The organism is Paenibacillus sp. FSL R5-0475 (assembly GCF_038004585.1).
Classification (GTDB): domain Bacteria; phylum Bacillota; class Bacilli; order Paenibacillales; family Paenibacillaceae; genus Paenibacillus_AQ.
Genome location: NZ_JBBORK010000001.1, coordinates 3,343,088 through 3,400,758, shown reverse-complemented (window position 1 = coordinate 3,400,758; position 57,671 = coordinate 3,343,088). Strand labels below are relative to the sequence as shown.

Here is a 57,671-nt window from a genome sequence, read left to right as displayed (position 1 = left end):
CTGAAATGAAACCGTACTGCATACCGCAACTGGCTAAACCCTACACCGACTACGACATGATTCAGAAGCATACGGATTTGCCGCCGTTTTCTGATGGCCGGGGTCATTTGTTATATATTTTTCTAAATCATGCTTCTTCTGCAAAAGGAAGTGCCGGAGAGTTGTACACGCTTGTGACAGCGCTTGTTCAACTAGGTCTGGACACGCATGAGGTCATTGACCGTTCGAATGATAGACGGGGGGGAGACCCTATGCGTTCCCGTCAATTGAAGGTACTAGCTGGCGATTACTTTAGCAGCTGGTTTTACCATTTGCTTGCAAAGAGTGATCAGATCGAGATGATTGGAATCTTGAGTAAGGCGATTGCAGATTTCAATGTCTTGAAAGCGAATCTCTACGTGAAGATGAGAGGCATACGCCTTTCGGCTGAACAATACTTGCGGCACATGGTACAGCTGAATATGCGGCTGTTCCTTTCTTTTACGCCTATGATTGAGAACTCCTTAGTGGAGCTGTGGGAAAAACTGCTGGCAGAATTCAGTCAGTGCGAGACCGTTGCTATTGAGCTTCTTCGTAGTGATGATCCTGCGAATGCAGGGAATGGCTATTGCTATTGGAAGATGATGGAGACTGCAACAGAGGAAGAACGTAAGCAACTTCAAGACCTGAACCTTGATCAGAAGGAATGGAAGATGCTAAAAATGAAATATAAATGTGATTCGCAACTGACGGACAAGCTTCATCAATCGCTTCAGTCTATTCAGGGACTATTGCAAAGCGTTAAAGACGAGAGTTTACTTAGAGAGCTAGAGATCGCGCTGGATCGTTTTCTCCTGCAGATGAAGGTCACAGGACAAGCAGCCGTGGAGGGTTAAGGGATGACTATGGAAAAAACGACAACTGCTGTGGGTGACAACAGCAAACCAAAAGAGCAGTTTGTACATTCCGTATTTGAGAGTATTGCTGGAAAATACGATTTGATGAATGACATCCTAAGCTTTCGCCGCCACAAGGCATGGCGTAAATTCACGATGAAGAAGATGGGGATGAAGCGCGGGGATTCGGCCGTTGACCTATGTTGCGGAACCTGTGATTGGAGCATCGCTTTGGCGGAAGCCTCACAGACTGGCAATGTAATCGGACTGGATTTCAGTGCAGGTATGCTTGAAGTAGGTCGCCGCAAAGTGGAAGAGCGCAAGCTTCAGGACCGTATTTCGCTGGTGCAGGGCAATGCTATGGAGCTGCCTTTTGAAGACAATGCGTTTGATTATGCAACGATTGGATTCGGACTACGCAATGTGCCAGATCCTGTTCAAGTGCTTAACGAAATGAAGCGGGTAGTAAAACCTGGTGGAATGGTTGTATGTTTGGAGCTATCCAAGCCGATGAAACAGCCGTTTAAAGGTGTATATTTCTTTTATTTCCAGCGTGTACTTCCATTGCTTGGTAAGTTATTCGCGAAAAGGTACGAGCAATACAAATGGCTGCCAGAATCATTGGCAATGTTCCCAGACCGGGAGCAACTGGCCACTATTTTCCGTGAAACCGGACTTCAAAAAGTGGAATCCTTCCCCTTGACCGGAGGCATCGCGGCATTACATATTGGGCTCAAGGAGAACAGGAATGTTTAAGAAAATCGGTATCTTTTTACAAATGATTAAGTTTGAACATACGGTATTTGCTTTACCCTTTGCCTTTATGGGTGCTTTACTGGGATCCGTTGTCATGAATGATAGCCTCCCATCCTGGAGTCAAATTGGCTGGATTGTAATCGCTATGTTTGGAGCACGAAGTGCAGCTATGGGATTGAATCGATTGATAGACCGAATCAGTGATGCCAAGAATCCACGCACAGCGGGAAGAGCGATTCCTGCAGGGTTACTTAAGATCGGTGAAGTTGTCATTTTTATAGGCATTTCGTTTTTCTTGCTCTTTTGGGCAGCCTTTAAATTGAATCCTTTGTCAGCTAAGCTGTTACCTATCGCTGTATTCCTTCTTGTTATTTATTCATTCACTAAGCGCTTTACATGGGCATGCCATCTTATCCTCGGCCTTACCATTGCGCTTGCACCGCTGGGCGGCTGGGTAGCTGTGACCGGTAGTGTGAATTGGACTTCAATGGTATTTTACTTCACAATTGTGTTTTGGACGGCTGGTTTTGATGTTATATACTCTTGTCAGGATGTTGAATTTGATCTTAAAGAAGGCTTAAAATCCATTCCAGTGCGATTTGGGGTCCAAGGTGCACTCGTTATTGCCCGTGTGTTTCACATTCTTACGGCGATTGGATTCGTATCGCTGCTGTTTTTGACGGATTTAAGCTGGTGGTATGTGGCTGGTATGATCCTCGCATATATTATTCTCTTTTATGAGCATTATATTGTATCTCCGAGTGATCTCAGTCGTTTACAGACCGCTTTTTTCACTATGAACGGCGTGCTAAGCATCGTGGTGTTCTCTTTCACTTTGATTGACTTGGTGGTGCATTTCAAAAAATGACGCTTACTAAACCGAAAAACTTCGTGGTTGGAATTACAGGGGCAAGCGGTGCTATTTATGGTATTCGTCTGATCGAAACGTTGCTATCGCTAGGCTACTCCGTTCATTTGGTAGTAAGTAATGCGGGCTGGCGCGTTTTTAAAGAAGAACTAGGTTATATCGCATCAGACCGGGAAGGCTTTTTGAACGAAAAGTTCAAAGGCTATCCCGGTTCTCTACTTTATCATCCTGTCGCTGATATCGGTGCATCTATTGCAAGTGGTTCGTTTCGTGTGGAAGGGATGATTATTATGCCTTGTTCCATGGGAACATTGTCTGCGGTTGCTAATGGAACCTCCGACAATCTGATGACTCGTGCTGCTGATGTTATGCTTAAGGAAGGACGTCCACTGGTCCTTGTTCCTCGTGAGACACCTCTGCATGCTATTCATCTTGAGAATATGTTGAAGCTGTCCCGTCTGGGGGTTCGGATCATTCCGGCAATGCCGGCGTTTTACTTTGGGCCACAAAGTATGGATGATCTGATTAATTTCATGGTGGGTAAAGTGCTTGACAGCTTTAATATTGAACATCAATTATTTCGCAGATGGGGGGATTGAAAGGATGGAGAATAACAGCCACACCATCATAGGCAAAATCAGCTATACTAACTCATGGCCGGTATTTCACAATTTTCATCCCTCTGCACTGAAATATCCGGCAGAGATGGTGAGTGAGGTACCTGCCATTCTTAATCAGGGGATGAGTCGTGGAACGATTCATGTGGGTGCATTATCCTCTTTTGCGTATGCTGAAGCCAGTGATAAGTTATTGCTGTTACCTGATTTATCGGTAAGTGCGGACGGTCCTGTGAGGTCTATTTTTCTTTTTTCTCGAGTGCCACTTGCACAGATAGGTACAGGTACGATTGCTGTTACGAACACTTCTGCAACATCGGTAAATTTGCTGAAAATTTTAATGGAAAAGGCTTTTGGCAATAAACCAGAATATATTAGCGCTAATCCTGATTTGGATGCTATGATGCATCAAGCAGATGCCTGCTTACTCATTGGTGATCATGCGATTAAAGCCTCTTGGCAGGATCAAGGGTATATCGTTACGGATCTGGCGGAGCTTTGGAAAGAATGGACGGGCTTAGGGATGACCTTTGCGGTCTGGGCAGTGAATCGAAAAGCTGCGAATGACAAACCGGAAGCCATTGCGGAGATTGCAGAAGCTTTTGCTGAGAGTAAACTGCGGGGATTAAGTGATTTAGATCCTATAGTACTTGCAGCCTGTTCGACAATTGGAGGAACTAAGTCTTATTGGGAAGGGTACTTTCGCAATTTAAGCTATGATTTTGGAGAAAGGCAGCAGAAAGGTCTGAACCTCTATTTCCGCTATGCCTATGAGATGGGTCTGCTGCCGCAGGCAGTGAAGATGGAGATTTGGAGTCATAAACTGTTGACACGGGTGAAGGAATGAAACGACTGCAAATATTCGGATTACTGAACAGAGACATGGATCAGATTGAAAAAGATTTGTACCGTAGCGTACAGGGTGATGACGACCTACTAACCGAGACTTCTCTGCATTTATTAAAAGCTGGCGGTAAAAGATTGCGTCCCGTATTTGTTTTGATGGGTGGGAAATTTGGAAAGTATGATCTTGAGAAGCTGAAGCGTGTGGCGATACCACTAGAACTAATTCATAGCGCTTCACTAGTTCACGATGATGTCATTGACGATGCAGAACTGCGCCGAGGTGAACTTACTGTTAAGGCCAAATGGGGCGATAAAATTGCCATGTACACCGGTGACTACATATATGCGAAAGCACTGGTGATGACGACGGAGCTGAAGAATCCGCGAATTCATCAGATTTTGTCCAAGGCTATGATAGAAATGTCGATCGGTGAGATGGAGCAGATTCGTGACTTCTTCAACAGTGAGCAAAGTGTGCGTCATTACCTGCGGCGGATTCGCCGCAAAACAGCGCTGTTGATTGCAGTCAGTTGCCAATTAGGTGCACTTGCTGCTGATGCTGAACCAGAGGTGGCTCGTCTACTTTATAATTATGGATATAATGTAGGGATGGCTTTCCAGATTCGTGATGATTTACTTGACCTCTCAGGCACCGAAAAGCAAATCGGTAAACCTCCAGGAAGTGATATGCGGCAAGGGAACATCACCCTTCCTGTCATTTATAGCCTGGAGGATGAAAGATTGCGAGCTCCGCTTCTTGAAGAGTTGAAGTCTATTCGTGAAGGGCACAGCACAGTAGGGCGTGCTATTGATCTTATTCTTTCTGGAGACGGAATTGCCCGTTCCGAGGAGCTGGCTTCGCGATATATCGCGAAGGCACTTGCTGCACTAGATCAGTTGCCAAACAACAAGACTAAGCGTAATCTGCGCGATATTGCCTTTTTTGTAACAGGTAGAGCTTATTAGTATTTTGGTGATCATGAAATTAAACGTTTCCAGAAAGCTCGGATTCTGTTAAGATAGCGTCAAAACAACCCAACTAATGGGAAATTGGAGAGTGCCTCTATGGAAAAGACGTATCTGATGGTCAAACCGGATGGAGTACAACGTGGATTAATTGGGCGTATTGTCTCACGCTTTGAAGATAAGGGCTTTAAGCTGGTCGCTGCAAAGCTGATTACAGTTAGTGAAGACCAAGCAAAAAGACATTATGCGGAGCATGCTGGCAAGGACTTTTTTGGAGAGTTGGTTTCTTTTATAACTTCAGGTCCAGTGTTTGCAATGGTATGGGAAGGTGATGATGTTGTAGCATTATCCCGTATGCTCATTGGTAAGACGAAAGTAGGAGAAGCCTTGCCGGGTACGATTCGAGGCGACTTTGCCAGCCATACACCGCTTAATTTAATTCATGGATCAGACTCGCCTGAAAGTGCAGAACGAGAAATTGCTAATTTCTTTACTCCAGATGAATTGAATCTTTATAACAAAGAGATCGCAGTCTGGATGTAGGAGCCAAGCGGGAGGCGGGGGATTAACATGTCTGATCGTAATGTTGCAGCATTAACAGCAGATTCAGATTACATCGGGTTTATTCATCATGTTAAGCAAAGCACCGGAATTGATCTGGCTCAGTATAAAGAAGCGCAGATGAAGCGGCGTTTAACGACTCTTCGTGTGAAGAATGGATATCAAACCTTTAGTGATTTTTTTGCCGCAATGATGAAGGACAAGGAATTATTTTATGAATTTTTGGACCGAATGACGATTAATGTCTCCGAGTTTTGGCGGAATCCGAATCGGTGGGAAGTACTGCGAGATATCATTCTTCCTGACATACAACAATCTGGTCGCAGATTGAAACTGTGGAGCGCTGCATGTTCCACTGGAGAAGAACCCTATACGCTGGCTATGATTTTATCGGATAAGAATTTATTGGGACAGACTGGCATTCTGGCTACGGATATTGACGACGGTGCGCTTTCCAAAGCAAAGCAAGGTTTGTATCTGGAACGTTCTTTAAAGGATGTGCCTAAGGATGTTGCTGCTCGTTATTTTAAACCCGAGGGTCATTTATTCAAAGTTAGCGACACGCTTAAGAAAAACATAGATTTCCGTAAACAGAACCTACTGCTGGACAAGTTCGATGAGGGTTTTGATCTTATCATTTGTCGCAATGTAATGATCTATTTTACTGAAGAGGCGAAGAATAAGCTCTACCATAAGTTCTCGGCTAGTTTACGTCCAGGCGGGTATTTGTTTGTAGGTAGTACAGAGCAGATCTTTACGCCAGCGCAATATGGCTTTGAATCGACGGAAACCTTTTTCTATCGTAAAAAATAAATACTTCTTGCTCCTTCGTCTGTGTACTTTTATAGGTATACTTTCGCTATCGTTCAGTGATACTGGGTAGTAGAATCTGTAAGCTAAGCGAAAGGATCGTTAAACCGATGGACAAAAGCAAGGTCATTGCCGCGTACAAACGAGGCTTTATTACCGTTCGTGAGTGCGGGCAAATTCTCGGTGTAGAAGAAATGCAATTGAAGCGCCTTCTGCAACTGGAAGAGCGTAAGTCTACATTTCCTTCAACAAGTCAGCGGATCGGAAGCTAACAAGTGCCGGACCGAGCCGAGGAGCGCCATTCATACTCTTTAGAGTATGAATGGCGCTTTTTCTTTACACAAAAACCAATTCATTTTGTCGCGAATGGAGTCGTTTTAGGGATATCCCTTTCTTGTCAAAGAGGATTGCCTATACTATAATGAGCAAAGATCATTAGGATTTTAGCGGTTTACAGTTTAAAAGTATAAAAGGGGGAACGCAGCATGAGTTTGCGCTATTTAACAGCGGGGGAAACGCACGGCCCCCAGCTTACGGCCATTATTGAGGGATTGCCAAGTAATTTGACATTGGATTTTGAAGAGCTTAATTTTCAATTGCAGCGTCGACAAAAGGGTTATGGACGTGGACGTCGCATGCAGATTGAGAAAGATACGGCACAAATTGTAGGTGGAGTGCGTCATGGCTATACTACAGGTGCTCCAGTAGCCTTGGTAGTAGAAAATAAAGACTGGACCCACTGGAAGAACATCATGAATATCGAGCCTATTCCTGGCAGTGACGAAGAAAAACGCCGCGTAAATCGGCCGCGTCCTGGCCATGCAGACCTGAACGGCGGATTGAAGTACAACCATACGGATCTTCGTAACGTACTGGAGCGCTCCAGTGCTCGCGAAACAGCAGCCAGAGTCGCATGTGGCGCTGTAGCCAGACAGCTGCTTGCAGCTTTTGGCGTGAAGGTAGCAGGGCAAGTTATTCGTATCGGTGAAATTGAAGCGCCTGCTAACGATCTGCCTATCGATGAGCTGATTGAGCGGACAGAACAGTCCTCTGTTAGAGTTGTGGACAAAGAAACGGAACAGAAGATGGAGGCTTACATAGATCAGATTAAGGAAGAGGGCGACTCCATCGGTGGAATCGTTGAATGTATCGTCGAAGGACTTCCTATCGGACTTGGCAGTTATGTACAGTCTGATCGGAAGCTTGACGGAGCAATCGCTGGGGCGGTAATGTCGATTAATGCATTCAAAGGCGTTGAAATTGGCATTGGGTTTGAAGCTGGCAAATTGCGTGGATCGCAAGTCCATGATGAAATTATGTATGAAGCTTCTAAAGGATACTACCGTGCAAGTAATCGCTTAGGTGGTTTTGAAGGTGGTATGACTAACGGCATGCCGGTTGTAGTACGCGGTGTCATGAAGCCGATCCCTACCCTTTATAAACCGCTTCAAAGTGTAGATATTGACACGAAAGAACCATTTACAGCGCAAGTTGAACGCTCCGATGCTTGTGCAGTTCCAGCGGCGTGTGTTGTTCTGGAAAACGTAGTGGCTTGGGAAATCGCAAAAGCATTCCTTGATAAATTCGGTGGCGACTCACTGGAAGAAATTAAAGCGAACTATGAAAATTACCTATCACAGCTGGAGAGCTACTAATTATGCGTACTATTAATGTAGATTTGGGCGACCGCTCGTATCCTATTCTTATCGGTAGTGGTTTACTAAAGGACATCGCCCATTATTGTGCTGAGGCCGGATTTTCGGAGCGTAGTCCACTGTTAGTAGTGAGTGATACTGAAGTAGCGCCAAGGTACTTGCCGGCTCTTGAAGAAGGTTTACGTTCTCACGGCTATACTGTGGTTAGTCACATAATGACGGCAGGTGAAGCCTCTAAATCATTAGCCGTGTATGAAGAAGTCATGACAACCGCGATTCAAGCAGGATTAGACCGCAATTCAGCAGTTTTAGCTTTAGGCGGCGGCGTGGTTGGCGATTTAGCAGGATTTGTAGCAGCAACCTATATGCGTGGAATCGGCTTTCTGCAAATTCCGACGACGATCCTAGCTCATGATAGTAGTGTAGGTGGTAAAGTGGCGGTCAATCATCCATTAGCCAAAAATATGATAGGGGCTTTCTATCAACCGTCAATGGTACTCTACGATTTGGATACACTAAGTACTCTTCCAGCACGGCAAGTGTCATCAGGTCTGGCTGAAGTGGTAAAGCACGGTCTCCTCGTGGACAAAGAGTTCGCATATTGGTGTCGTGATCATGCCGAAGAGCTGCTAGAGCTGAATGTCGAAGCCTTAGGTTATGCTTTAGAGCGTGGCTGTGCAATTAAGGCAGATGTAGTGGCTAATGATGAGCGTGAGCATGGACTTCGAGCGATATTGAACCTCGGACATACGATCGGACATGCCATTGAAGCAGTTGGTGGGTATGGGGTGTTTCTGCACGGAGAAGCGATTGCGATTGGGATGGCGGGTTCAGCGCTATTGGCTGCGAAGCTTGGGCGGGATACTTCCATTTATGAGGACACTGTATCTATGCTGACCGCACTGTCACTGCCTGTACGGCTTCCTTCCGAGTATGATGAAGATGAACTGATGGACGCTATGATGCATGATAAGAAATTCAAGGAAGGCAAGATGACCTTTATCGTGCCTGATTCCATAGGCTCTGTAAGCATTGTGAACGATGTGCAGGAGTCGCTTGTGCGAGAGGTTCTCGCAGAGCTTAAGAAGGAGGGAAGACCGTGGTAAACCGAGGAATTCGCGGAGCAACAACCGTGACTAAGAACGAAGAGGCAGAGATTTTACGTGAGACCGTTATATTGCTGCGGGAGATCGTAGAACGTAATGATGTTATAGCTGAGAATATAAGCAATGTATGGATTACGATGACCAATGATCTGGATGCTACTTTTCCTGCAAGAGCTATTCGTGAGATTGAAGGCTGGGAAATGGTTCCACTTATGTGTTCAACGGAAATCCCGGTTAAAGGAAGCTTGCCGATGTGTATCCGGTTGATGGTACAGATTAATACGGATAAATCGCAGCGTGAGATTCGCCACGTTTATCTGAATGAGGCTCAGAAGCTACGTCCGGATTTATCAGAGAGCAAGTCTTAAATTATAGTTGTGGGTTGTCAATGACCCTCGTCATCATGTATAGTGTAGTTAGCCGAGTATAGAAGAGTTTAGTTTAGTTGAGATGAGTATAGTTGAGCAGAGTGCGAGAAGTTTTTTAGATTAGCATGTATCGTGTAAGCAGAGTCTTTATTTTGATATGCACTGAAGTCATTTATCAGTGATATATCTTATTTAGGGATAAGTCTGTAAACACTACATAATTATGCTAATCCATGCTCAAAAACATATACTTACTTACACAAACCCTTTACTTCGGTAGAGGGTTTTTTTGTATTTCGGAACCATTCATATATCTAAGGGGGCATCTAACAATGACGAATCCAAGTGTTCAAGAGGTGGTAAAGCTGTCGCGGGATTATAATCTGATTCCTGTTGTAAAGCGACTGCTCGCGGATATGGAAACACCTATCCGATTATTCCAACGTTTCGCTGAACGTGATCGCGCGTTCTTACTTGAAAGTGTAGAGGGTGGAAAACAATGGGCACGGTATTCGTTCATCGGTAGCGATCCCTTTTTGATGATATCCGGTAAAAAGGGTGCAATTAACGTTGAAGTCGGCGGAGAGAAGAAGCAACTATACGGAAAGCCGATTGAGGAGCTTAAAGCGTTACTTCGTTCATACCGTAGTCCTAAGCTTGACGAAATGCCTCCATTTACTGGAGGGGCTATCGGATTTTTCGGATATGATCTGCTGCAATATTATGAGAAGTTACCTCAGCATCCTGTGGATGATCTCCAAATGGATGATATAAGATTTATGTTTTGCGATCGGATCATTGTTTTTGACCATGTGAAGCAACAGATTCTGCTTGTTGGTAACCTGCATGTAAAAGACGGAGATACAGATTCGGATATCAGATCCAATTATGAAAGTCTGAGTCGTAAGCTGGAGGCTATGGCCGAAGATCTACAAAAAGAAGGCCCTAAGGAAAATGTGAATCGTCGCAGCATTCCGCAGGATATCGAGCTTGGAGAGATTCATTCTAATCTCACTAAAGAGCAGTACATCAACAATGTAGAACAGGCGAAGGAATATATTCGCTCAGGCGATATTTTTCAAGTGGTATTGTCACAGCGGTTGCATATTGAAACGGAAGTTTCTCCATTGCATGTATACCGGATGCTCAGAACTCTTAACCCCTCTCCTTATATGTACTATTTGAAAATGGACGAGGAGATTATTGTTGGTACTTCACCTGAAGCACTCGTAAAGGTAGATGGAAATCGTGTGGAGACACGGCCGATTGCTGGAACTAGACCAAGGGGTGACAGTGAAGCAGCAGACCGGGCGTTTGCTGCGGAGCTCTTGGAGGATGAAAAAGAACGTGCGGAACATCTGATGCTTGTTGATCTGGGTCGTAATGATCTAGGGAGAGTATCCAAATTTGGTTCAGTAAAATGTGATTCCTTTATGGAGATTGAAAGATACTCCCATGTCATGCACATGGTATCGAATGTGTCAGGCACGCTCAGTGAGGATAAAGATTTCTTTGATGCCTTTCTCTCCTGTCTGCCTGCCGGAACGGTTTCTGGGGCACCGAAGCTGCGAGCAATGGAGATTATAGCAGAGCTGGAAAAAGAAGCTCGAGGTGCTTATGCCGGAGCAATTGGATATTTAGGGTTCTCAGGAAACATGGATTCTTGTATCACCATTCGTACCATCATCTTCCGGAAAGGTCGTGCGTACGTACAGGCCGGAGCAGGTATCGTTTGGGATTCGGTTCCCGAGAAAGAGTATGAAGAAACGGTGAATAAGGCGAAGGGCATGCTGAAAGCTATTCGTATGGCAGAAGCTATGTTTCCAACCGAAGTGAAAGAAAAACAAGTTATCAACCAAGATTATATGTACGAATATACCCCTGAACAAGTGGTTTGATTTATATAGTAACTCATTAAGGCTGGGAGGAAGAACATTATGGATGCAACGAAATTAATTCAATCAGGAATCGCCGGACTAATCGAAGGCAAGAATCTGACACGTACAGAAGCACGGGATATAATGGGTGCTATAATGCTAGGAGATGCTTCACAAGCGCAAATCGGTTCACTGCTGACCGCTTTACGAATTAAAGGAGAAACCGTGGAGGAGATTACGGGTTTTGCAGAAGCTATGAGAGGGTTCGGCACATCCGTACTGACTGATCGCGCACGCTTGTTAGATACTTGTGGTACGGGCGGTTCCGGCATCCATAAATTTAATATTTCAACCGCCTCAGCAATTATTTCATCAGCGGCTTCTGTAAGAGTTGCCAAGCATGGAAATCGCTCTGCTTCAGGCAGAGCGGGAAGTGCGGATGTACTTGAAGCCCTTGGCGTAAACATTCATCTGAATGCAGACCAAGCCAGAGAATGTCTGGATCGTATCGGCATTTGCTTTTTATTCGCACAAATTTATCATCCTTCGATGCGGCATGCAGCAGCTCCTCGCAAAGAGCTTGGTGTACGTACGATCTTCAATATGCTGGGTCCTCTTACGAATCCCGCTGGGGCAGACCGTCAGCTCCTAGGGATTTATGACCGAAATAAGACGGAGACGGTGGCTAATGTACTGAAGGAGCTGGGTTCCAAGCGCGCAATGGTTGTAAGCAGTTCGGATGGTCTGGACGAGATCAGCATCTCTGCCTCTACATTAGTGTCTGAACTAAAAGAGGGTGTAGTGACCACTTATGAAATTACTCCGGAGGGATTAGGTCTTAACAGACATCCACTTGAAGCTGTTTTGGGTGGAGACGCAGCAGAGAACGCAGCAATTATTACCTCTGTGCTCCAAGGTGAGATCAATCCCTACCGAGATATCGTGTTAGCTAATGCAGGAGCATGTATATATGTTGCAGGTCTGGCGGATACCATGGCCGGAGGCGTCGAGAAAGCTAAAGAAGTAGTGGATTCGGGTAAGGCATTATCCAAGCTGAAACAGCTTGTTGTGATGACGGAGGAGCTTAATTATGTATCTTGATAAAATTGTCGCTACAAAGATCAAAGAGGTGGAGGCGCTCAGTTATAGTTTTTCTCTAGCTCAAGCTGAACGTGATATAGCAGCACTCCCTCAGACTAGAGGCTTTCGTAAGGCTCTGACCCAGGGGAAGAACAGGGATATGGGTTTGATTGCGGAGGTAAAGAAGGCATCCCCTTCAAAAGGGCTGATTCGTGAAGATTTCGATCCTGTTTCCATTGCAAAAGGTTATGAAGCGGGCGGTGCTGATTGTTTATCTGTTTTGACGGATACGGATTATTTTCAGGGAAGCGCTGCTTACTTGCAGCAAGTGAAGGAAGCTGTAAATCTGCCACTGCTACGCAAAGATTTTATTATCGATGAGAAACAGATTTATGAAGCGCGTATTCTTGGAGCAGATGCGGTGTTGTTAATCGTTGCTATTTTGACACCGGATAAACTGTCTCATTTTATAGAAATAGCTACTGGGCTTGGAATGGATGTATTAATCGAAGTTCATGATCGGAATGAGCTTGCGTTGGTATTAAGTACAGACAAGATAACACATCCTAATATTCTGCTGGGTATTAATAATCGTAATCTGCGTACCTTTGAGACGTCCTTAGAGACAACGGCAGAGCTGGCAGCACTAGTACCTCAAGGGGTTCCTGTGATCAGTGAAAGCGGAATTGCAGGGCCAAGTGATATTGACTACTTAAGAACGACTGGCGCTCACGGGGTCCTCGTAGGGGAATATCTAATGCGTCAAGCAAATGTAGAAGAAGCGGTAAATGGATTGCTAGGAATGCTTCCAAATGGAAAGGACCGTGTCCAGCATGGCTGAGACATTGGTAAAAATCTGTGGACTTCAGGACGTTGAAGTGCTAAAATCTATGTTACACTTACCACTAGATTATATTGGATTTGTATTCGCTCCTAGTCGTCGCAGGGTTACTCTGGAGCGTGCTTCCGAACTGATTGCTGAACTTCCGCAATGGAAGACTAGTGAAAAACCTAAAGCTGCTGGGGTTTTTGTTAATCCAGAGCTGGATGAGCTGAGCGAACTGCTTTCCGTTGTGTCACTAGCTGTCATTCAGCTACATGGGCAGGAAAGTCCAGCCTTTTGTCAAAAGGTTCGGCAAGCTTTTCCACAAGTTCAGGTGTGGAAGGCATTGTCTGTTGCTGATAAAGAGCGTAATGACGCGGATAACAAATATACATTGGAACAATACGCAGGCTTCGTCGATGCTGTGTTGTTAGATACTTATGATCCTCTGCAGAGCGGCGGGTCTGGGCGCACGTTCGCTTGGGAGAGGTTGCCTGATTATCAGGAAATCGCGCTACGAAATGGGTTGCCGTTATTTGTGGCTGGCGGACTTCATCCTAATAACGTAGGAGAGTTGCTAGATACTTATGCTCCGTACGGAGTAGACGTATCTAGTGGAGTAGAGAGTGAAGGCGTTAAAGATATTATTAAAATGACAGCTTTTGTGGAAAGGGTGAAGCAATCATGACACAAGTACCGGACCAGCATGGACGTTTCGGTTCATTCGGAGGGCGCTTCGTGCCCGAAACTTTGATGACTGCATTGATTGAGCTGGAGGAAGCCTATGAGAAGTATTCGGCAGACCCTGCTTTTCAAGAAAAAATAGATTATCTATTAAAGCAATATTCCGGACGGGAGACCCCACTGTATTATGCGGAACGTCTAAGTAAACATCTGGGAGAAGCAAAAATATATTTGAAGCGTGAAGATTTGAATCATACGGGCGCTCATAAGATTAACAATGCGATTGGTCAGGGCATTCTGGCTAAAATGATGGGTAAAACCAAGGTGATCGCTGAGACTGGAGCTGGTCAGCATGGTGTAGCTACTGCTACAGTTGCAGCCCTACTTGGTATGGAATGTAAGGTGTTTATGGGGGAAGAGGATACTCGTCGCCAGGCACTCAATGTATTCCGTATGAAGCTGCTTGGTGCTGAGGTAATTCCCGTTACGTCCGGATCGCGTACCTTAAAAGATGCCGGCAACGAAGCGCTTCGCTACTGGGTTAGTAATGTGGAAGATACTTTTTACATTCTCGGTTCTGCCGTAGGCCCACATCCTTATCCGATGATGGTTCGTAACTTTCAGCGGGTTATTGGTGATGAAACGCGGCGCCAGATTCTGGAGGCTGAAGGAAGACTGCCGGATGTGCTTGTTGCTGCAGTAGGCGGCGGTAGTAATGCTATCGGCATGTTCTATCCATTCGTAGAGGATAAAGGTGTCGGTATGATTGGTGTTGAGGCAGCAGGCAAGGGAATTGACACACCATTTCATGCGGCGACGATGAGTAAGGGGACTCATGGCGTATTCCAGGGTTCGATGAGTTACCTTCTGCAGGATGAACATGGTCAAGTAACAGAGGCTCATTCCATCTCCGCAGGTCTGGATTATCCAGGCGTAGGTCCTGAACACTCCTATTTAAAAGATATCGAACGCGCAAAATATGTTCCGATTACGGATGCAGAGGCGCTTGATGCACTGAAGCTGCTATGTGTAACGGAAGGTATTATTCCAGCTTTGGAGTCAGCACATGCGATAGCCCATGTAGTGAAGATGGGTCCAACCCTTACCAAGGATGATATTGTTGTTATCTGCCTGTCAGGCCGGGGAGACAAAGATGTGGAATCGATCATGGCGTACACAGAAGGGAAGGGAAACGAATGACAACCGAAACTACAAACCGGATGGATTTGGTATTCCGGAAGCTTAAAGCTGAAGAACGGACGGCATTAATTCCTTTTCTGACGGTTGGAGACCCTGATCTGGAGACTACGCTTGCCATCATCGCAGAACTGGAGGCGGCAGGTGCAGACATTTTGGAGCTAGGAGTACCTTACTCTGATCCGCTAGCAGATGGCCCTGTCATTCAGCGAGCGTCTGCACGAGCTCTGCGGGGGGAGGTTCACCTGCGTACCTGTATGGAGACCGCGTTAAAAGCTCGTCAAGCCGGAAGCAGCCTGCCCTTTATTTTGTTTTCCTATTACAATCCTATCCTGCAAATGGGGCTGGATACATTTTTCGCAGAACTGAATGCTCATGAGATTAGTGGTCTTATTATTCCAGATCTTCCTGTCGAGGAATCAGAGGAGATGCGTCGCCGCAGTAGTGAAGTTGGCGTTAATCTCATTCCACTGGTTGCACCGACCTCAAGTGAACGTATTGCGAAGATTGTCTCAGGTGCGAGTGGGTTTATCTATTGTGTATCCTCGTTAGGTGTGACAGGGGAACGATCCACTTTCCATGCTGATGTAGAGGCGTTTATTGATTCCGTGCGTCAAGCTACGGATCTGCCGGTGGCTGTAGGATTTGGGATCTCAACTGGCGAACAGGTTGCCCGCTTTGCTCAGATTTGCGATGGCGTGGTAGTAGGTAGTGCGATTGTTCGTAAAATAGAAGAGGTCATTCCGCTGCTCGATAATCCCGCTACACGGAATGAGGGGCTGTTGCAAATTCGAGAATTTGTGGCACAATTAAAAAGACCATAACAGTGTCATTTTGACCTGTGTATAGTGGAGTAATCAACTATGGAGAGCGAGGACTATTCATGAATCCAAAACCGAATATAGTTAATCTCCCTGTCTACAAACCAGGGAAACCTATAGACGAAGTTAAGAAGGAGCTTGGCTTAAGTGAGGTTATTAAGCTTGCATCCAATGAGAACCCGTATGGAGCTTCCCCGAGTGCTAAAGAAGCTATTCTAGCAGAGCTTGAGAATCTTTATCTATATCCAGACGGATCGGCCGTTGAGTTGACGGCAGCACTTGCCAACCGTCTTGGTGTGAACAGCGATAATATTATTTTTGGCTGTGGTTCTGATGAGATTATTGCTCTTATTGCTCGTGCTTTCTTCTTGCCAGGTGATGAGACAATCATGGCTGACCAGACCTTCTCTGTGTATAAGAGTAACGCAGATATCGAAGGCGCTGTGTCCATCGAGGTACCACTTGTAAATGGTACACATGATCTGGATGGGATGCTGGCCCGTATTACGGACCGTACGAAGGTTATCTGGATTTGTAATCCGAATAACCCAACAGGAACGATTGTACCAGAGGAAGCCTTGGTTTCTTTCCTTGATGCTGTTCCTTCCAATGTAATGGTTGTTCTTGATGAAGCTTACTGTGAGTACGTAACAGATCTTTCTTACTCCAACGGTATCCAATTATTAAATCGTTATACGAATTTGGTTGTGCTTCGCACATTCTCCAAAATTTATGGCTTAGCTGCATTGCGTATTGGTTATGGCGTTGCTAGTCCTGAGATTATTTCATTGATCAACAAGGTACGCGAGCCTTTCAATACCACTCGTCTTGCGCAAGCGGCGGCTCTTGCTGCCTTGAATGACCAAGAATACGTGGAAGAATGCCGTCGTCTTAATAGCGCGGGTATTGTCCAATTACAAGGTGAATTCAAACGTCTGGGCCTTGAATCCTTCCCTGCACACGGGAACTTCATTATGGTAGATGTTCGCAAACCTGCAACCGAGGTTTTCGATGCTTTGATGCGTAAAGGAATCATAGTAAGAGCGGGTCATCAAGTTTACCCTACTTATATTCGTGTTACTGTGGGCTCTGCTGAACAGAACACAGCGTTTATAACTGCGCTGGAACAAACGCTTATAGAATCTGGTGTGCGCGCTTAGTAATAAACAGCAAGACTAGACTAAAAAAGGCAGGTAGTTCAAAGAACATGACGACAAAAATAGCTATATTCGGTGTCGGTCTGATCGGAGGCTCACTGGCCCTTTGCTTTAAAGGCAAGGAGGGCCTGACCGTCGTAGGACATGCCCACCGTCCTGAATCCGCGAGTAAATATATAAGCAGAGGTGTGGTTGATCAAGCCACGCTTTCTGTTGAAGAAGCGGCACTTGATGCTGATTTCATTTTTTTATGTGTACCGGTAGGGATGTTAGAGGATTATCTGCAGCAACTAAGTAAGTTGCCTCTAAAACCCGGCTGCATTATTACAGATGTAGGAAGCACGAAAGCTAGTATTGCCGCATGTGCGGTCTCCTTAGATATTCCTGGAGTACATTTTATCGGCGGACACCCAATGGCAGGATCAGAACGCTCAGGTGTTGAGGCAGCTTCATCACTGCTATTTGAGAATGCCTATTATGTGTTGACGCCCCCTCCAGGAGTGCCAGATGAGGCTTATCATGCACTGGAGTCTTTACTACACCACACAAGAGCACAGATTGTACGCCTTGATCCAGAGCGCCATGATGAGATTGTAGGTGCCATTAGTCATTTACCGCATATTATTGCTGTTGCTTTGGTAAATCAGATTCGTGCCTATGACGATACCGACTCCTTATATAGCACGCTAGCTGCAGGGGGCTTTCGGGATATCACTCGGATTGCGTCCAGCGATCCTATAATTTGGCGAGACATATTGCTGAACAATCGTTCCGTAATGCTTCGTTTATTGAAGGATTGGAACGAGGAAGTTTCTTCTTTTGTTCGTCTCCTGGAAAGTGAAGATGGCGTAGGGATTGAAGAGGCCTTCGAAGAAGCGAATGGCTTCCGCAGTCAGTTGCCTGAACGGCGAAAAGGCATGATCGCACCTTTATTTGACCTACATATTGATGTACCGGATCATCCGGGGATTATCGGTCGCATCGCTACTGAGCTGGGGGACCAAGGCATTAACCTTAGCAACGTACAAATCATCGAGAGTCGTGAAGATGTGCCGGGTATTATGCGCCTATCTTTTCGTCAGGAGAACGATATGGAACGTGCGAAGGTGCTTCTGCAGCAGCATGATTATACCGTATATGTGTAGTTAGTAGCCCTTCCAATATGGAGGGGCTTTTATTTCGTTATGGGATCTGAAAGAGCATAATGCTGAAAACAGCTACTGCTTCAAGTGGATGCAGAAGAGGGTATTAATAATGAGTGGGGCTAATACAGCGCTTACAGGACAAAAAAAGACCGCTTACAAAGTAAGCGGCTACAGTTCACAATAAATTGGAACCATGTAGTATTTGGATAGGAGTGGAGAGAAACCATACTGTACTTTTATTATATGTATACGTTTACATTTTGTCAACAGTTTATTAAAAAGAGATTAAAGTCATATTACAGTGATCAAAGTCTTATGGTTGAACTTCATGTTCGTTTATAATCTGTTGTCAGGTCATGCTGACGAGATTACCGCTCTGAAGTCTATTAATGTCATCCTATGAGAATCTGTGATACAATAGATCTGGTATATTTCTAGATTCGTTATAAAATTTATATGCTCTTAGAAATATGCCATTTTTCTTTTTATATTCATCACAATCATCATGCCTTAATTATTGGGTGTTTGAATATACATAGGTGTATTTCAAAATTGAAGAACGGATAAGTTGCACGTCATATGTTTTCCCTTGAATTCCCATGAGGAACGTTTGTCTTACATAAAAGGTCGACAATATCGTTTCTTCTTGTAATAAACTAAAAAGTTGTAGTAAACCAGCGCAACTTTTAAAGCCCAAACCGGTATAATAAGTACGGACCGGACGGGAAAAGACGTGCAAGGGCGAGGAGGGCCAATCTCACCATGACGGATTCCCAGTTGATCCAGGAAATTAAACAAGGCAACACAGAATTATATTCAGAATTAATGCGTCGTTATCAACGAAAAATATTGGCATTTGTATATCATATGCTTAGAAACTCACAAATGGAGCTAATTGCAGAGGACCTTTGTTCGGAGACTTTCTACAAGGCATTCCGTAGCTTGCATTCCTTTCGAGAGGTAGATGCTTCCTTTTCAACGTGGTTGTACACTATTGCTCGTAATACCGTGCTAAGTGAGCTTCGTAAGAATCGTGCCGGAAATGTATCCCTAGAAGAGAGTGGATATACTCCCGTTGCACCGTTTGAAGTAGCGCCTGAGCAGGCTGCATTGCGTAAAGAACGGATGAATTTGGTTCGTGAGGCAATTAATAATCTTCCGGAGAAACAACGCTCTGCGCTAATCCTGCGTGAATACGATCAGATGGATTATCAAGAAATTGCAGAAATTTTGGATCAGAGTGTAAGCTCCGTGAAATCATTGTTGTTTCGTGCCAGAAGTAGTGTGAAGCTTCAACTCGAATCCTATTTCAATGAGCCTGAAGTTGAAGAGCAGGTTGAGAGGGTGTAAGGCGAATGAATTGCAGGGAAGCGCAAGAATGTATTCCGCTCTTGTGGGACGCTCCCCCCACACATCCTAGGCGGATTTTGCTCGAACAACATATTGAAACTTGTCCTTACTGCGCGGCTGAATGGTCTCTGTGGCAAGAGAGTAGCCAGCTTATGCATGATTTGAAAGAAGAGATTAGTGAAGAGCGTGCAGAAGTTATAAATGTTAAAGTTATGGAGCGGATTTATCTAGAGAGTCCTTGGTTGATGCCAGGGGATGGGAAATCCGCAGGGACATCTGCCATTGTTCGTCATAGGCTTAGTCTCTGGATCGCTTGCTTCCTGGCGGTATTTTTGTCTAGTGTTCTTTACTTTACTATGTTTAGAACACCTGCAGATATCACTGTGGCTCAAAGTGGAATTGTAGAGACTGGCGTTGCTGGCTCTATGGAATGGACTTCTACATATCCCATTTTAGGCTCTGAAGGTGGGATTATTGAACCGCTTGTAGTAAATATGGGACCTACTCATCCTCAATATTGGATGATGTTATCCATGCTTGGCGTGGGTTTTGCAGTGTTTTCGTTAACCCGGCTGAATCGATATCGCAGATCATAAAGGGTCTATTGATATATGACTTAGCTATTGCAGTATATAATAGTGTTAAGAACGATGTAGGAGTCCCTTTATGTAAAGATAAGGGGCTTTTTTGTATTCTAATACGCATAAAAGAAGACTTTTTATTTCATCCATGTTACATTAAGAGACAAATACTTGGGTGAAAAGGGGGAGGCAATATGCTAATCGGCTTGATACGCCATGGATTGACGGACTGGAACGCAATTGGAAAGATACAGGGGCAAAGTGATATTCCGCTTAATGATGAAGGACGGATGCAAGCTGCTATGCTTGCTGACCGCTTATTACAAGAGCCGTATCGCTGGGATTATTGCATTACAAGTAATCTTTCCCGGGCAGCAGAGACAGGCAAGATCATCGCTGATAAATTAAATGTACCGTTGCTTGATCCTGATGATCGGATCCGGGAACGTGCCTACGGGCAAGTAGAAGGGCTTACTGCCGCTGAGCGTGAAGAGAAGTGGGGGAAAGATTGGAGTCAGCTTTCACTTGGTCAAGAAACTGACGAACAGCTTCAAGCACGTGCACTTGCCTTTATGGAGGATATTTCTGCGCAGCATCCCAATCGGAACATACTAGTTATATCTCATGGAGGGTTCCTCGCTCAACTGTATACTGCATTTTACAAAGATAAGTATTCTGAGCGAATTGGGAATTTATCCCTGACAATTTTGGAGAAGAAAGAACGGGAATGGGACCCTATTCTATATAATTGTACTCGCCATATCCTGCAAAATCAGCGTTAACCCGTGCATCGGGTTATTTTTTTTGCGCAAAGGGGAATAAAAAGGGCTGTATTTCCCATAATGGTAGTAAAACGGTGAGGCGATAAAACATGAATCTGGCGGATATGCTCACTTATGCAGATATTGGACAGCTGACCGCCATAGCGGGACGCTACCGGTGTGAATGCAAGCAGAATTCCAAACATGACTTGATCCAGAGTATTTTGATTATGCTTGGAAGCAGAAGTTTTATGGAGTCTCATATCCGGGAATGTGCTCCGGAGGATCTACGGTTTCTGAATACATTACTTTTTGATGAACGCAGCTACTTTAGTCTGGAAGATTTGTTGGCTGTAGCTAGACAGGCTTCTTTTGATGCTCCAGAAGGAAAGACCGGAGGCTTCCGAGAAATGGTTTCTCGTTTCAAAAGCGGAGGCTGGCTCTTTAGCGGTTCCTCCCAGCAAACCAGATACTTGTTCCAAGTGCCTAAAGACTTGAAAGAGCGCTTTCGTGAGACGATGAGCGCACATATCAAGGATAAGGTTGCGGTTAGCTCTGAACCAGCCATGTATCGTAATGAAGGAGAATTGTTATTAAGTGATCTGGTTATGCTTCTGAGATATATCAAGGAAAATGAGCCAGAGCTTAATCAGGAAGGGGCAATGTATAGGCGGTATCAGCAAGGAGTGATGAATGCACTTCATATTCCGGAGGATCTTCTTAGCAAAGGCGGCTGGAGATTTGGTTATGGTAGGGCATGTGAGCATTATCCGCCTAGATTAGCGCTCCTGTATGATTATGTTCGTCATCGCCGCTGGATCACTGAAGAAGGTTTTCGGCTAAGGCTTACGGCGACAGGAGAGGCAGTGTTAGCCGACGGAAAATGTGACTCTTTGATGCAGATATTCTCTTTTTGGTTAAAACTATATAAGGGGGCTGTACCAAACCTGCCTTCACTTGTGTATTGGGTAAGCATTAGTGCTGGGAATTGGGTGAGCGTACCTTCATTAGTGGATGGTATTGGGTGGTTAATTAAACCGTTCTATTATGACAATGCTGCCTCTATTTTGGAGCAACGAATTATTCGGATGATGGTGCACCTTGGGATGCTTAAATTAGGGGAGACTACTGCTGGTCTCACTGTGATGATGACGCCGTGGGGGATGGAGATAGCCGTGCCTAAACATCTATAGTAGTATGAAGGCATACAAGCAAATGCTTATGGGGATTACATACGTAGATGAGGACTTCGCTTTGGTTGTTGATAGGAACATTAGATGAAGTATTGATCAGAATGGGTAAATATGTAGAACGTAGACAGGATTGTTGAATATGATTTAGTAGGTGCCGTCACTTTTGAAACCGAAAACAAAATCATCTTGATGGATATCAAAAAATTAAAGCAATAAGGATCTCTTAAACAGCGGAGGTGTATCGAATGGACAAAATGAAGGCTACGTACGAAGTGATGCTAGGACTTGCGGCAGAAATGGTGTGGGATGAAGCGCTGCGAAAGCGTCGCTCCGACATCTTGCACCGTGAGATTGACACGGCGCTGGCTACAGGAGATAAATTGGCTTTTCGAAATCTTACAGAAGAACTTAAAAGTTTGGCATAAAGAAATGCGCTTAGCGCATTTCTTTTTTTATTAAATAGGTACCTGTTCAACTCACTTTCTGTATCAATTAGAGGTGAAGGAAGACGGGTGAAAATCTAAATCTAGACGTTTGTCCTCCTCTTTCAATATAATGGGATTTGTAACATCGGGCAAATTTGTGAAAAGTGGACGCGAAGAAGGATCGTAAATAGGGAGATGACATTAATGAAGTTCAGTGATTTTGAAGTTGAACAGTGGGAAGAAAATCGAAAGTTCTATGATACATGTCTCATACCTTTTACAGGATTAAGTGGGTCCGAGAGTCCTCCTGAGACGGTTCAAGCATTAGAAAGATTACGTGATTTTATGGATTTGGTGGAAATACCGTTTAAGGGACGGATTGTAACTTACCCGGCGATTCAGTATGGAGGGGAAGGATATGTCGATCTAATTAATGAGATTTGCCGAAAAGTCAAATCCAGTGGTTTCCAGTATGCCGTGGTGTTAACAGCAGATATAGCACTTCTGGAACAAGAAATTTTTGAAAGCGATTTAGTACTCTCTCTGCCTATCATTGAGGGCTCTCTGGAAGGTAAGATTAATAGTGATATTGGTATGAAAATTCAAAAGATGTGGGGACGGTGAGTCTCTTTTAAATGTGACAGAAAATCAACAATTGTAAGTGAAAATCACTTTTTGGCCTGTCACAAATTAGACAATATTCTTGACGGGTTTTAGTGCCTAAGCTATTATTAGGTTGAATCGAAATGGTATGTGATGTATTTCATTGAAAAGATTTGAAAACGGATTATTTATAGTAAGGCATCTCTGATCGGACACCTTAGATACTTTCTTATATCTTGAGAAGGGGGTTATATAACAGTATGAGCAGCCATAATGATCAACAGGATATTTGGCCTGAACAACCACCCAGCCGTAAAGAGATGTCGCGCAGGCAATTTTTGACCTACACGCTAGGTGGCGCTACTGCTTTTATGGGGGCAGGTACAATTCTCCCAATGGTCCGTTTTGTCGTGGACCCAATATTACATAAGAAGGGCGCAGGTGATTTTATAAAGGTTGCTGAAATTAGCAAAATCACCGAAGAACCCCAAGAGTTTACGTTTGAATTGAAACAGAAAGACGGATGGTACGACAGCACAGCGACGCTGACTGCGTGGATCCGTAAAGACGCAAAGGGTGATATTTATGCGCTTTCACCCATTTGTAAACATTTAGGATGTACGGTTGGGTGGAACAATGATAAGGCACATCCGGACGAGTATCACTGTCCTTGCCACGGTGCGCGTTATACCAAACTCGGCAAAAATCTCGAAGTAGCTCCAAAACCGCTTGACCAGTATAAAACGAAATTTGATAACGGGTGGGTTCTTTTGGGTGATATTGTGCCTAATACAGTAGCTAGTGAGGAGGCGTAGGTTCTAATGTTTAAAAATGTCTATAACTGGATTGACGAACGTTTGGATGTTACGCCAATTTGGAGAGACGTGGCCGACCACGAGGTTCCTGAGCATGTTAACCCGGCCCATCACTTCTCTGCGTTTGTGTATTGTTTTGGCGGACTGACCTTTTTTATTACAGTGATTCAGATCTTATCGGGTATGTTCTTAACGATGTATTATGTTCCAGATATTATCAATGCTTATGCAAGTGTTGAGTATTTACAATCTAGTGTTGCCTTTGGACAAATTGTTCGCGGAATGCATCACTGGGGTGCCAGTCTTGTCATTGTTATGATGTTCCTTCATACGATGCGCGTCTTCTTTACAGGCTCTTATAAAGCTCCGCGTGAGATGAACTGGGTAGTTGGAATGCTCATCTTCTTCGTAATGTTGGGGCTTGGTTTAACGGGTTACTTATTGCCTTGGGATAATAAAGCTTACTTCGCGACTAAAGTAACACTCGAAATTGCTAACTCTGTTCCAGTGATGGGACCCGTATTGAAAGAACTTATGCAAGGCGGTACGATTGTTGGTGCAGAAACGTTGACTCGGTTCTTCGCACTTCATGTATTCTTCCTCCCAGCGGTGCTTCTTAGTCTGCTCGTAGGACACTTTATTATGATCCGCAGACAAGGGATTTCTGGACCGTTGTAAGTTAATCTGAGAGAGGAGGAATACGGATGGCACATGGAAACAATTCTAAGGAAAAGGTTGTATATGTCGGTGATACCAGAGTTCGTAAAGGCAATGGATTTATCACACCTCCAGACTATTCAGCCTATCCTGGTAAATCGGAAGCCTTTATCCCTAACTTTCTACTGAAAGAATGGATGGTTGGCGTCGTTGTACTTGTAGGAATATTAGTGCTTACTATTTCAGAGCCAGCGCCGCTAGGGTTTCCAGCGAATGCGAGTGCTACGGTTATCCCAATTCCTGACTGGTATTTCTTGTTTCTCTATCAGTATTTGAAGCTTCCTTATGCTTCAGGTGATTATATCGTTCTGGGTACATTAGGTGTAACCGGTGTAGCTTTTGGTTCACTTCTTTTAGCACCATTTCTTGACACGGGCAGAGAACGTCGCTTCTATCGTAGACCGATCGCTTCATCTTTGATGTTCTTATCGCTAGCGGCGATTGTGTACTTAACAAATACCGCTTGGACGGAATACAAACATGAAATGGCTGAAACTGGTCAAATTCCTGAAGATGTTCAACGGGAAGAGAAGGCGGCAGAGAATAGGGCGAAGGGGCTTCCAACCTCGAGTGCAGTTAAGGCAAAGGAAGTAGCGATTGTAGATAAGGATGATCCGGCTATGGGGCTGTTTAAGCAAGCTACTTGCATCTCTTGTCATGCGGCGGATTTGAAAGGGGCAGGCGGGCCTTCACTTCGCGGCGTTGGGGACACCCATGATAAAGAAGCAATCCTTACTATTATAAAAGAGGGTCAAGGACAGATGCCGAAGATGTATGATATTGCTCTGGGAGCGGGGCTTTCGGATCAAGACATTGATGCCTTGGCAGACTGGCTTGCCAAACAAAAAAGCGAACAGTAAAATAAAAATAACGCAAAACCTGATCGAAACTGCGGTCAGGTTTTTGTATGTCTAAATGTAAAGTTGCCACTACTTGGGAGGTTAATGATCTGTATGTCCGTTCTTGATAAACTGTTTAAGCACCGAGGAATCGTTTGGTTGTTATTTATTGTGAATCTTCTCGGTACCATTTATGGCTACATATGGTATGGCAATCAATTGGAGTTCACGGCGGCTAACTTTCCGCTTTGGTTGCTCCCGTTTGTTCCAGATAGTCCAACCGCAAGCTTGTTCTTTACCTTGGCGCTGTTGCTAATGCTCTTTCCTCCAAAAAGCTATACGGGAAACAATGTAAGGGAGCTTATTGAGGCGTTAGCGGTTGTGACGTCTGTGAAGTATGGGATTTGGGCAGTAAGTATGATTTTTGCTGGAGGTTATCAAGGAGATATTCTAGTTTGGAAAGACTGGATGCTGGTGATCTCTCATTTGGGGATGGCGGTAGAAGCCTTGATCTATGCACGATTCTTTTCTTTCCGCAAAATGATTCCGCTAGCGCTGTTCTGGACCCTTGCTAACGATATGCTGGACTATTCCTATGGAATATACCCATGGTTACCTTCTGTACTGAATGATGATGTCACACAGGTGCAATATTTCACGATGGCGCTAACGGTGTTTAGTGTAATTGTTGCTTGGTTGTTTAGTAGTAGACAAAGATCAGTAGACTCTATCTATCAGTTTAAGAACAGGTTCTAGTAAGCAGTTCTAACCCTTGTCCGCCTGCCATACATTTAGAATTATAAGAAGTATAAGTTTTATCCTATACTTTATCCTTATAATTTTACGAGAAACGAATATCGTCTAATAAAGACGACAACGTCGTTTCTTCTTAGGTAGGAGGGGGATGTCTCATGCTCCGAGGGAGATATTATGTGTTGGTTATTCTAGTGTTTTGTTGGTTATTGACCAGCATGAATGTTGAAAAAGCTTCAGCAGCGCAAGGGAATGCTGGTGAAGGTTCTGGCAAGGTTTCGAAGCAAAGCGCCGACGTTAGTTCGGGCGACGGTTTGACAGTGATGAGTGGAAAGACTGGAGCACAGCAGCTAGAACAAGCCGCTGAGGCATTGTATGGGTATGTCTTGGAAGGGGATGTGATGAAGGTCCGACAAGAGACCGAAGAGATCTCTAGGATCATAGTGTCCTCTTCTTTTGAAGGAATGACCTCTGTAGAGGGCATTAATGCGTTGTCAGGGGTCATTATGGACCTGAAGGCTGCTGTGGCAAGTGCAAAAGTATCTCAGCAGCAATTGGAGGCTACAGCTACCAGGTTACGATTAGCTGCCAACAGTCTGAATCAACCCGGACAACCCATTTGGCTTCAGTATTATAAGCTAATTCGCGAGGATTTAAATGCGATGGAGCAAAGTGGTGCTACAAATGATCTGGCGGGATGGAAAACGGCTGTAGAGAGGCTACAGGGCAGGTATGAAAATATCCGGCCAGCGGTGATCGTCTCTCGGAAACCTGAAGTTGTAAATACATTTGATTCTTGGCTCTCATATGCCGCAGGCATTCCTTCTTCCTCACAAAAAATCGAACGGGCCCGGTTACTTGAAATTGTGTCTTATGGTCAGGATACTGTGCGGGTAATGTTCGGAAAAGAGAAGGATGAGCCGGCTTTGTCAGTACCCCTGGCCTCACAAGAATTTGGGATTTGGGGAGGACTAGCCGCAGGGTTTATTATCGCTGTATTAGCTTATGCGGGTTATCGTAAGTACCGTGGAGAGAATCAGAACTTCAAACCAATTTAGTGGAATGGTTATATAAATAACCAAAAGGAGCGGGGAAGAGTCCCCCGCTCCTTTTTTAACGAATCAAAACTTATATATTTGGGGCCCCCGCAAAGTACCTGAGTACGTATCTAAGCAAGGCCCCACTTTGTGGGGATATTTTATGTTTCTCTAAATCCCTCGCCTTGTACGTCGTGCACATCGCTAATAATTACGAACGCGTGCGGATCAATCGATTTGACCAGTAAACTAAGACGGCGAATTTCCTGCCTTGAAACTACACAGTACACCATATGTTTGGCTTGCTTAGAATACGCACCGATTGCAGGGATGAGTGTTACACCTCGTTCTAGTTCAGCAGTTATTAGATCAGCAATTTGGGGTGCCTCATCACTAATGATTGTAAATGCTTTGGCGGCATAAGCGCCTTCCTGGATAAAATCGATGACACGCGATGCGATGAACACTGCAACGAGTGTGTATAGAATTTTTTCTTTGGGAATATAGAAGATGGAAGAGCCGATAATGAAAATGTCGATGGCCAGAATAATCTGCCCCATACTCCAGCCGAAATTCCGTCCCAGAATTCTTGCCACAATGTCTACGCCACCTGTAGTGCCACCAAAACGGAACACAATCCCAAGCCCGGTTCCAAGTGTTACCCCTGCGTATAGTGCAGCAAGAATAAAGTCATGTTCGGTACTGAAAGGGACAATCCATCCAGCAGAGATCAATCTTTCGAAGATCCACAAGAAAAGGGACAAAGATCCGATTCCTACCCCTGTGTATACAATTTGGCGGCCGCCTAGGACTTTCCAACCGAGCAGAAACAATGGGAGATTGATTAGCAGTGTTGTTAAAAAGATTGGAATGTCAAAGGCATAATTAAGCAGCAGTGTGATTCCCGTTACGCCGCCTTCCATTAGTTGACTGGGAATGATGAAATACAGTAGTCCGAATGCATATACTGCGGTTCCGAGCATGATAGGGGCAACTGTTTTGCTGATTGAAATTACCTTGTTTGAATTCATGGAATCCCTCGTTAGGCCTTGTTAAGGCAGTTTTTCTTTTCCTATAATAAGTATACCTTTTCTTGCAGGTGTTAAAATATTCAAAAAAGATTTGTCTTCAAAACGTCTTTACGATAACATAGGGGCAAACAGAAGGCAAGATATACAGAGGGGGCAAAGATACATTTTATGGACAAAAGTCTTGGTGACATTCAGCGTGAAGTAGACGCTTATATATCGCAATTTAAAGAAGGGTACTTCAGTCCGCTGTCTATGTTAGCCCGCATGTCCGAGGAAGTCGGAGAGTTGGCGCGGGAAGTCAATCATGAATTCGGTGAGAAGCCGAAGAAGTCTGATGAAGCAGAGAATTCTATAGAGCTTGAACTGGGAGATATTTTGTTTATTACTGTTTGTTTTGCAAATTCTCTTGGGATTGATTTGACTGAAGCACATAATAAGGTCATGCATAAGTTTAATACCCGAGACGCTGGTCGTTGGACACCAAAAGACACCGATTAGGCCTCTATAACATATGCTGTACCAAACGAACGGGATTTAGCCGTGAGGATGGTGAGGATATGGATCAAAGGGATTATGTAAGAGAAGCCTATCGCTCTATATTGCGTAGTGACTTTGCAGAAGCTATTGTATGCTTTGAAGCCGCGATTGCAGCAAGTCCGGCTGATGCTGAAGTCAGATATCGTTGTTCCATAACGTATGCCCGCAGTGGTATGCTAGATAAAGCTTTAGTTCATGCTCAGGCGGCTATGAAGTTAGATGGCAGCAAACCTGAGTATAGTCTACATCTACAGCATCTTCAAGCTATGATGTATGTACAGGAAGCTAAGCGGTTGATAGAAGATGAAGATAACAAAACTCGTAACCCGTATCATCCGATTACGCTACTCAAAGAGGCCATCACCCTTGATCCATTATATGGGGATGCTTATGTATGGCTTGCCATCGCACATAGTCGGGTGAATGAACATATGCAGGCTATGGCCGCCTTGAAAGAAGTGATTTCTTTACATCCGGATGATTCTGGCTTGCGAGAATTGATGGTAGACCTTCAGAAATCCATACAATCGTATATGCAGTAACTATATAACTAGTGAAAGCGAGGATGAAAAGATATGAGCAACAAGATCAGAGTTATCGTATCCGGAGCAGGCGGGAGAATGGGTAAAGAGGTTGTTAAACTTGTGCTGCAGGACGAAGAGTTGGAGCTAGCGGCTGCGGTAGATCGTTCAACGATGGATATAGATGCAGGCCGTCTAGTAGGTCTCGAAGACTCAGGAGTTATTGTAACTTCAGATCTTGAGGCTGCCCTCGCGGGAAGCAACGGAGATGTTGTGGTCGATTTCACTACACCACAATCCGCGTATATGAATACAGTGCTAGCCATTAAATATGGAGTGCGTCCGGTTATCGGTACAACCGGATTCACACCGGAGCAAATTGTGGAACTGGACAAGCAGTGTCAAGACCAGGGGATAGGAGGACTTATTGCTCCAAACTTCTCCATAGGGGCTATTTTGTTGATGAGATTTGCGGCTCAAGCTTCAAAATACTTTCCACATCTGGAGATTATCGAGTATCATGGTGACCAAAAACTGGATGCTCCATCCGGAACTGCAGTCAAAACAGCAGAGATGATTTCAGAAGTACGGGAAGAGCTTCGTCAAGGAAACCCTAAAGAAGAAGAAACGATTGAGGGTGCGCGCGGGGGTTACTATAATGGATTCCGGATACATAGTGTCCGTCTTCCTGGTGTGTTTGCCCAAGAAGAAGTGATTTTTGGTGGGTTCGGACAATCCTTAAAAATCCGGCATGATTCTTATGAGCGAGCAGGCTATATGCCAGGCGTTAAGATGGGTATTCAAAAGGTAATGGGATACACTGGCTTGATCTATGGATTTGAGCACTTTATAGAATAGACAGGGGAGAACACCATGTTAAAGATCGCATTTATTGCACATGATCGTAAAAAAGATGAAATCGTAAATTTTGTATTAGCCTATGAGCATGTATTTGTAGGTCATGAACTATTTTCTACGGGGACTACTGGCCAACGGATCATGGATGTGACTAGCTTGAAGATTCATCGCTATATGTCAGGACCATTGGGTGGAGATCAGCAAATTGGGGCAATGGTAGCCCAAGATGAATTGGATCTTATTATTTTCTTGCGCGACCCATTAATGGCACAGCCACATGAACCAGATATTACAGCTTTACTCCGTCTATGTGACGTATATGGTATCCCTGTAGCAACGAATATCGCAACAGCTGAGGTGCTTGTGAAGGCGATTGATCGCGGTGACTTTGCTTGGCGTGAACTCGTCCATAAATACAAACCAGGTGTTGATGAATGAAGCTGGACATTCTTGTATTTGGGGCTCATGCGGATGATGCGGAGATCGGAATGGCAGGTACGATTGCGAAGCATACCGCTGCAGGACTAAAAGTAGGTCTGTGCGATTTAACAGCTGCGGAAATGTCCTCGAACGGTACTGTAGAGCTACGCAAGGAAGAGGCACAGCAAGCTGCTGATCTGCTTGGCGTGTCTGTGCGGACGAATTTGGGTTTATCTGACAGAGGGCTGTTTATAACAGAAGAGCATGTGGCCGCTGTGACAGCCGAAATTCGCCGGTTTGCTCCTGCGATTGTTTTTGCTCCTTATTGGGAAGATCGTCATCCGGATCATATTGCGTGCAGTAAGCTAGTAGAAGAGGCTGTTTTTAATGCTAAACTACGTAAATATATGCCGGACAAGCCGGCAGTTCCGGCTCCACAGCTGTTTTTTTATTTTATAAATGATCTAGGACGTACGGATCTTATTGTAGATGTTACTAAACAATATGGGCTGAAGGAGCAGGCGTTGTCCTGCTATCGCTCCCAGTTCACCAAGCCGCTCGGTGCCGATGCAGTATCCACACCGCTAACGGAAGGTTATATTGAACGTGTTCGTTCCAGAGACATGTTGCTTGGACAGCGGAGACTTATTCCCTATGCGGAAGGATTTGCAACAAAAGTTCCCTATGCAGTAGATCTGTTTACTGCAGGGATCAAACTATATAAGGTATAGAAGGGGACGGAATATGGATCGTTTGAAAATAGGCATCACTTGTTATCCGTCTCTTGGCGGCTCAGGCGTAGTAGCGACTGAATTAGGAAAACTCTTGGCCGAGAAGGGACATGAAGTTCATTTTATTACACACAGCATTCCGTTTCGGTTAGGGAAATTCCAGAAAAATATATTTTACCATGAGGTAGAGGTTAATGATTATTATGTATTTAAATATCCTCCTTATGATTTAGCACTTGCTACGAAGATGGCTCAGGTTGCCAAAATGCAGAATTTAGATCTGTTGCATGTTCATTACGCCGTTCCGCATGCTGTTTGTGCTTTCCTTGCTAAGCAGATGCTTGGTAATGATATAAAAGTTGTAACGACTTTGCATGGCACTGATATTACGGTACTTGGACAGGATGAATCGCTAAAAGATCTAATCCGTCTTGGAATTAATGAAAGTGATGCCGTAACAGCCGTATCGAAGGATCTCATTAGAGAAACACGAGAAGTGCTGGATATTACGCGCCAGATCGACCTCACTTATAACTTCGTTGATCATCGTGTCTATTATCCACGGGATGTATCGAATCTGCGAGAAGATTTTGCTTCTCCTGAGGAGAAGATCTTGATGCATATCAGTAACTTCCGCCCAGTTAAAAGGGTAAGCGATGTTGTCGATATCTTTGCTAAAGTGAATCGTGAAATCCCTTCACGTCTGCTGCTTGTTGGCGAAGGGCCAGATCTTCCTAAGATTCAAGCTAAGATCAGTGAAATGGGTCTGGATGATAAAGTCCGCTTCTTAGGAAGACAGGATGAGATTGCTCAAGTTATTTCGTTGGCTGATCTTCTTCTGTTACCTTCTGAGAAGGAAAGTTTTGGTCTGGTCGCCCTGGAAGCGATGGCCTGTGGTGTTCCGACTATAGGTTCTCAAACCGGAGGCATTCCGGAGCTCATAGAACATGGCAAGACAGGATTCATTGCTCCAATTGGTGATACAGAAACTATGGCGAAATATGCAATCAAACTCCTATCGGATGATCGCATGGTGGAGCAGTTCAGACAAGCTTGTCTGGAAACGGCCTGCAAAGATTTCTGTAAGGATTCGATTACAAGTCAGTATGAGGATATATATTACCGTGTGCTCGGGCGCAAGGTACCTAGACTGGATACAGTCAGGGGGTAAGGAGTTCGTAATGAAATGGAAAATGGCGCCATCTGCTATGGCTCTTGCGGCGGAAAATGTAATTTCTGAGCTAACCCAAAACGGCCATGAGGCTTTTTGGGTTGGAGGCTGCATTCGCGATGAGCTATTGGGTAGGCCAGTGCATGATATGGATATTACAACTTCAGCAGTGCCGGAGGAAGTGATAGCCATTTTCGCACGCAGTATTCCGACAGGACTAGCACATGGGACGGTTACTGTGCTTCAGGATGGGCATGGATTTGAGGTGACGACATACCGAACTGAAAGCGGCTATGTCGATCATCGTCGTCCGGACCATGTTGAATTTGTTAGTGATGTGAAGGAAGATCTTCGTCGTCGTGATTTTACGATTAACGCGATATGCTGCGGGCTGGGTGGAGATTTGATTGATCCCTTCGGAGGCGAGAAGGATCTAGCTCTCCGTGTGATCCGCTGTGTGGGTGATGCTGAGGAACGGTTCGATGAGGATGCGCTTCGCATGCTTCGCTGCGTTCGTTTCGCATCGGTGTTAGATTTCTCCATCGCTAAGAATACGTGGAGGGGGCTACTGCGCCAGCGAGATAAGCTGGCGCATATTGCTGTAGAGCGTGTCCGCGCGGAGCTGGACCGCATCGTAGAGGGGCCGCATCCTCGGCGCGGCCTTGCTATGCTAGCGCGCTGTGAGCTGCTCGCGCGCGGCAAAGCCCCGTTCCCCTGGACCGGAACCGATCTGGCGGCTGCTGCCGCTTTAACGGCCGGGATAGGGGAACTGGAGAGCGCCCACCTGCGGTGGGCGCTTCTCCTCCATGCCCTGAAGCAGTCGGCCCAGGAGGCCGATGAGCTGCTGCGGGCATGGACGTTCTCTGGGACGACGCGTACCAGCGTCGTCCAGGTGCTGCGGGTCCGCGAAGCTTGGACCGCTGCCCTGGAGGCTGTGCCGCCGGGGGAACCGGGCGGCACGGATCTACTGAGGCGGCGCTGGATCGCCGCCGTGCTGACCTTCGGCGTGGAAGCCGCCGAAGGGTGGCTCTCGCTGCTGGCGATCCTGCCAGCAGCTGCCCTTTCCGCTGCGAATCAGCCAGCGGACACGGAAATCTCGCCCGCTGTCACTATGGTGCCTGCAAGAGAGTGGATCGCACAAATGCCATTGAAGAGTCTCTCGGAGCTTGCTGTTACAGGCAATGAGTTGGCGGAAGTGCTTGAGAAACGTCCAGGACCTTGGCTTGGCAATATGCTGAGTGCACTTCTTCAGGCGACTGCTTCGGGAGATCTTCTTAACAATAAACAAGAATTGCTGCTTGAAGCAAAAAGGATGGATGGACATGAGCTATGAAAAAGCGCTGTCGCTAACCGGGTTGAAGCAGGAAGCTTCTGATTCGAATTGGCTAGACAGAGTTCAGCTCCTGGAGTCTGTCGTATCTACTCAGGAGGAAGCCAAACGATTGGCGGAAAACGGTGCGCCAGAAGGAACAACCGTAATCGCTGAAGAACAGACCGGTGCTAGAGGGCGAATGGGTAGAAAATGGTTTTCTCCTCGTGGCAAAGGCATTTGGATGAGTATTGTATTGCGTCCGAAGTTACCTTTGTTACAGACTCCTCAGTTAACACTGCTTGCTGGGGTTGCTGTCTGTAAGGCAATTCGCCGAGTAACCGGAGTGGACGCCGGGATTAAATGGCCAAATGATTTGCTTGCGGGCGGTCGAAAAATATGTGGAATTTTGCTCGAGTCTTCGCTAAGAGAAGGAGAGCTTCATTATTGCATCGCCGGGATTGGAATTTCTGCCAACTTGACTGAAGACGATTATCCTGATCACCTGAAGGAAGTAGCGACTTCTCTTCGGATTCAGCGGGGCGGTGTCCCTATTGACCGTTCGGAGCTGGTAAGAGCTGTATTGAATGAGTTAGAGCTGCATTTCAATCTATACATGGAACAAGGTTTTAAACCTATCAAAGAGCTGTGGGAGTCGATGTCAGTTACTTTGGGTCGCCAAATCGCTCTGAATAGCCCTCAGGGACGCTCTGAAAGTGTTGTGGTAGGTTTGGATGAGTTAGGTGGACTAATCCTTAAAAACAGCGCAGGAGAGATTTCTAGCGTATGCTCAGGTGAAATCGAGCTTTTATAAATCTTTTTTATATGACAGGGTGTCATCCCCTGTCATATTTTTTTCGTGTATTTCCGAGTCCTTTTTGTTATACTATGGGGCAGAGGCGGTATCGTTTTGCGAACTGTACTCTTGATCTGATGTACTTATAATGGTTTTATTATTGGAATCACCTTCATAACTGCGTTAGACGGTTACGTTGGATTCTGCTCTGAGCCGTAAGGACCGAGACAGAAGGGACGATCGCGAGTGACTCTTTTTTGCCCTTCGGACCTTTTTAGCAAATCGTTGCTAAAAGGTTTTTTTGTTGCGATTTTTACGGGGATGTAATTTCAAAAAGGAGGACGAAGAGAGAAATGGCAAACAAACAAGCACTTAATATTGTGAAAATGAAAAAAATGAAAGCAGATGGTGAGCGGTTAAGCATGCTGACTGCTTATGATTACCCATCGGCTCTACTTGCTGAAGAAGCCGGTATCGATCTTATTCTGGTGGGTGACTCCCTGGGAAATGTGGTACTTGGATATGATACAACTTTACCTGTTACGATTGACGATATGGTCTACCACACTCGTTCGGTAACTCGGGGCGCACAAAAAACATTCATTGTGGCAGATATGCCATTTATGACCTACCACGGAAGTATAGATGAAACCTTGCGGGGTGTGCGCAGACTGATGCAGGAAGGGCGGGCTCATGCCGTCAAAATGGAAGGCGGTCTCGAAATTTGTGAGACAGTTACTGCGGTTGTAGCTGCGGGAGTTCCTGTGCTGGGGCATATTGGACTTACACCGCAATCGGTAAATATGATTGGCGGCTACCGCATTCAAGGTAAGGACGCCAAAGATGCAAAACGTCTGATGGATGAAGCTAAGGCCCTTGAAGCAGCAGGTGCTTTTGCAGTGGTACTGGAGCTGGTGACAGAAGAAGTGGCACAAGCAATTTCTGAGGCACTGAGCATTCCGACCATTGGGATTGGTGCAGGTCGTTATTGTGATGGACAGGTATTGGTTTTCCATGATTTGTTGCGTTATGCCTCACCCTACCGTGAGAAACGTTTTGTCAAAACCTACGCGGATGTGGGTAGCCTGATTCGTGAGGGTATCAGCCAATATGTGAAAGAAGTGAAGAATCGCTCGTACCCAGATGAAGGTCATGTTTTTAAAGCAGATGAAACCGTTCTGGAATCTTTATACGGCGGTGCCGGAAAGGATGGGGAATAAGATGAGAGTCGTCAGAAGTATTAAGCAACTGCGCGAAGCTTTGGAATATATGAGACAAGGTGGGCATACCCCGATTGGGTTTGTTCCAACCATGGGATACCTGCATGAAGGACATGCCAGTCTGCTTCGGCGGGCAGGAGAAATGAGCAACACGGTCGTTATGAGCATATTTGTGAACCCGCTGCAGTTCGGACCGAATGAGGATTATGATTCCTATCCGCGCGATGAAGAGCGTGATTTGGAGCTTGCGGAACGCGAAGGTGTCGATATTGTATTTATCCCCAGTGTGGAAGAAATGTATCCGCAGCCTACCCGGACTACTGTCTCGGTATCAGAGCTTACCACTCGACTTTGTGGGGCTTCGCGTCCAGGGCATTTTAATGGCGTAACAACAGTTGTTAATAAACTATTCAATATCGTGCAGCCAGATTATGCTTTCTTCGGGCTAAAGGATGCTCAGCAAGTAGCTGTGCTCCGCAGAATGGTATCTGATTTGAATATGAATGTTGAAATTGTACCTTGCCCTATCGTTCGTGAAGGAGATGGACTTGCACTTAGCTCGCGTAACGTATTCTTATCTCCAGAGGAACGTTCTCAAGCACTGGTGTTATCTCGTTCCTTGCGTGAAGCACGTCAGTCCATTGAAGAAGGAAAAGTAACAACCGTTGCTGAAGTGCGGGAATTGTTGACCTCGGTTATTTCCAGCTCTCCTTTGGCGGTCATTGATTATGCGGAAATACTGACTTTCCCTAATCTGGAAGGCTTAGAGAACGAAGTTTTATTAACGGATGTAAATGGGGAGATTATTATAGCGCTTGCCGTGAAGTTTGGCAGAACGCGATTAATTGACAATAATGTATTTATTCCAAAGGAGGTTGCCGCTCTTGTTTAGACATATGATGAAATCCAAAATTCACCGCGCGACGGTGACAGAAGCCAATTTGAATTATGTGGGAAGTATTACCATTGATGAGAACTTAATGGAAGCGGCAGATATTCTTGAGAATGAAAAAGTGCAGATCGTGGACAACAATAATGGTTCACGGTTAGAAACCTATGTTATTCCAGGGCCTCGCGGCAGTGGTGTGATCTGCCTAAATGGTGCAGCTGCACGTCTTGTTCAACCGGGAGATACAGTAATTATTATTTCGTATGCGATGCTGTCTTCGGAAGAACTGGAGTCGCATAAGCCAACGGTGGTATTCGTGGATGAGAACAACAGACCAGTGAAGCTGGCTGATCATGAATTGCATGCTACAATCGCTTAAATTATGGACTTACGCCATGTAATGAATGGCAGGGATGAAAGACCCCGTTCTCGCAGAAAATGAAGTCAGGCAAGCTGAACTGATTTCATCTTCAGTAAGGGGGGATAGCCCATGTTTCAACATTTGTTTGCTGAAATGAACAAGGTGCTTCAGGAGATCGTTACAGATTACCCTACAGCGGAGGGTGCCCGCCGGAATGAGCTTTTATGCAATTATAATATGCTGCATCGACTTAGTGATAAAGTGATGGATGAATGGCTGGCCTTTGCTGAGAAGCTAAGTCACTTTCGTGAAAGTGTAGATTTTACGACTGTGGTTGAAGAGGAAGTGCCAGAGCAGGAAGCACCCGAGCTGTGTATGGATACTTTTGTTAGAGGTCAAGGGTATTATAAGCTGCTGATGTATGGGAAATGTATTGAACAGTTTAAGGAAGTTATTGTGCAATATCCGGATAGCTTGGCTGCTCGATTATATTTAGCCATCTCTTACCTGCAGGAAGGGGAGGGGGAAGCTGCTTGGAGCCATCTGAACCATATGCTCGGTTTGATACGGGAAACCAAGCTGAAGGCAATGGTTTATAACGCTTTAGGTTGCATCAGGGCCTCTCAAGAACGGTTCAATGAAGCGCAGGAGCTGTTTGGCCTTTCTTTGCAACTTGACCCGGCACTTCCTGAACCAACCGTTAATTTGGAGGTTTGCCGCCGCCGAGGAGGTAAGCTTCATTTCGGAAATCAGCTTGTTTCATTATTGTAAATTATTACGTTTACGGTTTATTATTCCGCATTTTCATTCAAGCGATGCATCCCCTGAACCAGTGGTGTGCATCGCCTTTTTTCGCAACTTCTGTTATGCTGATTAAGAGTCTCAATTGAAAGGGAATAGAATTATAATGAAATTTGCCGTGCTTGATTTTGAAACAACGGGAACCCAATCCGTGGGTGAAATTATCCAGGTTGGCCTTGCAATTATAGAAGAAGACCGGTCCATCTCCCGGGTATATGGTTCCTACGTCAAGCCCGGAACGCCGATACCTCCTTTTATAACTGGTCTAACGGGGATTACCGACGATGATGTAAAGGATGCACCTGAGCTGGATGAGATGATGATGGAGCTTGTCCCACTCTTGGATGATGTTGTGCTTGTAGGGCATAATGTCGCATTCGACTTCCATTTTTTGCAAAATGCTTTAGACCGATGTGGGTATTTACCATTTCAAGGGCGGATTTTAGATACGATTGATTTTCTGAAAATCTGCTTTCCTTCCCTCACATCCTATCAACTAGGATCAGTTAGTGCACATTTTGGAGTGACGCATGATCGTCCGCATCAGGCAGACAGTGATGCACTCGCAACTGCTCTTGTATTGCTGAAATGTCTGGAGGAGCTCTACGATTTGCCTCTGCTGACGATTCAGAGACTCTGTGAGCTGTTTACGGAAGAGGATAGTGATCTGGGTTGGTATTTTGATGGTCTGCTGCGTGAACGGGAAGCGGAGACGCTTCAGCCCGAAGGTGATCTGACTTTCTATCGTCAATTAGCGCTTGCTGTAGGAGACTGGAACGAATTAGCTCCACCTCGAGACGAGCATGCTGAGAATCCACTACACAATTTATCTTTTACAGATTATATGGATGAAGTAACGAAACGACTTAAAGAAACTTTGCCACAGTATGAAAGCCGAGAAGCTCAGGATATTATGATCAATGAGGTGATGACGGCACTTGCCGAAGACAAGCATCTATTGATCGAAGCAGGGACAGGAACCGGTAAATCCCTTGGTTATTTATTGCCTGCCATATACCAAAGCGTACGCACTAATGAAAAAGTCATGGTCAGCACTCATACTATTAATCTGCAGGATCAATTGCGTGAGCGTGATATTCCTTTGTTAACGCAGGTAGTTCCTTTTCCATTTAAAGCTGCAATTTTTAAGGGCAGAGGGCATTATTTGTGTCTTCGTAAGTTCGAACATAAAATTAATAAAAAAGACTTTATAAGTCCGAGGGAAGATGCGCTTACTGCGGCTCAGATGATCGTTTGGCTGACACAAAGTGAATCAGGAGATGACGAAGAGCTCAATCTAAGTGGACGTGGCGGAGATTTTTGGGAGACGGTAGCAAGCGATACCGATTCTTGTCTGGGTCGCTCGTGTCCTTGGTTCCGTAAGTGTTATTATCATCGGGCTAAGCATGAAGCTGGTATTGCAGACGTGGTCATTACGAACCACTCTAAGCTTTTCGCAGATGTTAAGGCTGGGCATCAACTACTTCCGGCTTATGAACATCTTGTAATAGATGAGGCCCATCATCTGGAGGACGTGGCTGGCAAGCATTTAGGCATGCATATGAAGCATTTCACGGTGGCACATACACTATCGCGTCTTTATAAGGATAGTCGAAATGGCCAACTTCCTACACTTCGCCAAATGCTTCAGTCATCAGGCAGTGAGGAAGCTTCTGAATGGAGCGGAGTAATCGATAGAATCTATCCGGATCTTCTTACCGTAAAAGAAACCTGGGATCTGCTTAGTGATAAACTATTCAGCCTCTTGCCGGAACGCAGCGATGCAGCGGCGGGAGAAGCCGGCCAGTTAGTCATGCGGCTACTTCCTACCCGTAAACCGAAAGATTGGGATGAATTGGTTGCTCTAGAGAATACTATGAATCTGACATTAAGCGAAATTATCCGTAAAGGTGATAAAATGCTTAATGAGATGCGAGATCAAGAAGGTCAATCTTCCTCAGATAGCCTAGTTACCGATATTAGCGGCTTATTTAAGGATTTAGCTTCTATACGTGAGCAAGTACGGTTTTTTATGGGATTAAATGATGAGAATGTAGTATATTGGCTGGAGGCGAATGGAAATTATCGCAGTAAATCGCTACAGCTGTATGCCGTTCCTGTTGATGTTAGTACTCAGCTTAAGGAGCTGTTTTTCGACAAGAAGAAAAGTATCGTACTAACTTCGGCGACACTCTCTGTCGATAAATCTTTCCAGTTTATGATTGATAATCTCGGACTTAATGAAGCTGCGGAAGAGGGGCGTCTGATGACATCACTCCTGCCTTCTCCCTTTAAGTATCGGGAGCAGGCGCTGTTAGTTATTCCGCGGGATTTCCCAAGTGTGAAGGGGAGTGTAGGCGATGCCCGATTTGTCGATACACTCGTACAGTCACTAGCAGAAGCAGCTATTACAACACGTGGGCGGATGCTTGTCCTGTTTACTTCTTACAAGATGCTACGCCAGGTTTACGATCCTCTGAAAGAGGCTCTAGCCTCACAAGAGATCACGGTGTTAGGTCAAGGCGTGGAGGGGGGCAGCCGTAGCAAGCTGATCCGCCGTTTTCAGGACAGTGCAGCTTCTGTACTGTTAGGAACAAGCAGCTTTTGGGAGGGTGTAGATATTCCAGGTGAAGCATTAACATGCTTGGCCATCGTGAGACTCCCATTTCAACCGCCAAACCACCCCCTAGCGGAAGCGAAGTCTGAGTTATTACAAGCCCAGAAAAAGAATCCGTTCATGAAGTTGTCTGTTCCTCAGGCGGTTATTCGCTTCAAGCAAGGATTTGGGAGGCTGGTACGGACAGCGCAAGATCGGGGTATTGTTATTGTGTATGACACAAGGGTGATCGAATCTCACTATGGGAAGTATTTCCTCTATTCGTTGCCTGGCCCGAAAATGGAGCATATGCTTACGGATCAAATGGTTCCTCGTATAGCGGAGTGGTTGGAAGACGGAGGCGTTTCTTGAAAAGAACGTCATCGATCTTATTAATCTCTCTACAAGGAAGGGCGGTATAAGAATACCGCTCTTCCTTGAGACGAGGTGCAGATATTTCGATAGGATTTGAACAGAATATCACTTAAATTAGGAGGTAAATTATGAAATCGGATAAAATATCAGAAGCCGTTGTTCGCAGACTTCCTGTGTACTTGCGTTTCTTGAATGATCTCCAGAAACGTGAAATATTAACCGTTTCCTCACAAGAACTAGGACAAAAACTTGATTTGAATCCTGCTCAAATTCGTAAAGATTTAGCTTATTTTGGAGACTTTGGTAGAAAAGGTATCGGGTATGACGTAACTTATCTTATTGAAAAAATCCGTCATATTCTGAAGCTGGATCAACAATTGAATGTGGCTTTAGTAGGTGCCGGTAACCTTGGACATGCATTATCTAATTACAATGCTTATCTGAAAGATACTATGAAGATTACCGCTATATTTGACTCCTATGCACCTAAGGTAGGGCGGAAAATCAACTCTCTTACCGTTCAGCCGATGGAGGAGCTTGGTCAGACGGTTCGTGAGCAAGGTATTCGAATTGGGATCATTACTGTGCCTGATTCAGAAGCGCAGAATGTAGCAGATATTCTCATTGAGTCTGGCATTGAGGCGATTTTGAATTTTGCACCAGTGATTCTAAAAACACCATCGAATATCCGGGTTCATGCTGCCGATTTTACAACGGATTTGCAAAGCCTTGCTTATTATTTGAAAGATGGAAAGGAAGAAACCGGAAATGAAGAGCAGTAAAACGATTATTAAGGGCGGGCGTTTTCTTATTCCGGGAACGGATGAGCCGGTTCTGAATGGATATATGACTATTGAAGATGATTTGATCACTTACATAGGAAAAGAAGAGCCTTTAATGGAAGATGATGTGCAAGTTGTTGATGGCAGTCGTCTGCTGTTTATGCCAGGTCTGGTAAACACACATGGCCATGCGGCAATGTCATTGCTTCGTGGTTATGGAGATGATTTGGCACTTCAGGTGTGGCTTCAAGAGAAGATGTGGCCGATGGAAGCGAAATTCACTGGAGAAGATGTATACTGGGGAACCTCCTTGTCGGTACTGGAAATGCTAAAAGGTGGTACTACAACCTTCTTGGATATGTATGATCATATGGATCGAGTAGCAGAGGTAGTCGAATTATCAGGCATTCGTTCTGTACTGATGAGAGGCGTAATCGGATTATGCCCAGAGGAAGTACAAAATCACAAGCTTGCGGAAGCGATTTCTTTTGCACGAAATTGGCATGGTAAGGCTGGCGGCAGAATTACGACGATGATCTCGCCACACGCCCCATATACTTGCCCACCGGACTTCTTTGTTAAGTTTGTACAAGCGGCACATGATTTGGATTTACCGATGCATACCCATATGTCCGAGACCAAACGCGAAGTGGAGCAGAATGTGGTGGATTACGGACTTCGGCCTGTAGCGCATTTAGAGAAGCTTGGAATGTTCACTCGTCCGTCTATTGTTGCTCATGGCGTTCATTTGAATGATGAAGAGATCGAGATACTGGCTCGTCATGATGTAGGCGTGTCTCATAACCCAGGAAGTAATCTGAAACTGGCTAGTGGAGTGGCTCGGGTTACGGATCTTCTAAAGGCTGGTGTGAAGGTGTCACTGGGTACAGATGGTGCGGCAAGCAATAATAACCTGGATATGTTTGAAGAGATGCGTCTTGCAGCCCTCATCCATAAAGGTGTAAGTGGTGATCCGACGGCTGTTCCAGCTCCGGAAGCGCTGCGTATAGCTACAGAGTATGGCGCAAAGTCTATCTTTTTAAATGATGTGGGTAGACTCGCTGTTGGCATGAAAGCGGACTTTATCGCGATTGATATAGACCAGCCGCATTTGCTACCACATACAGATCTGTTGTCTCATGCTGTATACTCTGCCAGTGCCAAGGATGTTGAGCATGTATGGGTGAATGGTAAACAGGTTGTAAAACACGGAGAATGTGTAACGCTAGATGAGGAAGCAATCCGTCGTAAGGCGCAAGAATCATTTGATGGACTGCTTAAACGGTAGTCTAAGATCATAACGAATAACTGAAAGGCTGTGACTTTCTGCGATTGCAAAGTTACAGCCTTTTGTGTTTCTGATCATTAGATCATTGAATTGGATATGAAACTTTGGATAAACACACAGGTGTGTTATATAATCAAAAAAGATATATTACTAGAAAGGGAGCTGTACCTTGAAGAAAAGGAAAAAATGGATCCTCCTGGGGTCAGTTCTGATTCTGCTCCTTCTGTTTGGACTTATCCAGTTCTATGCTTATATTATGAAAGATCAATGGAACGAGCGAGATATCGCTAAGGATGTCGCTAAAACCAGTGCTGGTCTGACAGAGGTAACCAAAGCGCAGAAATCCGTGTGGGATGAAAATGCGGTGTACTGGGTCTTAACAGGGAAGAATGAAGCCGGGACCGAGTTGATGGTTTGGGTACGTTTTACTGTAGACGGGAAGTTTGCTGAAGGAACCGACGCAGTATATGCTGAAGAACTAAGTAAAGGGACCTCTGAAGCGAAAATGCGTAGCCTTATAAAAGCCGATCTTCCGGACATCAGCATTGAGCGGTTGTTGCCAGGAGTATATAACGGGGAGTATGCTTGGCAGCTTTTTTATAAACAAAGCGGTCGATATTATTATCAATTTTATCGGTTCTCGGATGGGGCTCGAATGGGTGAAGGTTACAGTTTACCTAGCCGCTAAATTAAACAAAGGCATTATAAGAGAAACAAGCGGACCATTTATGGTTCGCTTGTTTTTTAAAATGACATATTATTTGATATACTATTAGTACACGAATTGTGATATACTATAAGAGTGGATTTATATATTGGGATTTAAAGATTCATACGAAAAAAGGTCTGTTATTTTAAGAGTAACAGCCCTTTTTTTGTCGAATTAAATCAATAAATTAAATAAAATGGAAAGAATTAAAAAATAAAATTTTAAATATCTTCACATTTTTTTTCAATATAGTATATACACCTGTGATATACTACTGTTTGTAATTAGAACAGTGTTAGTAGAACGTCAGGCTCTGGTGAGCTCTTAGCAGCTATGACTTTGGATCATTCTGTTTACATTTTTTCATCTTTGAGAGGAGGACGTTTCTTGAAATTACGTCTTGTACCTGTACTGATAACGTCTCTACTGTCGGCTATGCTATTATTCGGAGGATTCTTTTTATATCGTCAGTTTGCTTTACAGGAACCGCTCCAAAAGATTGTAACCGGATTTGAGGGAGTAAATACTTCACATATTAGTATTAACCGCGATGAGGTCACTTTGAAACTTGATTTGCAGCCGGGCACGAATTTACGTGATCTAGTATCGTATGTATCCAAAGAAGGAAAATCAGTGATTGAAGGACGTAAACTTAAACTCGATGTGGAGCAAAATTCAAGTGAACTATTGGATGATTACTGGGATAAAGCGATGTTCTCTGTAGCTGAAGCCATGGAGAGCCGTAAATATACGATTATACCTACAGAACTTGATAGATTGAAACAGCAAAATACGGAATTTAAAGATGTGATAGCATCTACTGATATCGACGACAACAATGTGTACGTAAGCTTGAGTAATGGAAAAGAAAGCAAATTTATTATTTTGCCGCGAAAACCTGCGACCTTGGGGGTATGGAATAATGCCTAAGTACCTTAAAGAAATTTTACTCGGATTTATTCCTGTGCTGTTTATTTTCATGGCTTTTTTAGGTATTAATATATTCCCGATTGTTATAGCAGCTGGAATGCTTACTGCATTACTTATAATTGCTCATTTGCGTGGCGGGCTTACGGTGAACGCTGGTGCGGGGAAGAAACGCCAGAAGGAAGGGCCTTCAAAGCTCACTTTTGAAGAAATTGGTGGGCAAGACAATGCGAAGCAAGAGCTTCGTGAGGCACTCGATTTTTTGATCCGGCACGAGGAGATTAGTAAATTTGGGATTCGTCCTTTGAAAGGGATTCTGCTCACTGGCCCTCCAGGAACAGGTAAGACCCTTATGGCCAGAGCAGCAGCGCATTATACAAACTCCGTATTCGTAGCTGCATCAGGTAGTGAATTTGTAGAAATGTATGTTGGTGTCGGGGCTGGTCGGATCCGCGATTTGTTCAAGGATGCTCGTAACCGTGCTGTTAAGGAGAACAAACAAAGTGCCATTATTTTTATTGATGAAATTGACGTAATTGGCGGTAAGCGCGAAGGCGGTCAGCAACGTGAATATGATCAGACCTTAAATCAGCTATTGACCGAGATGGATGGTATTTATAATAACGAAACTCCGCGTATTTTGCTGGTAGCTGCAACAAACCGGAAAGAAATGCTTGATTCAGCATTGTTACGTCCTGGACGCTTCGACCGTCATATTCAAGTGGACATGCCTGACAAAAAGGGCCGCAAATCGATTCTCGAATTGCATGCGAAGAATAAGCCTCTTCATACAGAGGTGAGTCTCGACAAAATCGCTGAAGAAGCCTATGGCTTTTCCGGTGCTCAGCTTGAAAGTGTCATGAATGAGGCTGCGATTTATATGATGCGTGAGGACTTGACGAAAGTTGAGCAGCGGCATCTGTCGATGGCGATTGACAAGGTAATGATGGGTGAAAAAACGGATAGAGAAACAAATCATGAAGAGAAAAAGAGAGTCGCCATTCATGAATTGGGACATGCCATCATGGCAGAGCTCCTTCGTCCCGGAAGCGTTAGTCAGGTTACGCTGACTCCGCGTGGGCAAGCCCTTGGTTATGTGCGACATAATCCTCAGCAAGAGCAGTATTTGTACACCAAAGATTATCTCGAAGATCAGATTATGATTGCACTTGGTGGAGCAGCTGCTGAAGAAATGTATTATGGTGGACGAAGCACAGGTTCACGCGGTGATTTCGATCAGGCGCTGAATATTGTGGAAACGATGATGAAGTCAGGTTTAACTTCGCTGGGTATCGCTAAGCTGGAAATGGTTACCACTGAAGAGCTTATGAAGGAAAATAGTAAGATATTGGATGAGCTGATGACACGCACTCGTGAGCACCTTGAAAAGCAACGAAATGTATTTGATTACTCTCTTGACATTTTAATGAAGGAAGAAGTACTCTCTGGAGAGCAATTTCGATGTCAATTTCGTGACAGCGTCCTTTTACCAGCATAAATATTTATGCTGGTTATTTTTTTTTACTTTTCAGGCATGCTAAGATATCATTATATGTCGGGCTTTATAAATTTTTGCGACAGACAAGGTACAATACAAAAGTATAGATACCTGAAAGGATGGAGACTTTTTTATGAATTTCAAAAAAATAGGTGTCATCGGCGGTGGCACAATGGGACAAGGTATTGCTGAAATGTTAGCAGCCAAAGGCCTGGATGTATTACTAGTGGAGAAAACCGCGGAGAAACTGGACTACTCTTACGAAATGATCGAGACAAGTCTAGATAAGCAACTGGAGAAATGGGCGATCACTCAAGCTGAGAAGAAGCTGATTCTTAGCCGCATTCAAAAAGTGACACATTTCGCGGAGCTCAGCTCTTGTGACATGGTTATCGAAACCATTGTTGAGGATTTGGAAGAAAAGAAAAAGATTTTGAATCAATTGGATCAAGTATGCCCGAACCACATTATTCTTGCCAGCAATACATCAACACTTAGCTTGACTGAACTTGCAAGTTCTACGATGTATCCGGAACGCGTGATCGGAATGCATTTCATATATCCTGTAGCTAAAGTGGATCTTGTAGAAATCGTACGTGGTCTGAAAACATCAGATGCTACTTTTGAAGATACAAAATCCTTTGTTGATGAGATTGTTGAGAAAAAAGGTGTAATGATTTATGAATCCCCAGGATTTGTAACATCACGCCTCATTTGCTTGTTTATCAATGAAGCTATGCATGTACTGCAAGAAGGCGTTGCCTCCGCACAGGATATTGACGATGCTATGCGTATTGGTTATCAATTCCAATATGGACCGCTTGAAATGGCTGACAGATTTGGCCTGGATTCGGTACTTGCGGCACTCGAAAATATGTTCCGTGAATACGGAGAACTGAAATACCGTCCTTCTACAATTCTTAAGAAGATGGTACGTGCAGGACAACTGGGTATGAAATCAGGAGAAGGCTTCTTCAAGTACGACAAGGATGGTGACCGTGTATGAATATTTTAGTTATTAACTCAGGTAGTTCTTCTTTGAAATATCAGCTGTATAACATGACCGATGAATCGGTTTTGGCTAAGGGTTTGGTTGAACGTATTGGGATGGATTCCTCCATTCTGAATCATAAACCTACTGGCAAAGCGGAAGTGACAGAAGTAAGCGAAATTCTGGAACATAATACTGCGATCCGTAAAGTCCTTGCTTGTCTTACAGACAAAGAGCATGGTGTAATTGAATCTATTAAAGAAATTGATGCTGTAGGTCACCGCGTAGTGCATGGTGGCGAGTTCTTCAAATCCTCCGCACTTGTGGATGCTGACGCAAAAACGAAAATTCGTCAATTGTTTGACCTTGCACCACTGCATAACCCAGCAGCAATGATGGGGATTACGGCTTCTGAAGTAAATATGCCAGGTGTACCGCAGGTTGTTGTATTCGATACTGCATTCCACCAAACCATGCCTGAAAAAGCTTATATGTACGCTATTCCTAGAGTATTGTACAATAAATATAAAGTTCGTCGTTATGGCGCACACGGTACATCACACGACTTCGTAAGCAAGGCTGCTGCGGAGTACTTAGAGCGTCCACTGGAAGATCTGAAGATCATTACTTGTCATATCGGTAACGGCGGTAGTGTAACTGCAGTTCAAGGTGGAGTGTCCGTGGATACTTCCATGGGTATGACCCCTCTGGAAGGTTTGATGATGGGTACTCGCAGTGGTGATCTTGACCCAGCAATTGTCCCTTACGTGATGAACAAGGAAGAATTGTCCGTAGGCGAAGTTAACTCCATGTTGAATAAACATAGTGGCCTCTTAGCAATTTCGGGCGTAAGCAGTGACATGCGCGATATTATTGATGGTATGGAAAAAGGTGAGCCTAATTCCACACTAGCTTTTGAAATGTATGAGTACCGCTTGCGCAAGTATATCGGTTCATATACGGCTGCCATGAACGGTGTAGATGCGATCGTATTTACTGCCGGTGTTGGTGAAAATGCTTCATTGCTTCGTGAGAAACTGCTAAATAACCTTACGTTCCTGGGTATTGAGTTGGATGCTGAAGCTAACAAAGTACGTTCCGGCGATCCACGTCGTATCTCTACGGAAGATTCCAAGGTACAAGTGCTAGTAGTTCCGACAAACGAAGAACTTGTCATTGCACGTGATACACACCGTATTGTGCAAGGAATTAACGGCTAAATTAGAGGAGAGATTGAAGGCATGGCTAACAAGAGTGTAATTAAGAACGTGAATGAACATGTTGGAGAGAGTGTTGTTATCGGTTGTTGGGTAAACAACAAGCGCTCCAGTGGTAAAATTCAGTTCCTGCAGCTTCGCGATGGTACAGGTTATATTCAGGGAGTTGTAGTGAAATCAGAAGTGCCTGAAGAGGTATGGGATGCAGCTAAGAGCCTCACACAGGAAAGCTCTTTGTATGTGACCGGAATTATCCGCGAGGAACCTCGCAGTCAATCTGGTTTTGAAATGACTGTAACTGGAATTGAAGTTCTGCATCTTACAGAGAATTATCCAATTACTCCGAAAGAGCATGGCGTAGATTTCTTGATGGATCACCGTCACCTTTGGCTGCGTGCCTCGAAGCAACGGGCTGTTCTGGTAATTCGTGCGGAAATTATTCGTGCAATCCAACAGTTCTTCAACGAGAGTGGATTTACAAAGGTGGATCCTCCGATTCTGACGCCAACGTCAGCAGAAGGAACTACTAACTTGTTCCACACGAAGTACTTCGATGAGGACGCCTATCTAACACAAAGCGGACAGTTGTATATGGAAGCTGCGGCAATGGCACTAGGCCGTGTATATTCCTTTGGACCAACTTTCCGTGCAGAGAAATCTAAGACTCGTCGCCACTTAATTGAGTTCTGGATGATCGAGCCAGAAATGGCCTTTACAGATCACGAAGAAAGCTTGAAGGTTCAGGAAGAATTTATTAGCTTCGTAGTGCAATCTGTATTGAAGAATTGCCGTGCGGAGTTGGAAGCGGTAGGTCGCGATATTTCCAAGCTGGAGAATATCAAAGCACCATTCCCACGCATTACTTATGACGATGCGATCAAGTTCTTGAACGATAAAGGCTTTGAAGATATTGCTTGGGGTGATGATTTCGGTGCACCTCATGAAACAGCAATCGCAGAAGCATACGATAAACCTGTATTCATTACTCATTATCCTGCTTCTTTCAAAGCGTTCTATATGAAGCCAGATCCAAACCGTCCGGAAGTCGTACTGTGTGCGGATATGATCGCTCCAGAAGGCTACGGAGAGATTATTGGTGGTTCACAGCGGATCGATGATCCTGCGCTGCTTGAAGAGCGTTACAAAGAGCATAATCTTTCGATGGACTCTTACAAATGGTACATGGATCTGCGTACTTACGGATCTGTACCTCACTCTGGTTTTGGACTTGGACTTGAGCGTACTGTAGCTTGGATCTGTGGCCTTGACCATGTACGTGAGACTATTCCATTCCCACGTACACTGTACCGTCTCTACCCATAAGTTCTTATATTTGAAGGGGGACGTTCATGGACGGCAAAGGATGGAGTACCTGGGGCGAAGGCGTCTCCTTCGGTCTGGAGAACGGAATGGCCGTCATACCTTACGCATTACTGAAGTATTACCGGAAGCTGAATTTAAGCGGAAGTGAAGCTATGCTGCTGATACATCTGCTTTCTTTCAGGCAGGTGGAAGGGATTGACTTCCCTTCTCTTGAGGAGCTTCAGGTTGTAACTGGCCGTAGCATATCTGTACTAGCAGGAGAGTTGCAGAAGCTTATGAAGGAAGGTTTTATTAGCATCGATGGAGACAACGATGAGCTAAGAGACATCCATTATGAACGCTACAATTTCTCAGGGTTATACGGAAAGCTTGGTGCTTATCTAGCGACAGTTGTACAAGAGCATGAGCAAGATAAGCACGTAGGTGGCTATGCAACGTCGGCACCTCGAGCTGCTTCAGGGGGTGGATTCGGCGGAAAGCCCCCCTCATCTCCTTCTCAACTTGGGGCTGAAGAGGAAAGCCGAAATCTATTCAGTATTTTCGAAAAGGAATTCGGACGTCCGCTATCTCCAATGGAGTGTGAGACGATATCCAGTTGGGTGGATCAAGACCGGTATCCCGAGGAGCTGATTCTGTTAGCGCTGAAGGAATCTGTATTTGCAGGAAAGGTTCATTTCCGTTATATTGATCGAATATTGCTGGAATGGGCCCGCAACCGGGTCAAGAACGCTCAGGATGTAAAGAACTATACACAAAAATTCCGCAATGGCGGAAGATAGATAGATTAGGAGAGAACCGCACTGCTTTAGCCCATCGCTAAAGTCAGTGCGGTTCTTTTTAATATTTTTATAAAAAAATGCAGGGGTAGTTGTTATCGGGCGCGTCTATTGCTGTGGGAAGGAGGGGAGAGTCATTGAAGAAGAGGTATTAATCCAGCGGATTTGCCAAGGTAACGAGGATGCGTTCCGTCAATTTGTAAATACATACAGTCAGCAAATTTACAAAATTACTTATTCTGTATTACGCGATGTCAAAATGGCTGAAGATGCTGCTCAGGAAGCTTTTTTACAAATGTACAAATCTCTCCCTGACTACCGTTATCAAGGCTTAAAGTCATGGATTACACGGATCGCCTTAAATAAGGCAATTGATGCGAAACGTAAACGTGATCGACTTAGGGAACTTCCTGTTGACTATGAGCTTGTACTGAGCCAGACCGCTTCCAACGAAGAGGATGTGTTGTCAGGTGTTATACGCCGTGATCGGATGGATCGGCTGCTCGGTGAAATCAATAGCCTGCCTGAAACTCATCGTGAAATTATGGTGGCTTATTATCTGGAACATAAAAAATATGATCAGATTGCTGCAGAGCAGGGAATTTCCCTGAAGACGGTAGAGTCCAGATTGTATAGGGCGAGACAATGGATCCGAAATCATTGGAAGGAGGACGAATGGCTATGATGAAGCGTGGAGACGATCTAATCCAACGGGAACAAGCGAAATCTTATATTGAAGGTCACATGGACGAGGCGACCAGAGAAGATTGGGAACAGTTGCTGCTGGAAGATACGGAAAGTTTTATTTCATACATGGAAATGTTGGATCAGCTACAGGAGGATCTGCCTTCATTGGAGAATTCGTCTATTTTTACAGAGAGGGTTATGGCAGATTGGGCTAAAATGACGGAATCTTCAGCAGCATTGGAACAAGTGACGGTTGAAGAAGGGGGACGGCGATATCGCTGGTATGAAAAGACAATCTTTCATTATGCGGTTGCCGCGTCACTTACGCTGTTGATAATGTCATCTGGTATGTTTGATAAGCTGCACACAGGTCAAATGGAGCTAATGATCCCTAAAAAAGATAATTCCCTATCATTTAGCGAGCAAGTCATACAGGCAACTAGCGGATGGTTGGATCAGCTAATGGGCAGCAGAAAGTGATGAGAGGAGAAATGAAATATGCAACAGCAGCGTAGTAAATTAAAAGCTTTTTTTCTTAATTTGATTCCTGGAGCAGGTCATTATTATATGGGAAAACGCCCACAGGGAATTGTTTATCTTCTGTTAAGCTTTGGCATCTTATTTATGTCATTCTTAATAGCTGTGGCTGAAGGTGCCGAGGATATTCTATTAATGGGTGTGATAGGGTTCCTACTTATTGGGATGGTTTCGATGGTGCATCTGGTGGTTAAAATGCTCCAGATGCCTGCTCCTGCAATAACTCCAGATGGATCGAATTTTGATTTTTCTTCAATGCCCGTTAAGACAGACGATAATGAGCGTGTACATGTAATTTTATTATCGTTCATTCCAGGATTGGGTCATTTTCATATGGGGTTGATGCAGCGAGGATTGTCTTTCCTCATTTCTTTCTTCGGTTTCATGACCGTGATGTTATTCCTGGCAGGGATTACGTCAAGTGATGTTTTCCTTCTCCTGTTTGGCGTATTACCAGTGATTTGGTTATATTGTATGTTTGATGCGGTTCAGTTAATCCATCGTAAGCAAGCTGGAGAAGAAATGGTAGATCGTACTTTATTCGAAGAGATGGAGGCTGGTCGTGAGGAGGGGCGCCGTAGCAAAGTTTTGGCTACATTGCTTTCTGCTTTTCCGGGTGCCGGACAAATGTATCTAGGATTGCAAAAAAGAGGATTACAGCTCATGCTGCTATTTCTAGGGAGTATTTATGTCATGGACCTACTGCGTTTAACGCTGCTATTCTTCCTCATTCCAGTCATTTGGTTTTACAGTTTGTTCGATGGCTTACAGCTTGTCAGCCGACATGGACGTGAACCTTTACAGGATAAGCCAGTCATAGAAGGATTTTTAAATCATCAAGGATGGCTTGGAGCTGCTCTGATGTGTCTAGGACTGTATTACATTGTAGTTAATGTCGCAGTTCCTGCGCTTGATATCAGATTTCCTGGATGGCGTTTAGAGTATATAGTCAATGAATATTTCAGGACCTTTATCGTATCTGTGCTGTTGATTGGCGGTGGTTTGAAGCTGATGGCGGGAAGCAAGAACAATAAAGGGAGAAAAGGGACAGGTGGTCATTCTTGAATAATCCGACAGAATTACAGCAAGGAGTTAATGTTTCAAGTGAGCGTCCGGTTGCTGAAGATAAATCAAGACGCTGGCGTGTGGGAACGTTGTCGATGGGATTGAGCCTTTTATTTCTGGGAGCACTAATCATGGTCTCGCAGTGGAGGGGCGCCGAAGTGTTTGAGACGACGCTTGCTTGGTGGCCGATCATTTTTATATTATTAGGCTTAGAAATTGTAATATACACTTTATGGTTTCGTGGAAAAGGAAAAATGTATTATGACGTGCTAAGCGTTCTGTTTGTTGGGTTTATAGCTGTATGTTGTCTGGTTTTTGCAGCATTTAGTTCTTTAGGATTAACACAGGAATTTCGCCGTACCGTTTCAGCAGTGCAAGAAAGTTACGCATTGCCAGATTGGAAGGGAGCCGTTCCAGAGGGCGTTAGTACCATCATTATCCAAGCTGCAGAGCCTTATGGGATTAAAGTAGATCAAACGGGTGGAAACGAGCTGAATGTATTCGGGAGTTATTCTTCAAATAAAGGAAAGCTACAAGAAGCACAAGAGCAACAGCTGCTTCAAACTAAGCATGTTGGGAATACGCTATACATCATTTTAGGGGAAACTCCTAGAAAACTGCTATTCGATAATTCTCGGAACACACTGGACGTGACTGTTGGGGCTCCGGCTAATGTTAAAGTGATTGTTCGAGATACTTATGGAAATGTTGTAACGGGATAATCATGGCCTTAAATTTAAAAAAAAGATCGCTTCCTGACCAATGTGGTATGGGAAGCGATCTTTTTATTTTACGAATGCAGCTCTTTCTCAAGCGCAGCGCCCATTTCACGGGAACGTTCGGCACAGCGATTTACTGCCGCGATGACAGTTTCAAAAAATTCTCCTTGCTCGAGTACTTCTATCGCTGCTTGTGTAGAGCCATTCGGGGATGTGACCTTCTTACGAAGTGCAGCTGGATCCTCGCCCGTCTGTTGTACCATTCTAGCAGCGCCAAGAACCGTTTGAACTGTTAACTCCGTGCTTTGATCAAGCGGCAGTCCGCCCCGTATACCGGCAGCGATCATTGCCTCCATCATGTAATAAATGTAGGCAGGTCCACTGCCGGAAATACCCGTTAAGGTCTCCATGCGTTCTTCATCAATGACTGTTGTTAGTCCGACAGCTTCAAAGATGTTGAGTGCAAGGCGTCGTCCTTTCTCATCTACTTCTTTGGAAAAGGCTATGCCAGTGGCACCAAGACCTATGGAACTAGAAGTATTCGGCATAGTACGGACGATGGGTTGCTCTTTGCCAAGCAGACCTTGCATCGTTCGAATGGACAGCCCAGCAATTACAGAGACTATGATCTGATCAGGTGAGAGAAGTGGGCTGAGTCCCCGAAGTACTTCTGCAGCGTCTTTTGGTTTCATAGCCAACACGATTACTGGTGAATTCCTTAGATAATCTGTTTTTTGTTCAGGATCATTTGTACCTATTACGCCGTAACGGCTTCTTAGTTCTGCCAGACGTTCACTACTGCTACGGTTAAGCATAATAACATTATCGGATTTTACGATACTACGGCTAATCATCCCGCGAACGATGGCTTCTGCCATAGAGCCTGCGCCATAAAATACAATATTATGATTCATAAGTGGAATGGAAGGTTGCTGACACATGGCTCAAAATCCTCCTAAAAGTGGTGTAATTAAAAACGGATGCATGGACACTAACCCCGAATTTGACCTGTTCCGTAAATCTTATATTTGGTTGAAGTAAGGGCAGGCAGACCCATCGGTCCACGGGCATGGAGTTTCTGTGTACTAATGCCGATCTCTGCACCAAATCCAAATTCAAAGCCGTCTGTGAAGCGGGTTGAAGCATTGTGATAAACAGCTGCAGCATCAACCTCCTGTAAGAAGCGTGAAGCGTTATCCGGATCTTCTGTTACGATACATTCCGAGTGCTTCGTGCCATACTGGGCGATATGCTGCATAGCTTCGTCTAAATCGCTGACGATTTTGATATTCAAGATATAATCATTATATTCAGTAGCATAGTCCTCTAATGTTGCAGGTAATGCCCATGGGACAAAGGATAATGTTTCCTGGCAGCCACGTAATTCAACGTTAACATCCCGGAAAGCTTCGGCCAAAGAAAGCAGATACTCGTTTGCGTAATCCTTATGAACGAGTAGCGTCTCCATGGAATTGCAAACTGAAGGGCGCTGTGCTTTGGCATTCAGACTAATGTTCTGAGCCATTTCTGGCAAAGCGCTTGCGTCGAGATAAGTATGGCAGATGCCTGCACCCGTTTCAATGACGGGCACGGTTGCGTTAAGCACAACATTTTGAATCAGAGAACTTCCTCCGCGAGGGATAATCACGTCAAGTAGTCCGTTGAGCTTAAGCATTTCATCAACGGAGGAACGGTTGGGATCTTCGATCAACTGTAGCGCATTTTTCGGCATTGAAGTATTTGCTAGAGCGTTGTGAAGAACCTCGACAATTTGTCGGTTGGAGGACAGGGCGGAGGAGCCACCACGCAACACAACAGCATTACCAGTCTTTAGACACAGACCAGCGGCATCAACAGTTACGTTTGGACGTGCTTCATAGATGATGCCGATGACACCGAGTGGAACACGGAGTTTCTGGATGTTGAGACCATTTGGACGTTCAATAGTTTCTAGCGTGTCACCAATTGGATCAGGTAATACAGCGATTTGTTGAAGTCCTTCTGCGATACTGTTAATTCGGCCTACATCTAACGCTAGTCGATCAAGCATGGACTCGGGAGTACCACTTAAGCGTCCGCGTTCCAGATCTTCCCGGTTGGCAGCAATGATAGCTGGAGCTTCACGACGCAGCGCATCAGCCATAACTAAGAGTGCTTCATTTTTTTGGCCGGTAGTTAGACTCGCTAATACTCCGGTGGTTTCCTTGGCTAATTTTGCTTTATTGACAACTTCACTCATGACGATTCCTCCTTAAATTTGTATGGGCAAAATTTTTACCTCAATGTAATCCATTCGTCACGGTGAATGACCTCCAGCCGGTGTACTTCTCCCAGCTTCGGTACAATCTGACGGCTGGGTAAACCTTGAATACTGCGCAGCTGAGTGTCATCGTAATTCACAATCCCGCGTCCCAGCAATTTGGAGTCTGGTCCAAGGACTTCTACAACATCCCCAGCGTGAAAGTTACCTTCGATCTGCTTGACGCCGACAGGCAGCAGACTATGACCGCCATGAAGCAGCGCTTCAACGGCGCCTTCGTCAACGTACAGGGAGCCGAGTGGGGTGGACATAAAGCCAAGCCATTGCTTTTTAACAGGTAAAGAAGATAACTTGGTTGCAAAATAAGTACCTCGGCCCGAGCCTGTCGCTGCGAGTTGTAAATCCCCTGGTTCGGTAGCTCTCCCAACAAAGACGGGCACACCGCCTCGTGTAGCGATCTTGGCAGCATCGATTTTTGAACGCATGCCACCTGTCCCCACACTAGAGCCAGCTCCACCAGCAATAGCATAAATCTCCGGCGTAATATCATCAACGAACTGATAGCGAACAGCGTCGGGATGTTTCCGAGGATCTCCACTATATAAGCCATCCATGTCAGTTAAGACGAGCAATCTGGTGGCTTTCAGCAGGTTAGCTACCAGCGCGGACAAAGTATCGTTATCACCGAATTTTAACTCATCAACGGAGACGGTGTCATTCTCGTTAAATACGGGTACCGCTCCTAGGCGAAGCAGCTCTTCTACCGTCATCATCGCGTTGTTCATAGCTCTGCGACTACAAAAGTCGGTACGGGTTAGTAGGATCTGTGCTGTGGTTATTCCATGCTCGGCAAAAGCTTCCTGATATGCCTGCATGAGCAGTACTTGGCCTACAGCAGCAGCTGCTTGCTTCTCATGCAGCAGCTTCGGACGTGTAGGATAACCGATACTGCGAAAGCCTGCGGCTACAGCACCGGAGGTTACTAATAACACCTCGCAGCCGTTTCTCTTCAATTCGGCAATCTCTGAAGCGAAGAATGACACGGCTTCGCGATTCAATCCGCCTTCTGTTCCAGTCAGTGAGCTGCTGCCTATTTTGACTACGATTCGTGTCGTCATATCTGTTCACTTCCTCAGTATTTTTATAGATGCTGAAAACGACAAAAAGCCCCCATCCTTAGACTTAGCAAAGGACGAAAGCTTGTAAACTTCCGCGGTACCACCTTCATTGATGAGGGATCATCCGACTTCATTCTCGTAACGGGAGGATCCGTCCTGCTTAGCACAGGCCGCTCGGGGGTAGGATTCGGAACGAAAACCGCGGTAAATTCTTTCAGCCTGTCGGAATTTACTCTCTAGGCGCGGTTAGACTCATTCTTACTGGTCCCGTCTGCACGTTTCACTTATTTTCAATAGAATACCATGGAGATGGTTGCTTTGCAAAGGAAAAACGAAGGAACTATTTCTCGCATTAGAAAGCTTTGATTATTCTGTTTAACCTCTAAGTAAAGGTATAATCTGTTACCAAGAGGTGGATTAAATTGACTAAAGACAACAATCCTGAGCAGGCGCAGAATCAAGATCTAAACGAAAAAGCAGAGTTCCAGAATAGTGTAACTCGTGAATTTGTGGAAGATCATACAGGGACACCTAACGATAATGGGCCAGTTAATGAAAGTGTGGCTCGGTGTCAGATGATCAGAGCGGCCTTCCAAGGGTCTATTCTTCGGTTAATTCAGATACCGTAGATTTAAATGTTTCTACAAAAGCCTTAGCGGCTTTAGATAAATAACGTCCGCGTCGATAGGCTACGACAAGTGTTCGGCTAGGGGCAGGATCAGTGAGCGGTAAGTAGACAGGGACGAATTCACTCCGCGGTGCACGGGCAATAAAATGAGGCACAAGAGTTACACCCATTCCAGTGGCGACCAGTGACTGAACTGTTTCCATGTTATTGCTCTCAAAAACAATTTTTGGTTCGAAGCCAGCGT

Annotated in this window: 63 protein-coding genes (2 of these 63 running past the window's edge); 58 read left to right on the top strand and 5 right to left on the bottom strand. The window is 44.8% G+C overall.

What is annotated here, in order from left to right; translation table 11 throughout:
• From MKX41_RS15275 to MKX41_RS15125, 31 genes are all read left to right on the top strand, one after another.
• Positions 1–875, top strand: partial view of a heptaprenyl diphosphate synthase component 1 gene (locus MKX41_RS15275; protein ID WP_231573320.1) — the 3' portion only. It extends 79 nt beyond the left edge of the window; only the last 875 of its 954 coding nucleotides appear in the window; the start codon falls outside the window, past its left edge; its stop codon occupies positions 873–875.
• 3 nt (positions 876–878) lie between these two features.
• Positions 879–1,631, top strand: a complete 753-nt coding sequence (locus tag MKX41_RS15270) for a demethylmenaquinone methyltransferase (RefSeq protein ID WP_143764070.1) — start codon at positions 879–881, stop codon at positions 1,629–1,631.
• A complete protein-coding gene (locus MKX41_RS15265) occupies positions 1,624–2,499 on the top strand; it encodes a UbiA-like polyprenyltransferase (protein WP_042190197.1) in 876 nt (291 codons plus the stop codon). The genes MKX41_RS15270 and MKX41_RS15265 overlap by 8 nt, the downstream gene beginning before the upstream one ends.
• Positions 2,496–3,098: a UbiX family flavin prenyltransferase gene (locus tag MKX41_RS15260; protein WP_042190195.1), complete on the top strand. Its 603-nt coding sequence runs from the start codon at positions 2,496–2,498 to the stop codon at positions 3,096–3,098. Before MKX41_RS15265 ends, MKX41_RS15260 begins: the two co-directional genes overlap by 4 nt.
• A gap of 4 nt (positions 3,099–3,102) precedes the next feature.
• Positions 3,103–3,963 carry a menaquinone biosynthetic enzyme MqnA/MqnD family protein gene (locus MKX41_RS15255; protein ID WP_076299575.1) on the top strand — a complete coding sequence of 287 codons (861 nt, stop codon included), beginning with the start codon at positions 3,103–3,105 and terminating at the stop codon, positions 3,961–3,963.
• Complete coding sequence (locus tag MKX41_RS15250; protein ID WP_340971565.1) at positions 3,960–4,928, top strand: polyprenyl synthetase family protein; 969 nt, start codon at positions 3,960–3,962, stop codon at positions 4,926–4,928. The genes MKX41_RS15255 and MKX41_RS15250 overlap by 4 nt, the downstream gene beginning before the upstream one ends.
• A gap of 99 nt (positions 4,929–5,027) precedes the next feature.
• Complete coding sequence (ndk, locus tag MKX41_RS15245; protein ID WP_042190188.1) at positions 5,028–5,471, top strand: nucleoside-diphosphate kinase; 444 nt, start codon at positions 5,028–5,030, stop codon at positions 5,469–5,471.
• A 27-nt stretch (positions 5,472–5,498) separates the two neighbouring features.
• The gene (locus MKX41_RS15240) at positions 5,499–6,302 is read left to right on the top strand and encodes a CheR family methyltransferase (RefSeq protein WP_076284563.1); all 804 of its coding nucleotides are present in this window, start codon (positions 5,499–5,501) and stop codon (positions 6,300–6,302) included.
• Positions 6,303–6,409: 107 nt separating this feature from the next.
• Positions 6,410–6,571: a hypothetical protein gene (locus MKX41_RS15235; RefSeq protein ID WP_170880309.1), complete on the top strand. Its 162-nt coding sequence runs from the start codon at positions 6,410–6,412 to the stop codon at positions 6,569–6,571.
• 213 nt (positions 6,572–6,784) lie between these two features.
• On the top strand, positions 6,785–7,954 hold the full coding sequence (aroC, locus tag MKX41_RS15230) for a chorismate synthase (protein WP_042190184.1): 1,170 nt from the start codon (positions 6,785–6,787) through the stop codon (positions 7,952–7,954).
• A gap of 2 nt (positions 7,955–7,956) precedes the next feature.
• Positions 7,957–9,060 carry a 3-dehydroquinate synthase gene (aroB, locus tag MKX41_RS15225; protein ID WP_339242713.1) on the top strand — a complete coding sequence of 368 codons (1,104 nt, stop codon included), beginning with the start codon at positions 7,957–7,959 and terminating at the stop codon, positions 9,058–9,060.
• The gene (aroH, locus tag MKX41_RS15220; protein WP_042190180.1) at positions 9,054–9,428 is read left to right on the top strand and encodes a chorismate mutase; all 375 of its coding nucleotides are present in this window, start codon (positions 9,054–9,056) and stop codon (positions 9,426–9,428) included. The genes aroB and aroH overlap by 7 nt, the downstream gene beginning before the upstream one ends.
• 332 nt (positions 9,429–9,760) lie before the next feature.
• A complete protein-coding gene (gene trpE / locus MKX41_RS15215; RefSeq protein WP_340971559.1) occupies positions 9,761–11,326 on the top strand; it encodes an anthranilate synthase component I in 1,566 nt (521 codons plus the stop codon).
• A gap of 39 nt (positions 11,327–11,365) precedes the next feature.
• Entirely contained in the window at positions 11,366–12,406 is a 1,041-nt protein-coding gene (trpD, locus tag MKX41_RS15210; RefSeq protein ID WP_042190176.1) for an anthranilate phosphoribosyltransferase, read from the top strand.
• On the top strand, positions 12,396–13,226 hold the full coding sequence (gene trpC / locus MKX41_RS15205; RefSeq protein ID WP_340971557.1) for an indole-3-glycerol phosphate synthase TrpC: 831 nt from the start codon (positions 12,396–12,398) through the stop codon (positions 13,224–13,226). The genes trpD and trpC overlap by 11 nt, the downstream gene beginning before the upstream one ends.
• Positions 13,219–13,896: a phosphoribosylanthranilate isomerase gene (locus tag MKX41_RS15200; protein WP_340974927.1), complete on the top strand. Its 678-nt coding sequence runs from the start codon at positions 13,219–13,221 to the stop codon at positions 13,894–13,896. The genes trpC and MKX41_RS15200 overlap by 8 nt, the downstream gene beginning before the upstream one ends.
• A complete protein-coding gene (gene trpB / locus MKX41_RS15195; RefSeq protein ID WP_340971555.1) occupies positions 13,893–15,092 on the top strand; it encodes a tryptophan synthase subunit beta in 1,200 nt (399 codons plus the stop codon). The genes MKX41_RS15200 and trpB overlap by 4 nt, the downstream gene beginning before the upstream one ends.
• Complete coding sequence (trpA, locus tag MKX41_RS15190; RefSeq protein ID WP_042190168.1) at positions 15,089–15,913, top strand: tryptophan synthase subunit alpha; 825 nt, start codon at positions 15,089–15,091, stop codon at positions 15,911–15,913. The genes trpB and trpA overlap by 4 nt, the downstream gene beginning before the upstream one ends.
• 59 nt (positions 15,914–15,972) lie before the next feature.
• A complete protein-coding gene (gene hisC / locus MKX41_RS15185) occupies positions 15,973–17,070 on the top strand; it encodes a histidinol-phosphate transaminase (RefSeq protein ID WP_076284569.1) in 1,098 nt (365 codons plus the stop codon).
• 47 nt (positions 17,071–17,117) lie between these two features.
• Entirely contained in the window at positions 17,118–18,212 is a 1,095-nt protein-coding gene (locus MKX41_RS15180) for a prephenate dehydrogenase (protein ID WP_340971553.1), read from the top strand.
• Between the two features lie 762 nt (positions 18,213–18,974).
• On the top strand, positions 18,975–19,562 hold the full coding sequence (locus tag MKX41_RS15175) for an RNA polymerase sigma factor (protein WP_042190156.1): 588 nt from the start codon (positions 18,975–18,977) through the stop codon (positions 19,560–19,562).
• 5 nt (positions 19,563–19,567) lie between these two features.
• Positions 19,568–20,158, top strand: coding sequence for an anti-sigma factor family protein (locus MKX41_RS15170; protein WP_042190154.1), 591 nt, complete (start codon positions 19,568–19,570; stop codon positions 20,156–20,158).
• A 179-nt stretch (positions 20,159–20,337) separates the two neighbouring features.
• Positions 20,338–20,925, top strand: a complete 588-nt coding sequence (locus tag MKX41_RS15165) for a histidine phosphatase family protein (protein ID WP_339266168.1) — start codon at positions 20,338–20,340, stop codon at positions 20,923–20,925.
• 89 nt (positions 20,926–21,014) lie between these two features.
• Positions 21,015–22,097 carry a hypothetical protein gene (locus MKX41_RS15160; RefSeq protein ID WP_042190148.1) on the top strand — a complete coding sequence of 361 codons (1,083 nt, stop codon included), beginning with the start codon at positions 21,015–21,017 and terminating at the stop codon, positions 22,095–22,097.
• A gap of 245 nt (positions 22,098–22,342) precedes the next feature.
• Positions 22,343–22,522: an IDEAL domain-containing protein gene (locus MKX41_RS15155; protein ID WP_042129535.1), complete on the top strand. Its 180-nt coding sequence runs from the start codon at positions 22,343–22,345 to the stop codon at positions 22,520–22,522.
• Positions 22,523–22,726: 204 nt separating this feature from the next.
• Positions 22,727–23,146, top strand: coding sequence for a DUF2487 family protein (locus MKX41_RS15150; RefSeq protein ID WP_340971546.1), 420 nt, complete (start codon positions 22,727–22,729; stop codon positions 23,144–23,146).
• 239 nt (positions 23,147–23,385) lie between these two features.
• The gene (locus MKX41_RS15145; RefSeq protein WP_042190144.1) at positions 23,386–23,940 is read left to right on the top strand and encodes a QcrA and Rieske domain-containing protein; all 555 of its coding nucleotides are present in this window, start codon (positions 23,386–23,388) and stop codon (positions 23,938–23,940) included.
• Between the two features lie 6 nt (positions 23,941–23,946).
• Positions 23,947–24,618 carry a menaquinol-cytochrome c reductase cytochrome b subunit gene (gene qcrB, locus MKX41_RS15140; RefSeq protein ID WP_042129529.1) on the top strand — a complete coding sequence of 224 codons (672 nt, stop codon included), beginning with the start codon at positions 23,947–23,949 and terminating at the stop codon, positions 24,616–24,618.
• Between the two features lie 26 nt (positions 24,619–24,644).
• The gene (locus MKX41_RS15135) at positions 24,645–25,517 is read left to right on the top strand and encodes a menaquinol-cytochrome c reductase cytochrome b/c subunit (protein WP_042190142.1); all 873 of its coding nucleotides are present in this window, start codon (positions 24,645–24,647) and stop codon (positions 25,515–25,517) included.
• 93 nt (positions 25,518–25,610) lie between these two features.
• Positions 25,611–26,252, top strand: coding sequence for a DUF1405 domain-containing protein (locus MKX41_RS15130; RefSeq protein WP_340971542.1), 642 nt, complete (start codon positions 25,611–25,613; stop codon positions 26,250–26,252).
• Positions 26,253–26,407: 155 nt separating this feature from the next.
• Positions 26,408–27,307 carry a sporulation protein YpjB gene (locus tag MKX41_RS15125; protein ID WP_339242692.1) on the top strand — a complete coding sequence of 300 codons (900 nt, stop codon included), beginning with the start codon at positions 26,408–26,410 and terminating at the stop codon, positions 27,305–27,307.
• Between the two features lie 140 nt (positions 27,308–27,447).
• Here MKX41_RS15125 and MKX41_RS15120 read toward each other — a convergent pair whose 3' ends face one another.
• Complete coding sequence (locus MKX41_RS15120) at positions 27,448–28,317, bottom strand: YitT family protein (protein WP_042190138.1); 870 nt, start codon at positions 28,315–28,317, stop codon at positions 27,448–27,450.
• A 168-nt stretch (positions 28,318–28,485) separates the two neighbouring features.
• Between MKX41_RS15120 and MKX41_RS15115 the strand changes: the two genes are divergently transcribed.
• From MKX41_RS15115 to MKX41_RS14990, 26 genes are all read left to right on the top strand, one after another.
• Positions 28,486–28,815 carry a nucleotide pyrophosphohydrolase gene (locus MKX41_RS15115; protein WP_036676271.1) on the top strand — a complete coding sequence of 110 codons (330 nt, stop codon included), beginning with the start codon at positions 28,486–28,488 and terminating at the stop codon, positions 28,813–28,815.
• 59 nt (positions 28,816–28,874) lie between these two features.
• Positions 28,875–29,396 carry a tetratricopeptide repeat protein gene (locus tag MKX41_RS15110; RefSeq protein ID WP_339242690.1) on the top strand — a complete coding sequence of 174 codons (522 nt, stop codon included), beginning with the start codon at positions 28,875–28,877 and terminating at the stop codon, positions 29,394–29,396.
• A gap of 33 nt (positions 29,397–29,429) precedes the next feature.
• Positions 29,430–30,233, top strand: a complete 804-nt coding sequence (gene dapB, locus MKX41_RS15105) for a 4-hydroxy-tetrahydrodipicolinate reductase (protein WP_042190132.1) — start codon at positions 29,430–29,432, stop codon at positions 30,231–30,233.
• A gap of 15 nt (positions 30,234–30,248) precedes the next feature.
• The gene (locus MKX41_RS15100; RefSeq protein WP_042129517.1) at positions 30,249–30,671 is read left to right on the top strand and encodes a methylglyoxal synthase; all 423 of its coding nucleotides are present in this window, start codon (positions 30,249–30,251) and stop codon (positions 30,669–30,671) included.
• Positions 30,668–31,384, top strand: a complete 717-nt coding sequence (bshB1, locus tag MKX41_RS15095) for a bacillithiol biosynthesis deacetylase BshB1 (RefSeq protein WP_340971537.1) — start codon at positions 30,668–30,670, stop codon at positions 31,382–31,384. The genes MKX41_RS15100 and bshB1 overlap by 4 nt, the downstream gene beginning before the upstream one ends.
• Positions 31,385–31,397: 13 nt before the next feature.
• Positions 31,398–32,555 (top strand): N-acetyl-alpha-D-glucosaminyl L-malate synthase BshA, encoded by a 1,158-nt coding sequence (gene bshA / locus MKX41_RS15090; RefSeq protein ID WP_339242685.1) that lies wholly within the window; start codon positions 31,398–31,400, stop codon positions 32,553–32,555.
• 10 nt (positions 32,556–32,565) lie between these two features.
• On the top strand, positions 32,566–33,888 hold the full coding sequence (locus MKX41_RS15085) for a CCA tRNA nucleotidyltransferase (protein WP_340971536.1): 1,323 nt from the start codon (positions 32,566–32,568) through the stop codon (positions 33,886–33,888).
• On the top strand, positions 33,878–34,678 hold the full coding sequence (locus tag MKX41_RS15080) for a biotin--[acetyl-CoA-carboxylase] ligase (protein WP_340971534.1): 801 nt from the start codon (positions 33,878–33,880) through the stop codon (positions 34,676–34,678). The genes MKX41_RS15085 and MKX41_RS15080 overlap by 11 nt, the downstream gene beginning before the upstream one ends.
• Positions 34,679–35,013: 335 nt before the next feature.
• Entirely contained in the window at positions 35,014–35,880 is an 867-nt protein-coding gene (gene panB, locus MKX41_RS15075) for a 3-methyl-2-oxobutanoate hydroxymethyltransferase (protein WP_340971533.1), read from the top strand.
• Position 35,881: 1 nt separating this feature from the next.
• The gene (gene panC, locus MKX41_RS15070; RefSeq protein ID WP_339242680.1) at positions 35,882–36,772 is read left to right on the top strand and encodes a pantoate--beta-alanine ligase; all 891 of its coding nucleotides are present in this window, start codon (positions 35,882–35,884) and stop codon (positions 36,770–36,772) included.
• Positions 36,765–37,148, top strand: a complete 384-nt coding sequence (panD, locus tag MKX41_RS15065) for an aspartate 1-decarboxylase (RefSeq protein WP_042129504.1) — start codon at positions 36,765–36,767, stop codon at positions 37,146–37,148. The genes panC and panD overlap by 8 nt, the downstream gene beginning before the upstream one ends.
• Before the next feature lie 111 nt (positions 37,149–37,259).
• Positions 37,260–37,901 (top strand): tetratricopeptide repeat protein, encoded by a 642-nt coding sequence (locus tag MKX41_RS15060; protein WP_042190119.1) that lies wholly within the window; start codon positions 37,260–37,262, stop codon positions 37,899–37,901.
• Between the two features lie 136 nt (positions 37,902–38,037).
• Positions 38,038–40,899: an ATP-dependent DNA helicase DinG gene (gene dinG / locus MKX41_RS15055; RefSeq protein ID WP_042190117.1), complete on the top strand. Its 2,862-nt coding sequence runs from the start codon at positions 38,038–38,040 to the stop codon at positions 40,897–40,899.
• A 131-nt stretch (positions 40,900–41,030) separates the two neighbouring features.
• The gene (locus MKX41_RS15050) at positions 41,031–41,684 is read left to right on the top strand and encodes a redox-sensing transcriptional repressor Rex (RefSeq protein ID WP_076299589.1); all 654 of its coding nucleotides are present in this window, start codon (positions 41,031–41,033) and stop codon (positions 41,682–41,684) included.
• Positions 41,671–42,972, top strand: coding sequence for an amidohydrolase (locus MKX41_RS15045; protein WP_340971528.1), 1,302 nt, complete (start codon positions 41,671–41,673; stop codon positions 42,970–42,972). Before MKX41_RS15050 ends, MKX41_RS15045 begins: the two co-directional genes overlap by 14 nt.
• 169 nt (positions 42,973–43,141) lie before the next feature.
• Positions 43,142–43,660, top strand: coding sequence for a cell wall elongation regulator TseB-like domain-containing protein (locus MKX41_RS15040; RefSeq protein WP_149646834.1), 519 nt, complete (start codon positions 43,142–43,144; stop codon positions 43,658–43,660).
• Between the two features lie 408 nt (positions 43,661–44,068).
• Entirely contained in the window at positions 44,069–44,611 is a 543-nt protein-coding gene (locus tag MKX41_RS15035) for a hypothetical protein (protein WP_042190109.1), read from the top strand.
• Positions 44,604–46,106 carry an AAA family ATPase gene (locus MKX41_RS15030; protein ID WP_076284584.1) on the top strand — a complete coding sequence of 501 codons (1,503 nt, stop codon included), beginning with the start codon at positions 44,604–44,606 and terminating at the stop codon, positions 46,104–46,106. Before MKX41_RS15035 ends, MKX41_RS15030 begins: the two co-directional genes overlap by 8 nt.
• 133 nt (positions 46,107–46,239) lie before the next feature.
• A complete protein-coding gene (locus MKX41_RS15025) occupies positions 46,240–47,112 on the top strand; it encodes a 3-hydroxyacyl-CoA dehydrogenase family protein (RefSeq protein WP_042129488.1) in 873 nt (290 codons plus the stop codon).
• A complete protein-coding gene (locus MKX41_RS15020; protein WP_042190106.1) occupies positions 47,109–48,317 on the top strand; it encodes an acetate/propionate family kinase in 1,209 nt (402 codons plus the stop codon). The genes MKX41_RS15025 and MKX41_RS15020 overlap by 4 nt, the downstream gene beginning before the upstream one ends.
• Before the next feature lie 21 nt (positions 48,318–48,338).
• Positions 48,339–49,637 (top strand): asparagine--tRNA ligase, encoded by a 1,299-nt coding sequence (gene asnS / locus MKX41_RS15015; protein ID WP_036676308.1) that lies wholly within the window; start codon positions 48,339–48,341, stop codon positions 49,635–49,637.
• A gap of 26 nt (positions 49,638–49,663) precedes the next feature.
• Positions 49,664–50,416: a DnaD domain-containing protein gene (locus MKX41_RS15010; protein WP_060622747.1), complete on the top strand. Its 753-nt coding sequence runs from the start codon at positions 49,664–49,666 to the stop codon at positions 50,414–50,416.
• A 94-nt stretch (positions 50,417–50,510) separates the two neighbouring features.
• A complete protein-coding gene (locus tag MKX41_RS15005) occupies positions 50,511–51,098 on the top strand; it encodes a sigma-70 family RNA polymerase sigma factor (RefSeq protein WP_179085770.1) in 588 nt (195 codons plus the stop codon).
• Positions 51,095–51,580 carry a hypothetical protein gene (locus MKX41_RS15000; protein ID WP_340971520.1) on the top strand — a complete coding sequence of 162 codons (486 nt, stop codon included), beginning with the start codon at positions 51,095–51,097 and terminating at the stop codon, positions 51,578–51,580. The genes MKX41_RS15005 and MKX41_RS15000 overlap by 4 nt, the downstream gene beginning before the upstream one ends.
• A gap of 18 nt (positions 51,581–51,598) precedes the next feature.
• Complete coding sequence (locus MKX41_RS14995; RefSeq protein ID WP_340971518.1) at positions 51,599–52,702, top strand: hypothetical protein; 1,104 nt, start codon at positions 51,599–51,601, stop codon at positions 52,700–52,702.
• Entirely contained in the window at positions 52,699–53,424 is a 726-nt protein-coding gene (locus tag MKX41_RS14990; protein WP_340971517.1) for a hypothetical protein, read from the top strand. Before MKX41_RS14995 ends, MKX41_RS14990 begins: the two co-directional genes overlap by 4 nt.
• 68 nt (positions 53,425–53,492) lie before the next feature.
• Here the strand turns inward: MKX41_RS14990 and proC are convergent, their stop codons facing one another.
• The 3 genes from proC to proB are packed head-to-tail and all read right to left on the bottom strand — an operon-like array spanning position 53,493 to position 56,799.
• Positions 53,493–54,362 carry a pyrroline-5-carboxylate reductase gene (gene proC / locus MKX41_RS14985; RefSeq protein WP_340971515.1) on the bottom strand — a complete coding sequence of 290 codons (870 nt, stop codon included), beginning with the start codon at positions 54,360–54,362 and terminating at the stop codon, positions 53,493–53,495.
• A gap of 50 nt (positions 54,363–54,412) precedes the next feature.
• Positions 54,413–55,660 carry a glutamate-5-semialdehyde dehydrogenase gene (locus MKX41_RS14980; protein WP_042190094.1) on the bottom strand — a complete coding sequence of 416 codons (1,248 nt, stop codon included), beginning with the start codon at positions 55,658–55,660 and terminating at the stop codon, positions 54,413–54,415.
• Between the two features lie 35 nt (positions 55,661–55,695).
• Complete coding sequence (gene proB, locus MKX41_RS14975) at positions 55,696–56,799, bottom strand: glutamate 5-kinase (protein WP_042190091.1); 1,104 nt, start codon at positions 56,797–56,799, stop codon at positions 55,696–55,698.
• A gap of 422 nt (positions 56,800–57,221) precedes the next feature.
• Between proB and MKX41_RS14970 the strand changes: the two genes are divergently transcribed.
• Entirely contained in the window at positions 57,222–57,428 is a 207-nt protein-coding gene (locus MKX41_RS14970) for a hypothetical protein (RefSeq protein ID WP_076284589.1), read from the top strand.
• Here the strand turns inward: MKX41_RS14970 and MKX41_RS14965 are convergent.
• Positions 57,400–57,671, bottom strand: partial view of a LysR family transcriptional regulator gene (locus tag MKX41_RS14965; protein ID WP_076284590.1) — the 3' portion only. It continues 640 nt past the right edge of the window; 272 of the gene's 912 nt are visible here — the last part of the coding sequence; the start codon falls outside the window, past its right edge; its stop codon occupies positions 57,400–57,402. The genes MKX41_RS14970 and MKX41_RS14965 overlap by 29 nt on opposite strands.

Coding starts and splice junctions, on each gene's coding strand:
- MKX41_RS15270 (WP_143764070.1), top strand. CDS start 879: ATGACTATGGAAAAAACGACAACTGCTGTGGGTGACAACAGCAAACCA.
- MKX41_RS15265 (WP_042190197.1), top strand. CDS start 1,624: ATGTTTAAGAAAATCGGTATCTTTTTACAAATGATTAAGTTTGAACAT.
- MKX41_RS15260 (WP_042190195.1), top strand. CDS start 2,496: ATGACGCTTACTAAACCGAAAAACTTCGTGGTTGGAATTACAGGGGCA.
- MKX41_RS15255 (WP_076299575.1), top strand. CDS start 3,103: ATGGAGAATAACAGCCACACCATCATAGGCAAAATCAGCTATACTAAC.
- MKX41_RS15250 (WP_340971565.1), top strand. CDS start 3,960: ATGAAACGACTGCAAATATTCGGATTACTGAACAGAGACATGGATCAG.
- ndk (WP_042190188.1), top strand. CDS start 5,028: ATGGAAAAGACGTATCTGATGGTCAAACCGGATGGAGTACAACGTGGA.
- MKX41_RS15240 (WP_076284563.1), top strand. CDS start 5,499: ATGTCTGATCGTAATGTTGCAGCATTAACAGCAGATTCAGATTACATC.
- MKX41_RS15235 (WP_170880309.1), top strand. CDS start 6,410: ATGGACAAAAGCAAGGTCATTGCCGCGTACAAACGAGGCTTTATTACC.
- aroC (WP_042190184.1), top strand. CDS start 6,785: ATGAGTTTGCGCTATTTAACAGCGGGGGAAACGCACGGCCCCCAGCTT.
- aroB (WP_339242713.1), top strand. CDS start 7,957: ATGCGTACTATTAATGTAGATTTGGGCGACCGCTCGTATCCTATTCTT.
- trpE (WP_340971559.1), top strand. CDS start 9,761: ATGACGAATCCAAGTGTTCAAGAGGTGGTAAAGCTGTCGCGGGATTAT.
- trpD (WP_042190176.1), top strand. CDS start 11,366: ATGGATGCAACGAAATTAATTCAATCAGGAATCGCCGGACTAATCGAA.
- trpC (WP_340971557.1), top strand. CDS start 12,396: ATGTATCTTGATAAAATTGTCGCTACAAAGATCAAAGAGGTGGAGGCG.
- MKX41_RS15200 (WP_340974927.1), top strand. CDS start 13,219: ATGGCTGAGACATTGGTAAAAATCTGTGGACTTCAGGACGTTGAAGTG.
- trpB (WP_340971555.1), top strand. CDS start 13,893: ATGACACAAGTACCGGACCAGCATGGACGTTTCGGTTCATTCGGAGGG.
- trpA (WP_042190168.1), top strand. CDS start 15,089: ATGACAACCGAAACTACAAACCGGATGGATTTGGTATTCCGGAAGCTT.
- hisC (WP_076284569.1), top strand. CDS start 15,973: ATGAATCCAAAACCGAATATAGTTAATCTCCCTGTCTACAAACCAGGG.
- MKX41_RS15180 (WP_340971553.1), top strand. CDS start 17,118: ATGACGACAAAAATAGCTATATTCGGTGTCGGTCTGATCGGAGGCTCA.
- MKX41_RS15175 (WP_042190156.1), top strand. CDS start 18,975: ATGACGGATTCCCAGTTGATCCAGGAAATTAAACAAGGCAACACAGAA.
- MKX41_RS15170 (WP_042190154.1), top strand. CDS start 19,568: ATGAATTGCAGGGAAGCGCAAGAATGTATTCCGCTCTTGTGGGACGCT.
- MKX41_RS15165 (WP_339266168.1), top strand. CDS start 20,338: ATGCTAATCGGCTTGATACGCCATGGATTGACGGACTGGAACGCAATT.
- MKX41_RS15160 (WP_042190148.1), top strand. CDS start 21,015: ATGAATCTGGCGGATATGCTCACTTATGCAGATATTGGACAGCTGACC.
- MKX41_RS15155 (WP_042129535.1), top strand. CDS start 22,343: ATGGACAAAATGAAGGCTACGTACGAAGTGATGCTAGGACTTGCGGCA.
- MKX41_RS15150 (WP_340971546.1), top strand. CDS start 22,727: ATGAAGTTCAGTGATTTTGAAGTTGAACAGTGGGAAGAAAATCGAAAG.
- MKX41_RS15145 (WP_042190144.1), top strand. CDS start 23,386: ATGAGCAGCCATAATGATCAACAGGATATTTGGCCTGAACAACCACCC.
- qcrB (WP_042129529.1), top strand. CDS start 23,947: ATGTTTAAAAATGTCTATAACTGGATTGACGAACGTTTGGATGTTACG.
- MKX41_RS15135 (WP_042190142.1), top strand. CDS start 24,645: ATGGCACATGGAAACAATTCTAAGGAAAAGGTTGTATATGTCGGTGAT.
- MKX41_RS15130 (WP_340971542.1), top strand. CDS start 25,611: ATGTCCGTTCTTGATAAACTGTTTAAGCACCGAGGAATCGTTTGGTTG.
- MKX41_RS15125 (WP_339242692.1), top strand. CDS start 26,408: ATGCTCCGAGGGAGATATTATGTGTTGGTTATTCTAGTGTTTTGTTGG.
- MKX41_RS15120 (WP_042190138.1), bottom strand. CDS start 28,317: ATGAATTCAAACAAGGTAATTTCAATCAGCAAAACAGTTGCCCCTATC.
- MKX41_RS15115 (WP_036676271.1), top strand. CDS start 28,486: ATGGACAAAAGTCTTGGTGACATTCAGCGTGAAGTAGACGCTTATATA.
- MKX41_RS15110 (WP_339242690.1), top strand. CDS start 28,875: ATGGATCAAAGGGATTATGTAAGAGAAGCCTATCGCTCTATATTGCGT.
- dapB (WP_042190132.1), top strand. CDS start 29,430: ATGAGCAACAAGATCAGAGTTATCGTATCCGGAGCAGGCGGGAGAATG.
- MKX41_RS15100 (WP_042129517.1), top strand. CDS start 30,249: ATGTTAAAGATCGCATTTATTGCACATGATCGTAAAAAAGATGAAATC.
- bshB1 (WP_340971537.1), top strand. CDS start 30,668: ATGAAGCTGGACATTCTTGTATTTGGGGCTCATGCGGATGATGCGGAG.
- bshA (WP_339242685.1), top strand. CDS start 31,398: ATGGATCGTTTGAAAATAGGCATCACTTGTTATCCGTCTCTTGGCGGC.
- MKX41_RS15085 (WP_340971536.1), top strand. CDS start 32,566: ATGAAATGGAAAATGGCGCCATCTGCTATGGCTCTTGCGGCGGAAAAT.
- MKX41_RS15080 (WP_340971534.1), top strand. CDS start 33,878: ATGAGCTATGAAAAAGCGCTGTCGCTAACCGGGTTGAAGCAGGAAGCT.
- panB (WP_340971533.1), top strand. CDS start 35,014: ATGGCAAACAAACAAGCACTTAATATTGTGAAAATGAAAAAAATGAAA.
- panC (WP_339242680.1), top strand. CDS start 35,882: ATGAGAGTCGTCAGAAGTATTAAGCAACTGCGCGAAGCTTTGGAATAT.
- MKX41_RS15060 (WP_042190119.1), top strand. CDS start 37,260: ATGTTTCAACATTTGTTTGCTGAAATGAACAAGGTGCTTCAGGAGATC.
- dinG (WP_042190117.1), top strand. CDS start 38,038: ATGAAATTTGCCGTGCTTGATTTTGAAACAACGGGAACCCAATCCGTG.
- MKX41_RS15050 (WP_076299589.1), top strand. CDS start 41,031: ATGAAATCGGATAAAATATCAGAAGCCGTTGTTCGCAGACTTCCTGTG.
- MKX41_RS15045 (WP_340971528.1), top strand. CDS start 41,671: ATGAAGAGCAGTAAAACGATTATTAAGGGCGGGCGTTTTCTTATTCCG.
- MKX41_RS15030 (WP_076284584.1), top strand. CDS start 44,604: ATGCCTAAGTACCTTAAAGAAATTTTACTCGGATTTATTCCTGTGCTG.
- MKX41_RS15025 (WP_042129488.1), top strand. CDS start 46,240: ATGAATTTCAAAAAAATAGGTGTCATCGGCGGTGGCACAATGGGACAA.
- MKX41_RS15020 (WP_042190106.1), top strand. CDS start 47,109: ATGAATATTTTAGTTATTAACTCAGGTAGTTCTTCTTTGAAATATCAG.
- asnS (WP_036676308.1), top strand. CDS start 48,339: ATGGCTAACAAGAGTGTAATTAAGAACGTGAATGAACATGTTGGAGAG.
- MKX41_RS15010 (WP_060622747.1), top strand. CDS start 49,664: ATGGACGGCAAAGGATGGAGTACCTGGGGCGAAGGCGTCTCCTTCGGT.
- MKX41_RS15000 (WP_340971520.1), top strand. CDS start 51,095: ATGATGAAGCGTGGAGACGATCTAATCCAACGGGAACAAGCGAAATCT.
- MKX41_RS14995 (WP_340971518.1), top strand. CDS start 51,599: ATGCAACAGCAGCGTAGTAAATTAAAAGCTTTTTTTCTTAATTTGATT.
- proC (WP_340971515.1), bottom strand. CDS start 54,362: ATGTGTCAGCAACCTTCCATTCCACTTATGAATCATAATATTGTATTT.
- MKX41_RS14980 (WP_042190094.1), bottom strand. CDS start 55,660: ATGAGTGAAGTTGTCAATAAAGCAAAATTAGCCAAGGAAACCACCGGA.
- proB (WP_042190091.1), bottom strand. CDS start 56,799: ATGACGACACGAATCGTAGTCAAAATAGGCAGCAGCTCACTGACTGGA.